The sequence below is a fragment of the Klebsiella sp. SWET4 genome (assembly GCF_024296565.1).
GTDB lineage: Bacteria > Pseudomonadota > Gammaproteobacteria > Enterobacterales > Enterobacteriaceae > Klebsiella > Klebsiella variicola.
On sequence record NZ_JANCOB010000010.1, the window covers coordinates 112,567 to 169,980 of the forward strand.

The following is a 57,414-nucleotide window of genomic DNA, read 5'->3' on the forward strand; positions in this document are numbered from 1 at the left end:
GGCAGCTCGATGGGGCGCCCGATCCACCAGCCCTTGCCGGTAATGGCGTTCAGCGCACGCTGGCCATAGGTGCCGTCGGCCAGAATGCCGCTGCGCTGATCGAGACCCGCCTCCTGCGCCGCCGCTTCGGCCGCGGCTAACAACAACAGCTTGAGCTGCGGAATGCAGGCTTCATCGCGCCCGGTCTCCCGTGCCAGGTCGGCCAGCTGTTTGCGATGGTCGAAGGCGAAAATGCACAGCTCCGGCCACTGCTGACGGCGGCTGGTGACCCGGTGCAGGTGGTTGAGGCGCTCGTCGACGTCCGGGCGCGGCACCGATTCGGCGCGCAGCAGGTAGTCATCGAGTTCGACTTTGGTCGGCATCGCCGGCGCGCAGCCGTGGCGGGAAACCACCAGCGCGCCGCAGGCGTTGGCGTAACGGCAAGCCTGCTCCCAGCCTTCGTCGTTGAGCCAGCCGCGCAGCAGGCCCGACATAAAGGCATCCCCGGCGCCCAGCACGTTGAGAACCTCCACGCGCACGCCCTGCTGCAGCGGCACCTGGTCCCAGCTGTCCGGGATGTCGCCTTCCAGCACTACGCAGCCCATCGGCCCGCGCTTACACACGAGGGTGGCTTTGGTGGCATTGCGCACATTTTTCAGCGCGGTCAGGGTATCGGTGCTGCCCCCGGCAATATGAAACTCTTCTTCGGTTCCCACCACCAAATCGAACAGATGCAGCACTTCCTGCAGCTGGCTGGTGACCGGCCCGGACTCAATGAAACGGGTTTCGCCATCGCCGAGCGAGGTGAGCCCCCACAGCACCGGACGGTAATCGATATCCAGCGCGGTACGCAGGCCGTGACGACGAGCGTATTCCAGCGCCTTCAGCACCGCGGCGCGGGTGTTGGCGTGCGACAGGTGGGTGCCAGTCACCGCCAGCGCCTGGGAGGAGGCAATATACTCCTCGCTGATGTCGTCAGGCGTTAAGGCCATATCGGCGCAGTTATCACGGTAGAAAATCAGAGGGAAGGTCTCCTGATCCTTAATCCCCAGCATCACCAGCGCGGTCAGGCGGGATTTGTCGGTAATCAGATACTCGGTATCCACCCCGGCGCGGTTGAGCGTTTCACGCAGGAAACGGCCGTTGTGTTCATCGCCAACGCGCGCCAGCATGGCCGATTTCAGCCCCTGAATCGCGGTGCCAAAGGCCACGTTGCCGGAGGAGCCGCCCAGATATTTCGCGAAACTGGCAACGTCTTCTAGCCGCGAACCGATCTGCTGGGCATAGAGGTCGACGGCCACCCGACCTATACAGATGACGTCGAGCCGCTTTACTGCTGCATTCATAGCTAGGATTTCCTTTTTGGTGTCTGCTGCCTGGAAGGGTCGGGATCCCGACGTCGACTCCGTGAACAGCCTGAGGGTTATTGGTTACCCTTAGTTTGAGAAATAAATATTTCATTTGCAAACTCGTTCGAAATTAAAAAACCAAAAGTGTGAGGGATCTACCACTCTGCCGCACTGAGCCTCGCGCGAGCGTGGATCGGCCCCTCTGTCGACCCGGGGGAAAATGAAACGCCAAATGGCATCCATTTACCTATGATTTTTAAGGGGATATTGTCGTGTGGCGCGGCAAAAAAGGGTCCCAAAACGTGTCTGGAATGTAAGTGAAACGTATGAAATGGGTAGAGAGTTTGATCCCTCTCGCAAAATGAAATATTTCTTCTGTATTTGTATTTAATGAAAAAAATGTTTGCCTATAATCCACAGGTATTCCAGTGACGTGAACGACGGCCCCGGCGGCATCGGCGCGACGCCACACACAAATACTGAACAATAAGGATTGTGCATCATGGGCAAACTGAGACTGACAACGGCGCAGGCGCTGGTGAAGTTCCTCGATAACCAGTACCTGGAAGTGGATGGCGTAGAGCTGAAATTCGTGAAAGGCATTTTCGCGATTTTCGGCCATGGCAACGTCCTGGGGCTGGGGCAGGCGCTGGAGCAGGACAGCGGCGATATGCGCGTCTATCAGGGGCGTAACGAGCAGGGGATGGCCCACGCGGCCACCGGTTTTGCCCGCCAGGCCCTGCGCCGGCAGATTATCGCCTGCACCTCCTCCATCGGTCCAGGGGCGGCCAACATGATCACCGCCGCCGGCACCGCCAGCGCCAACCGCATTCCGCTGCTGCTGCTGCCGGGCGATGTCTTCGCCACCCGCCAGCCGGATCCGGTGCTCCAGCAAATTGAACAGAGCTACGATCTCAGCATCAGCACCAATGACGCTTTCCGCGCAGTCAGCAAATACTGGGACCGCATTACCCGCCCGGAACAGCTGATGAGCGCCTGCATCAACGCCATGCGCGTCCTGACCGACCCGGCGGAAACCGGCGCGGTGACGCTGTGCCTGCCGCAGGATGTGCAGGGCGAAGCCTGGGACTACCCGGAATCCTTCTTTGCGCGCCGCGTGCACCGTCTCGACCGCCGCCCGGCCAGCGCCGCGCAGCTGGCGGACGCCGTCGCGGCCATCAAAGCCAGCCGTAAACCGCTGATCGTCTGCGGCGGTGGGGTGAAATACTCCGGCGCGGGCGAAGCGCTGTCCCGTTTCGCCGAGCGCTACGGGGTGCCCTTCGCCGAAACCCAGGCCGGGAAGGGGACGGTGGTCTCGTCTCACCCCCTGAACGTCGGTGGCGTCGGCGAGACGGGCTGCCTGGCGGCGAACCTGCTGGCGAAAGAGGCCGACCTGGTGATCGGCGTCGGCACCCGTTTCAGCGATTTTACCACCGCCTCGAAATGGATCTTCCAGCACCCGGAGGTGCGTTTCCTGAATATTAACGTCAGCAACTTCGACGCCTGGAAGCTGGACGGCATTGCCATGCTGGCGGACGCCCGGGAAGCGATGACCGCCCTCGACGCGGCGCTGGCGGACAGCGGCTGGCAGGCCGGCTGGGGCGCGCAGATCGAGAGCGTGCAGAGCCGTCAGTTAAAAGAGACCCAGCGCGTCTACCAGGCGGTGTGGCAGGAAAAATCCTTTGTGCCGGAGATCGACGATCACCTCGATCGTGAATCGGTGTATCGCGAGTTCCGCCAGATCACCGACTCCACCCTGACCCAGAGCAGCGTCCTTGGGGTACTGAATGAAACGCTGCCGGCCGAGGCGGTGATCGTCGCGGCGGCGGGCAGCCTGCCAGGCGATCTGCAGCGCGTCTGGCGCAACCGCGCGGAAAACACCTACCACGTGGAGTACGGCTACTCCTGCATGGGATACGAAGTCAACGCGGCGCTGGGCGTGAAGCTGGCGCAGCCGCAGAGCGAAGTCTACTCCCTGGTCGGCGATGGCTCCTTCATGATGCTGCACTCTGAGCTGGTCACCTCCCTGCAGGAGCGGGCGAAGATCAACGTCGTGCTGTTCGACAACATGGCCAACGGCTGCATCAACAACCTGCAGATGGAACATGGGATGGACAGCTTCGGCACCGAGTTCCGCTACCGCCAGCCGGAAACCGGCCAGCTGCAGGGCGGCCTGGTGCCGGTGGACTTCGCCACCATCGCCGCCGGCTACGGCTGCAAAACCTGGCGCGTCACCACCCTGGACGAACTGCGCCACGCGCTGGACGCCGCCCGTCGCGAAACGGTCAGCACCCTGATTGATATTAAAGTGCTGCCGAAGACCATGGTGCACAAATACGGCAGCTGGTGGAACGTCGGAGTCGCCCAGACGGCGCTCTCAGAGCGGATCCGCAAGGTGGCGCAAATGATTAATGAAAAGCGCGCCCAGGCGCGTGATTACTAAAACGAACCTCTACCCTGAATCCTACAGACTTACGGAGAAAACCATTATGTCGCTCAAATTAGGTGTCATCGGCGCTGGCGCTATCGGTAAAGAACACATCCGTCGCTGCACCCAGGTTCTGCAGGGCGCCACCGTTGTGGCGGTGTCTGATATCAATGCCGACAACGCCCGTGCGGCGGTCGCGCTGCCGGGCGTGCAGGCGGAAGTCTACGCCGACGGCCACGACGTGATTAACGCCAGCGATGTCGATGCCATCCTGGTCACCTCCTGGGACCCGACCCACGAAGAGTACACCCTGGCCGCCATCGCCGCTGGTAAGCCGGTGTTCTGCGAAAAACCGCTGGCGATGTCTGCGGAAGGCTGCCGTCGCATCGTCGATGCCGAAATGAAGGCCGGCCGTCGTCTGGTGCAGGTTGGCTTTATGCGCCCGTACGACGAAGGCTATCTGGCGCTGAAAAAAGTGATCGACGATGGCGATATCGGCGCGCCGCTGATGCTGCGCTGCGCCCACCGCAACCAGTCGGTCGGCGAGAACTACACCACCGATATGGCGATCACCAACACCCTGATCCACGAGCTGGACGTGCTGCGCTGGCTGCTGAACGATGACTACCGTTCCGTGCAGGTGCGCTTCCCGCGCTCCACCTCGCACACCCATGCGCGCCTGAAAGATCCGCAGATCGTCTCCTTTGAAACCAAAAAAGGCACCCTGATCGACGTCGAAGTGTTCGTGAACTGCCAGTACGGGTATGACATCCAGTGCGAAGTGGTCGGCGAAACCGGGATTGCCCGTCTGCCGGAGCCGTCTGCCGTCCAGATGCGCAAGTCCGCCAGCCTGTCGACCGCCATTCTGACCGACTGGAAAGACCGCTTTATCAAAGCCTACGACGTCGAGCTGCAGGCCTTTATCAACGACGTCAAAGCCGGCCAGCTGCACGGCCCGTCGGCCTGGGACGGCTACGCGGCGTCGGTGGCGGCGGACGCCTGCATTAAAGCGCAGGGAACCAGCGAGCCGGTTGAGGTGACGCTGCCTGAGTGCCCGGCATTCTACAAACGTTAAGCGCGTTTTGCTGACGGAACTTCTTTGCACAGGTAACGACGATGAAAATTGCCTTTGATGTGGATGTCATTAAGGACCTCGGGATCACCCGCATGGTCCATCAGGTAGCGGAGTGGGGCTACAAGTACATTGAACAGTCGCCGCACCCGCAGATTAACCCGTTCTACAAGCACCCGCGCGCCAGCCGGGAGATCATGGCGGAGTACAAGCAGGCGCTGCGCGATACCGGCCTTGAGCTGTCGTCGTTTATCTGCGTCTACCGCTGGTCCGGCCCGGACGAACTGCGCCGTCAGGCGGCGGTGAAAAACTGGAAACGGCTGGTGGAAATTGCGGTGGAGATGGGCGTTCAGGTGATCAACACCGAGTTCTCCGGCGATCCGAATCAGCCCGAAATCTGCGATGAAATGTTCTATCGCTCCATGGAAGAGCTGTTGCCGATTTTTGAGCGGGAAGGCATCCGCGTGGAGATCCAGGCGCATCCCTGGGATTTCTGCGAAGAGAACAATGAAACCGTCGATATTGTGAAATCGTTCCGCAGCGATAACGTGAAGTACGTCTACAGCGTGCCGCACACCTTTTTCTACGACAAAGGCGTCGGCGATGTGGCGAGCATGCTGCGCTATGCCGGGAGCGATCTCTCCCATGTCCTGATTGCGGATACCCGCAACCATACGAAACATTGCCGCTATATCGTTAACCCGCCGGGCGTGGATGCCGTGGTGCATCAGCACGTAGGCGTCGGGGAAGGGGATGTGGATTTCGACGCGCTGTTCCGCACCCTGCGCGAAATGAAATTCGCCGAGCAGACCTTCAAGGTCGGCGGGGAGCCGATTGTCGCCACCTCGCTGTTTGGCTACCCGGAAAAAATGAAATACCAGGCAGTGGAAACCCGTGAACTTATTGAACGTGAATTGCTGCGCCGCTAAGGCGCAGCGGCAGGAGCCCTACTATGAACAAAGATAACGTCAAACTGGCTATCGCCCCGATCGGCTGGACTAACGATGATATGCCGGAGCTCGGCAGCGAAAACACCTTCCAGCAGATCGTCAGCGAAATGGCGCTGGCCGGCTTTACCGGCAGCGAAGTCGGCAGCAAATATCCGCGCGATCCGGCGGTCCTCAAGCCGATGCTGGATATCCGCGGCATTCAGATCTGCAACGCCTGGTTCAGCACCTTTTTCGCCAACGGCCAGCGGGAAAAAACCATTGATGAATTCGTCAATCACATGAACTTCCTTCATGCGATGGGGGCGAAAGTGATTGGCTGCTCCGAGCAGAGCGGCAGCATCCAGGGGCTGGATAAACCGATCCTCGGCGATGCGAAGCCGTGCTTCAGCGAAGAGGAGTGGCAGCGGGTGGCGGAAGGCTACAACACCCTCGGTCGCCTGGCGGCGGAGAAGGGGATGCAGGTCTGTCTGCACCACCACATGGGCACCGGCATTCAGACCACTGCGGAAATCGACAAATTTATGTCGCTGGTGGACGAGCGCGTCTTCCTGCTGTTCGACACCGGCCACGCCTGGTATTCCGAAGGCGGCGAAGCGCCGATGCTGGCGATCCTCAAAAAGTATCTGCCGCGCATCAACCACGTTCACCTGAAAGACGTCCGTCCGCCGGTGATCGACCAGGTGCGCCGCGACGGCCTGTCGTTCCTCGACGGCGTGAAAAAAGGCACCTTCACCGTCCCGGGCGACGGGGTGATCGATTTCCGTCCGGTGTTCAAGCTGCTGGACGACTTTGGCTATAAAGGCTGGATGGTGGTGGAAGCCGAGCAGGATCCTGCCCTGGCCAATCCTTTCGAATACGCCGTCAAAGCGCGCAAATATATCCGCGAAACGGCAGGGATCTAATCGTTGTGACATTTTCAGGCCATACCGGGTATGGCCTGCTTTTTTTCCTTTCACAACCGGACTCAGGGCTTAACCACGGCGCCGGACAGTTCCCTCTCCCGGGCCCAGAGCTCAACCACGGCGCCGGACAGTTCCCTCTCCCGGATTCAGGGCTTAACCACGGCGCCGTACCGTCCCCTCTCCCTCAGGGAGAGGGCCAGGGTGAGGGTGACGATGACGGGTAACGCGTCACTTCACTTCCGCCAGCGCGGTCTTATCCACATAAGGTTTCATCAGCGCATCGGCTTCCTTCTGCGCCGCCTGAACCGCCGCTTCCGGCGTCACTTTGGCATCATTGACCACCGCCGCCAGCTGGTTCTCCATCGCCTTACGCACCGCCACGGTCTCCCAGGTGGAGTACCACGGATGGGCGTACTTCAGCTGCTCAAGCGCGATCGCCGCCCGCGGATCCTGCTGCAGATAGGCCTTCATCTCCGGCGTATCATATGACGCCTTGCGCGGCGAGAAGTAGCCGGTAAAGCGGCTCCATGCGCCGTTCACGTCGGGGCTCACCAGATAGGTCAGGAACTGATACGCCGCTTTCTTCTGCGCCTCGTTGATGCCTTTAAAGCTCACCAGGCTGGCGCCGCCGATCGGCACCGCGCGCTGCTCTTTGGCCGGCAGCATCGCCACCCCAAGCTCAAAGTCTTTGCTGTTCTCGCGCATAAAGCCCAGCGCGCCGGTGCTGAGCATCGCCATCCCGAGCTTGCCGGAGAAGAACGCGGCGCTGATCTGCTTCGAGTTCAGCACCCCGGACGGCATCACCTTGTCCTTGTAGATCAGATCCTGCCAGAAGCGCAGGGCGCCGATGGCGGTCGGCGAGTTGTAATAGACCTCGCCAGGATAGTCTTCGTTAAAGTATTTCCCGCCGTTGGCGCGTACCAGCGCCGAGAAGATCCAGCCGCCGTAGTCGTCGTTGGTCGACGGCAGCATGATCCCCCACTGGCCTTTGCTTTCGTCGGTCAGCTTTTTGGCATCGGCCAGCAGCTCGGCCCAGGTCTGCGGCGGCTGTTTGATCCCGGCCTGATCGAACATCGTCTTGTTGTAGTAGAGGATCGGCGTCGAGTTATGGAACGGGATCGCATAGGTGGTGCCCATCACCTGGGCGTTCTTATGCATCGCGGGCCAGAATTCCTTTTGCAGAAAATCGCCAGCCTTTTGATCGCCATATTTAAACAGCTCGTCCATTGGCAGGATCTCATCCTTCAGCGCCAGATCGGTGGTGAAGTTGGCGGACATGATCACCAGCGCCGGCGGCTGGCCGGCCTTCTGCGCCGATTCGGCTTTGATCTTGGTGGTGTCGTAGTTGCCGGTGAAGATGCCGCGTACTTCGACATCCTGCTGCGAGTCGTTGAATTGCTTAATGACGCGGGTCATCTCCATGGTCAGCTTGCCGTCCACCGGCGCCGGGAACATGAAGTCTATTTTCTCTTTTGCCAGCGCCGCGCCGCTCAGGGCAAGACTGAGGCCAACCGCGACTACCGTAAGAGGTTTAAACATGATTACACTCCATCAGTAAATTATGCTGGGTCTCAGCATGAAAAAGATGCACATCGGCAGGCGAAAAACCGAGGATCAGCGACTCGCCTTTCTCCGGCACCGTGCCGCGGTGGCGGCGGCTAAAGCGCAGGGTGCCGATCGGGGTGCTGACGTGGAGCAGGTAATCGGCCCCCATCAGTTCTCGTTGCAGAACGGTGGCCGGCAGGCGCAGATGGCCCTCCTCCACGCGGTCGGTAATATGTTCCGGGCGAACGCCCAGCCAGACGCGGGTCTGATCCCGGTGGCGCGGCGGCAGCGGATGGCGCTGTTCTCCCAACAGTACTGCTCCGTCGACGCAGGGCAGCGACAGGAGGTTCATCGCCGGCGAACCGATAAATCCGGCGACGAACAGGTTGGCCGGATTGGCATACAGATACTCCGGACGCCCGACCTGCTGTACGTGGCCACCGTTCATCACCACGATGCGGTCGGCCATCGACATCGCCTCGGTCTGATCGTGGGTCACATAGATGGTGCTGGTTTTCAGCTGCTGGTGGAGGGCCATAATGCTGTCGCGCACTTCGCTGCGCAGGCGGGCGTCGAGGTTGGAGAGCGGCTCGTCCATCAGGAACAGCCGCGGATTGCGCACAATCGCCCGGGCCATCGCCACTCGCTGGCGCTGGCCGCCGGAGAGCTTCGCCGGTTTGCGGTCGAGCAGCGCCTCCAGCTGCAGCATCTGCGCCACTTTATCCACCCGCGGCTGCCAGCTGCTTTTCTCTTCCTTGCGCACCTTCATGCCGAAGGTGATGTTGTCGCGCACCGACAGATGGGGGAACAGGGCATAGTTCTGGAAGATCATCGCGAAGTTGCGCTCGCGCGGCGTGGTGGCGGTGATGTTCTCATCATGCAGCCAGATTTGGCCTTCGCTGACCGGCTCCAGCCCGGCGAGCAGGCGCAGCAGGGTGCTTTTCCCGCAGCCCGACGGGCCGACCAGCACCACGAATTCGCCTTCGTGAATATCCAGCGACAGGGCGCTGAGCGCCGGTTTGCCGTCGAAATGTTTACTGATGTTTTGCAGACTGAGCATGGCGGTTAGCGCTCTTCCGTTGGGCAACTGATGTTTTCGTCGTACAGCCAGGGGCCGGCGTAGTGGGCCAGCGAGTGCTGGTAGCTCACCCACTGCTCACCGACCTGACGGTGCATCAGGCACGAGGCCGGGGAGAGGTCGTAATAGGGCCGGGTGTCTTCGTGGCAGTACGGCACCTGATGGACGGTACCGGGAATGGTGGAGATCAGCGCCTGGCGATACTGGGTCATGGTCAGGCTGTGGTTATGGCCGCAGAAGATGCGCGTCAGCGACGGGAAACGCTCCACCAGCGCCAGCAGACGGTGGCCGTTTTCGCAGGCGATCGGGTCCATCTGCGCATTGCCCAGCGGCAGCGGCGGGTGGTGCATAAACACCGTTGCCGGTTTGTCGCCGCCCTCGAACAGCTGCGCTTCCAGCCAACTAATGGTCTCGTCGGTCAGCCAGCCTTTTGACGTGCCGGCATGGCTGGAGTCGATAAACAGCAGGCGGGTAGCGAAGTCATCCACCGCATAGCGCATATTATTGGCATCGCTACCGAGCTGCGGGCACAGCGGCTGCAGGTACTCCAGAAACAGCGCTTTATCATCGTGGTTGCCGGGGATCAGATACAGCGGGTAGTTCAGGCTGCCGAGGATCTGGCGGGCGACCTGATACTCCTCCGGACGGCCGCAGTTGACGATATCGCCGCTCACCACCACCGCATCCGGGCGTTCGCGCAGCGCGTTAAGTTGAGAAACCACATCAGCATTGGCGGCATTGACGTCGATAAAGCCATACAGCTTCTCGCCGCGGCTGCGGAAATGGGTATCGGAAATGTGCGCTAACAGCATGAATCACTCCTTATTTGATCCCGGAGAAGCCGAAGCTTCGCAGGAACTGTTTCTGGAAAAGGATGAACGCCAGCATCAGCGGCAGGCAGACCATCAGCGTCCCGGCGCCGATGGTGCCCCACTGGCCGCCGGATTCAGCGCCCATGGCGAAAGAGACCAGCCCAACCGTCAGCACCTGCTTATCGGGATCGTTGAGCATCATCAGCGGCCACAGGTACTCGTTCCAGTGGTAGGTAATGCTGACGGTGGCGAAGGCCAGCACCGACGGCCAGGACAGCGGCAGCAGTACGCGGAACAGCACCTGCCACCAGCGGCATCCCTCCATCAGCGCCGCCTCTTCCAGCTCTTTCGGGATGGCGAGGAACGCCTGGCGCATCAGAAACACGCCGAACGCCGAGGTGAAGTAGGGCATCATCACGCCGGTCAGAGTGTTGAGCAGGCCGAAGGTTTTCAGAGTCAGCATGTTCGGCACCATCATCACCACCGGCATGATCATCAGCTGGACGAGAAACAGCAGAAATAGCGTCTGCTTGCCGCGAAACTCGTGGCAGGCGAAGACGTAGCCTGCGGTGGTGATGGTGAGTAGCTGCACGAAGAAAGTACCAAAGGTAAAGATAAGGGTGTTGGCGTACAGGCTCAGCCAGTCGGCGCTGTCCCAGGCGTCGCGGAAGTTATCGAGAGTCAGCGGCAGACGGGGCAGCAATGAAGCCATATCTTCGCCGAAGGTGGTGGCGCTGAACGAGGTCGCCAGCATCCAGATAAACGGGCTCACCCATAGCAGTGCCAGGCAGCACATGATTACCGTCAGGGTAAAGGGCTGTGAGCGACGCAGGCGCAACCACAGCGGACGGGCGGCGGCGGGCGAGCGGACCATCAGAGGCGAGATTTCAGCGCTCATAGTGGGCTCCTTTTTCCAGCAATTTCAGGTTGAGCAACGAGAAGGCAAACAGCCCGGCCAGCGTCAGGAAGGTGGCGGCGGAGGCTTTGCCGAGGTCGTGGGTATCCCAGGCGAGATTCTGGATGTAATAGAGCAGCACGGTGGTGGCGTTGTCCGGCCCGCCGCGGGTCATCACCGCCACGTGGTCGATCTGGGTGATGGAGTAGATCAGCGCGGTGGTGATCACAAAGCTCAGCGTCGGGCGCAGCAGCGGTAGCGTGACCTTAAAAAAGACCTGCGTGCGGGTAGCTCCCTCCATCAGCGCCGCTTCCCGCGTCGAGGCCGGAATGCTCTGCAGCCCGGCGAGGAAAAACAGCATGTAGTAGCCGGCGAACTTCCACACGCCGATCAGCGCCAGGGCCAGCAGCGCGCTGTTGCTGCGTCCCAGCCAGTTGTTGTTCATCGGCCCGAACAGCTTCGCCAGATAGTGGTCGAGCAGGCCGAGGCCGGGCATAAAGATAAACAGCCACAGTGCGGCGGCGCTGACCATCGGGATAATCATCGGGAAGAAGAAGGCGGTGCGCAGCCAGCGGTTGACGCGATGGTTCTCGCTCAGGGCGACCGCCAGCAGCAGGGCGAGGGTCACCCCGGGCACTACCGTCAGCAGGATATAGAGCAGGTTATTGCCCAGCGACTGCCAGAATACGTTATCGGCAAACAGACGGGCGAAGTTATCCAGGCCGACGTACTGTGCGCCGTCGCTGGCCATGCGGGTATCAAACAGGCTGTCATACACCGAACGCCCCAGCGGGAACCAGGTAAACAGCAGTAAAAACAGCAGGGAAGGCGACAGGATCAGCCAGGGAAGCCAGGTCTTTCTCATGGTGACGCGCATCTCGTTCAGCCATTTATCGAAGCCCGGATTGTGGGAAGCAATGACTACAGAGGCATGGCGGGGAGATGACGGTTTGATGAAGCGACGGGGAAAACGCCGGGCGAGCGGGCCGCCCGGCGGGAGAGAATCATCAGAAGTCGGCTTTCAGCACCGCGCGGTAGCGGGCTTTGCCTTCGCGAACGTGCTTCAGCGCTTCGTTAATCTGCGACATCGGGAACAGCTCGGTGGTTGGCGCCACCTTACTGCGCCCGGCAAACTTCATCAGCGTGCGCAATTCGGACGGGTTACCGGTCGCCGAGCCGGAGATGCTGCGGTCGCCGCCGATAAGGGTAAAGGCCGGCACCGGGAACGGCTTCATCACCGCGCCGACGGTATGGAAGTTGCCGCCGTAAGCCAGGGCTTCGAAGTACGGCTGCCAGTCAAGGTCCACCGCCACGGTGTTGATGATCAGGTCAAACTGACCGGCCAGCGCTTTTAAGGCTTCAGGATCGCGGCTGTTGACCACGCGATCGGCGCCCATCGCCAGCACTTCCTGCTCTTTGGCCGGGTTGGAGCTGAAGGCGGTCACTTCCGCGCCCATCGCCCGCAGCAGCTTAATGGCGATATGGCCGAGGCCGCCGATGCCGATCACCCCGACGCGGCTGGTGGCGGTGACGTGGTGGGTCAGCAGCGGTTTAAAGACGGTGATGCCGCCGCACAGCATCGGGCCGGCGGACGCCAGATCGATGCTCTCCGGCAGGGGGATCACCCACTGCCAGTCGGCGCGCAGCTTATTGGCGAAGCCGCCGCGGTTGAGAATGGTCGGCACCGAGCCTTCCAGACAGTTGATCTGGTTGCCGCTGATGCAGGCGTCGCAATGGCCGCAGCTGCGCGCCGTCCAGCCGATGCCGACCTTCTGGCCAATCTTCAGCCCTTTATCCTGCGCCGCGCTGCCCAGCGCCGCCACCCGGCCAATCACCTCGTGACCGGCCACCAGCGGATAGCTCGACATCCCCCATTCGTTGTCGATCATCGACAGGTCCGAATGGCAGATCCCGCAGTACTCCACCTCAACTTCGACATCTTCCGGCTGCAGCTCGCCGGCATCGTATTCCCACAGCGACAGATCGGCGCCCGCTTCTTTGGCGGCGTAGCTTTTAATGATGCTCATGTTCATTTCCTTGGGGTTGGCGTGATAACCCAGAAAGTGTAGAGCATGGTATTCCCCGGCGCTTGGCAATCGGAGGGGTCGCGCAGCGGGCGGACCAGCCGCCCGTTAAGGTCAGCGGCTGGCCAGCGGCCACTGATTAAGGCGGATGCCGCGCTGCGGGGCGTTCTCGGCAAAATCATCCAGCACCGCCCGCACGTCCGGGTCAAGATAGCCGACGCTGTCGTGCTCGACGATCACCACGCTCTTTTCCGGAATTTTCGCCAGCAGGGCCAGCAGATGCGGATTGTGCATAAAGGTCAGATTTTGCTGGATGCGCAGCACGTAGTGGTCATCGTAGCGCGCCAGCTGCAGCGAGTGGCGATGGCTGCGCCAGAGGCTGAACGCCATCTGGGTGGCAAGACCAATCCCGATCCCCGCCAGCATGCCGAAGGCGATAATCCCGCCGATGGTGGCGAGGAACGGGACATACTGCGCCGCCCCATGGCGGAACTGCTCGATGAACAGCCGCGGCGTCGCCAGCTTATAGCCGGTATACAGCAGCACGGCGGCGAGGCTGGCGAGCGGGATCAGGGTCAGCAGGCCGCTAAACCACAGGCCGCAGATCAGCAGCAGTACGCCGTGGATAAAGATCGACAGTTTGCTCTGCGCGCCGTTGCTGACGTTCACCGAGCTGCGGACGATCACCGCGGTGATCGGCATCGCCCCCAGCACGCCGGAGAGCAGGTTACCGACGCCCTGGGCGACCATTTCGCGGTTCGGCGAAGGCGGCGGATTTTGCGGGCGCAGCTTTTTCAGCGCCTCCTGGCTGAGCAGGGTTTCGAGGCTGGCGACCAGCGCCAGGGTCACCGCCACCACCCACACCGACGGATTGCGCCACGCGCTCCATGCGGGAGACTCCAGCTCACCCAGCAGATCGCCGAGGCTGCCGAACGCCGGCAGGGTAATACGCGGCAGGGCGGCCAGCTGCTGCGGCGCAAAATGGGTCAGCAGCAGGGTGGTCACGCAGCCGAGCAGGACGGCGATCAGCGGCCCGGGGATCCAACGCAGGCTCTTCACCCGGCGGATAAGCGGCGAGCCCCACAGCCAGAGCACCAGCAGACCGCCCGCGGCGACGGCAATCGCAGTGACGGAGAAAGCGGCATTGCCCTGAACCACTTCGGCAAGCCCGGTCTCTTCCGCCGTGCCGAGCGCGACGGGGATCTGCTGCATAATCAGCAGGATGCCGATCGCCGCCAACATGCCTTTGATGACGCTGGCGGGAACCAGCGAGATAAAGCGCCCGGCCCGCAGGATGCCGAACAGCAGCTGCAGCACGCCGGCCAGCACCAGCGCCATCAGGAAGAGGGAGAAGGAACCCAGGGATTCAATGGCGGCGACGACGATGGTGACCAGTCCGGCGGCGGGGCCGCTGACGGCGAAACGGGAGGGGCTGAGGGCGGTGACGACCAGGCCGCCGATGATGCCGGTCAGCAGGCCGACGAAGGGCGGTAAGCCGCTGGCCTGGGCGATGCCGAGGCACAGCGGCAGGGCGACAAGGAAGACGACGATGCCGGCGAGAGAGTCCTGACGAAGCGTGTTCATGGGGCGTGCTCCTGCGGTGAGAGGTGTTCGACGAGGGTGGTTAAATGGCCGGAAGCCAGATCGTAGACGCAGCCGTGCAGGCTGAGCGGTCGCCCGCTGGCGAGCACCGTCTGCACCGGTTCACTCTCCAGCAGACGGGCGAACTGGGCGCGAACGTTGGCTTCCACCAGGGCGTCCAGCGCATGGCGAGAACGCTCCGCGTCGGCGCTGGCGCTGGTGCTGGCGCCGGGGGAGGCCGCAACACAACAGTCATCGGCAATCTGCGCAATTTCGTGATGCAGGGTGCGGCGCAGCTGGCCGATGCGGCGAGCCAGCGCCGAGGATTCCTGCGCTAGCGGCAGGGTGGGCAGGGAGAGCGCCGCCTGCACGCCGCCGCAGCCGTAGTGGCCGCAGAGCACCACCCGCTCCACCTCAAGGTAGTGCAGGGCATACTGCAGGACGCTCATGACGTTGTCGTCGGCGGGGTCGAGCATGTTGGCGATATTGCGATGGACAAAGAGCTCGCCGGGCTGGCTACCGGTGAGCACCTCGGCGGGCACGCGGCTGTCGGAGCAGCCGATCCACAGCGAGTGGGGCCGCTGTCCGTCGACCCATTTTTCGAAATAGTCCGGGTCATGCTGACACTTCTGCAGCGCCCAGCTGCGGTTGCGGGCCAGCAAAGGTTTTAACGTCGTCACAAGTATTCTCCTGAGTTAATTCATCGAGTGAATATGTCCATCAAGACTCGTACAGCGACTAGTAAAAATAGTGTTTACCGGAACCCTTCACGCCTGAGGAAAATCCTGGAATAAACGGCAAAAAGAAAACTTTTCATTAATGTAAAGTTATAAAAATATTGATGAAATTAATATTTGGCTGCGGAGCGGATGAATAACAAAAAGGCATTGGCTAAAACTTTCTGGAATATATGGGAATGATGGTGGGTGGGGTTGGGGGGAATATTTGAGGAGTGGATATTGGGGATGAGTGGGGAGCGTTGGGTTGTGTTGAGGTATGCGGGTGAGAGTGATGTGAGAACAATTTGAGATGATTTTGAGTGGGGTTTGGGGGATAAAGGGGGAAAGGGGAGTGGCTGGCAGGTGGAGTTGGGGTTGTGGGGGTTGTGAGAGGAGGTTGCTGGTGGCAGTTGCGCCCCGGAACGGTGGTAAAAGCTGACGCCGCGCAGGATAGCGCTGTTTTTTTCAACACTTAGCGCAATGACGACACGCTGTCGCTTGCATGACCGCCGCCGACAGGTATAATCCAGAACGTTTCCGCATCCCCTTCAGTGCCGAAGTGGCGAAATCGGTAGACGCAGTTGATTCAAAATCAACCGTAGAAATACGTGCCGGTTCGAGTCCGGCCTTCGGCACCAATCAAGAAAAACTCCTTAGAAACAAAGAGTTAGATAAGTAACTCTGCCTTTCTTGCCTGTGTTTTTTGCTTGAATAATGTCACCAACGATTGCCGCTGTGTTTGGTAGTGGCTTTTGGGATGTTATCACGCAGCGGCAGGTAGTTTCCAGGCTCAACCCTGTACAAAACGTGAACGGTCAGCACTGACGGCTTAATTTCTTGTCGCTGGTCTATTCGTTGCGCTTTTCCTTTGAAGCCGGAAGACGCCGCCAGCGTCTCTAATCCTTTTCCCATAACCCTTGTCAATGTGGCTCGCGCTTCGTGCGGCGCTCCATGATGCAACACGTCGAGATGACGTTGCAGAGAATAAACAGGCGTAATGTTGGGAAGACTAACCGGATCGGGAAAGAATCCGGCTCTGCCACGGTTTCAGCCACCGGATCACAACGGCTACCTGATAAGAAGCCATGACAAGGCGTCATCATTCCCGTGAGGGGATTATATCTACTGCGGAAGTCGCTGTACTCCGCCTTTCTTTATGTGCCCAACACGGCACGTAATGGTCACCTATTGCCTTCGGCACCATTTGGTAGGGGATTTTGGCATCTGGATTTGTCACTGCGATTTTCTGTAGCCTGCCCTTATGGCCCCAGTGTGAGGGCAGATCTGGAGGTAATCATGGCGAAGAATGCAGCAGCAACCAAACGCAACAACCGTAAGATCCACGCCCGTAAGTTTCTGGCAACCCCGGAGGGAAAAGCGTGGCTTGAACGGAAGAAGGCAGAGGAGGCTGAGTTGAAAATGGTCGCAGAGGCCAGGAAATTTATCTGATATCAGCCAACCACAAAGGAGCCGACCATGCCCCTGTGCTCGTTTAAAGTGCTGCTGTACAACTGATGATACACCTAAAGGGGTTGATCGCTGGATGTACCATCACGACGCTTTATGGTTGCTATTACCTTTTTTCTTCTTCCGCTCGATGTTTGCTAAAACTTTTTCTATCCATTTAGGCTCATCTTCGAGATCTGAATAGTAGCAATACTCTGGAACAGCTTTCCAGAATGCAGTTATTGCATCCGCAAATTCAACAAACTGCTCTTCTGAGACGTGTAAATCATCATGGTTAGGTACGATCTGCGTCCCTAGAACATCGGTAGGGTGTGGGTAGTACTGAGGATAATTGGATGATAGTGTTTGATGTGCAGCGCCGTCTCCATGCTTGTATACGTTTACTACCAAGTTACAGGCATTGATCCTTTCTCCGTATTCTGTTCCATTGATTTTGAGGCCAATCCATTCGAGAAAATCAGTAAGCTGATGGAATGTGAAATTCCAGATCATGGGAGTAATTAACTCTCGTTTGCACCAGTGGCTTAGCTCTTTGATGGTATGTTCTCGTAGTTTCTTATCGAACTGATGATACATACCTGCTGTTAATGCCAACAACACGGTATTTTGCATCTCCAGAAGCGACCATACATAATTAATTCCCTCATGATAGGCTTGCTCGTAGGCCGCCATTGGATCATCGTTATCTGGATCAAAATACTCAGCAGTAGCCTCCAAAAACTGTTGTTCTCTCTTCTCTGCTTCTTGTTCTAAATCACCAAACTGAGAGAGAAGCCGCCGCCTTGCCTCAGAAACGTAAAATTCATGAGGTTCAAGAAAGTATGGAAGATCGGCTCTGGCTAGCCAGTAGGTAACAAAATTCTCTGTAGACATACATTTCCCTAATGGAGCGATAGACATTTTGAGGTTATGTTATCTTCGGTGAGGGTTAAAATCCTTAACTGATGTTGTGGAATTGTCATTTGGTTTGAAATGCGGTAGAAGGATAAAATTCACTGTGCGCTTTAATAGAAACATCCATAAAATGAGGTGGTTATGAGTGAGCGCTACGAATTATTACCCGGTTGCTTCCTGACAGTTTCAATCTCTTCGGGATACTTTACAGTCATCCTTGCTGGCTCGCTTCCTCCTGATGCCCCAGGTTCTGTTCTTGCTGATAATGTCGAACAAGTAATAGGTGTACTCGATGCATACTTTCAATTGACTTACTCGCAGCGTCAAAGCATTGCTGAATACCTTAGCTCTCAGGGGATGGAACTTTGAAAGAATGGCTGTTTGATGTGGATAATTTGACCATGCTTGCTGCATGGGCTGGATTTTTACTATCGATATTCCAGTTATTAAAATCAAGAACATCTATTCGGCTTTTCTTGGGGTGTGATCGGGATGAGGACAGAATCTACGTTTCCAACAAGAGCGCTCACGATGTGACGTTAAGTTCAGCTGGTGTAGTTACAGCCAGCGGACGCCTTAGCGATTGTTCTAACGAGCATTGTGATGAATACATGATCAGCCCACTGCTGCCGCGTCGATTAAAAGCCCGAGATGAAATGTTCTTGGAAGTGCCATTTGTCAACAAGGCTCACCATAACAAGATGCATCATCGCGGAGGGGTGTACGTGACTACATCTGACGGAAAGCTGTTCAGTGATGTTAGTTGGCTGCGTCGTCGTTGGTGGTGGCTGCTTTCAGTAATCCTGAAAGATTCCAAACGGTGAAGCAGCATTTATCCATAGTCAAGAATCGCGAAAGTTTTGATAACTGGCATAAACAGTTTAATCGACAATCACTATGAGAGAGGAGGGATTCCTCCTCTCTCACAATGCTACAGCTTAAATCGCATTTTTGTACGAATCACGAACACCATCACGATAACCCTCTGCAAATGCAGCTTGCGGGCTTTTATGGCGAACAGTTCCTGCTTGACTATCAGGAAGGGCAGAGAGATCAACCCAAGGTTGCCCCGAGCGGATCAGACCTGCATTGTAGCCTTGCTCATAAGCGCAGCCACAGCATTTATGGCGACCTTCACCGCCTTGATCATCTGGCAAGTTACTGAATTTATGGCTATAACGATGTTGCTTGTAACAGATTGTCATATGTAAATACCTGCGTTTTTTTAAACCGAGTGTTTACATGACCAACCAAGCCAGGCACAATCAAGTCGTCAAAAATGATGTCGAGGCTAACAATCGTTATGAGTCTGCAAACTCATGGTGGTCATGCTTCATAGGCCGGATTCACGCACGTGAATCCGGTTTTTTATGCCTTAAATTCAGACATAGGGACTACATGTAGTGGCGTAATTATCGCTGGCTACTACATAAGCAATATTCTATTAAGGATTCTTCTTAGTACAAGGGTTGATTTTGACGTTAGATTGAGGTTGCGGAAGGCTAATAATCATCCAACCCACGCCGCATAAGGCCTGGCGAAGAAGTCAATAAAACTGAAAAAAAAATGAAAAATTGATCGATCGCTGATTTCTTCAACGTTGTTACGGATAATGAGATTCAAGTTACTGGTAACTTTGAGGAAAGAATGTGCCTAGAACTAACTATTTTTCATTGTTACCACTCCTCCCCCAGGGAAAATTCTTCCGATAGTGTGTCCGCAGTCTCCTGCGTGAACCCGATATAAAATAGCGTTGAGGCAGGGTTTGCCTGGCCCAACAATTTTGTGATGTGTTCCAGTGGAGCACCGTTCTCAAACAATATACGGCCCTTGCTTTTGCGTGGTGTATGGCTTCCCACATCCTGAAAACCTGCACGGCGTCCGCATTTCCCGTACTCAGTCAACACCGCGTTGTGTGAAACTGGCAGGCCCTTCGACCTCAGATCGGACAGGCTGAATATGTAGTCACTGAATTTTGGGCGGTCTGCTGCTTCTTCCCGGCGAGCCTGGACGATAGAGCGCATAGCTGGGGTAATAGCGACCTTGTGAAGTTTCCCCGTCTTCTCTTGCTTGATAGACAGATGTGTTTTGCCCTCAGCGAACTGATCCCAGGTCAGCTTTACTGCGTCACCGAAGCGGAGAGCGCTTTCAAATTGCATCGCCCAGAGGCAGCGAAACAGGTTCGTCTTTTTGTTCTTTGCTAACTCCGCGATGACTGCCTTCACCTCGTCCGCTGTCTTCAATGCCACCATCGAATTACCCATGCCCTTCTCCTTGCCGCCGGGCGGCTGCCAATCTCTTGATTGATTCATTTTTGATCAAAAACAATTGGATATAAAGTTCTTTAATTTACTGATCGCACAAAATGATCAAATTTTTAGAGCGGATTGTACGCCAAGTGAATGCAAGGCAGGTATGCCCCCGCCCGCCGGGAGACTAACCAACTCTGGGTAGTGTCATAGCTTGGCAAGCAGGGAAATGTCCTTCGGTCGCTATGTCTGATCGGTTAGGCGGGGCTGATGGTCCCTTGGGGAAATGGCAGGATCTTTTGCAAATATCTTAGTGGCTGAGTTATCGAGTACCGCCCGAGTCCCGAGCATCAGCCCAACGAAGTGAATAAAACCTGCCTTATACTGCATAAATTCTGCATAGAAAGGCCTCTTGAGGGCGAATGCAGCCTCATCTCTTTATTATCAATTAGTTAGAAAGTGGAGACTATAAGTCTTCACTTTCAGTGCTTCGATCTTCTTCCCCCAGCCTGGAGCAATTCCCAACCAACATGACGGGCGATATGTTCCGGCTCCCGTCTCAGATCTTCCCCTCACAGCCTCAACCCTTCCACCATCCGGCAACCCTTACCACGCTTCATCAGAAGCCCTTAGCGGCGTTTGCCGTCGCGATCTGAATCTTGATTACCACAATCATAGCGCCTTCCAGAACGCGTCCCATGAGCCTGAAAATCGGGCTGAAAGCTGCGCGATTCTCAACTTCCATGGTTTTTGGTGAAGGATTTTTTTCAGAGAAATGGGGCGTCGTGATTGAATGTGGTTTAGCACCATACAGAGCAGGCAAACCACGATCCCGGCAGACTGAATTGACGAAGCCGCAATTGGCGCAGCGCTCAGACCTGAACGTAATGTACTCAACGCCATAGCGAAGACCGCCACTTATCCCCGACCGCACATGGGTAATGCCCCGACCTGGCCCGGACTGGGTGTATGTGGGACATTTAGCCGCATTTAATGGGTATTATTACGCAATTATTTCCCGCCAAAAATCCAACCGATGATCGCACTAATGACCGCTGTCCGGGTCTCACCTGCTGCACTTTTGAGGACGTTGATTATGGTATCGCTCGCGCCTGGTGCTTGCTGCTGGAGCAACTTCAAGCCGATTGGAGTTAACTTAGCGGCGTAGTCCATGTCGGTTGATGAGATAATATCAATATAACCCATATCCCTTAGAGCCAATAAGGTGTTACGCAGTAGCTCGCTGCGCTTGTCGTTCCAGCCCCAATCCGAATAGTCAAATTCTGAGTGGCAGGGATAATCCGCGAAAAGTTTAACCAGAATTCCGGTTGCCATCTCGTTAAAGCTATCTTTGCCTTGAATGATTTCCATGTCGTTTACCTCTGCTTGATGATGGAGATAGATTACTAGGTAGTACAGATAACCACCATTCAGAAGTCATCGGTAATCAGTACACATGAAAACCAGTTTCATCGGTAATGGTTACAGATGAGTCATCGGTAATGGTTACCTACCAATAAGATCAATCTAATTAAGATCAAAACACCAATAAGATCAGTAACACCCTATGCGGCCTTCCCTGGCCGTGAAGACCTTACACAAGGTCAACATCCACACCTTTAAGATTGCCATTGCGATGGCTATCTTTCTTTTTGGTCTCGTTTAGTCGCTACGCTCCACGCTTCGCGATATCCATCGCCCATGCGGTGACTCGTTATCCTGTTCTGACCGAACAGGCTCGCCGCCTTTTGGGCAGCAAGGCGACAGCCGCGCAGTAACTTTGGGATATTGTCACGAGGAGTGTAACCCGCAGAGTCAATGGGGCGGAGAGGGGGCCGTGCGAAAGTCTGGACCGATAAGCAAATCCCGTGCCAACTTGACCGTATCAACCCATCTGAGGCTTCACGGGAGGCCCGTAGAGCGATTAAAACACCTCACACAATAGATGATAGCGGGTGTGGGGCAGAGGCCCGCAGAATCGCTTATAGCGCGTTTAAAAGACCTTGACATTGAATCCTCAATCATGCCATAGTAAGATTGGGAAATTAATTTTATCTTGACAAATGCTTGCATTTGCTGATAACATGGCTTTTAACAATTAAGGTTTCATCACCGCCCGGTGAGAGTCCTGACTAAATGGGTTACACGATAGAACCTCCGAGAATAATTTCAATAACTCAACGGAGAACCCAATGAACAAACCAAAATCCCAACGCATCACCCCAGCCGCCATGTCTGGCGAGCAGATCGCAGACGCGATCCTTTACGGCACGTACACCAAAACTGCGCTTTGGTCTTTCATCTCCAGAAATGGCGGAGCGGATGCAGCTCATGCGAAGTACCCGCAGCTTGCCGTTGCACTTCACATCCTGAAACAGGAACGGAAGAAGGCAAAGAGCGCCCGAGCGGTCAAGACGATCCTCACGCCGCTATCCCGGCAATACGCTGACGGTCAGTCACTGACTGAGATTCTGGCCCCGGTGCTCCAGGGTTACCGCCGCCTCTATAGAGAGAAACTCAATCTCGATATGACGCCGGAACAGGTGATTCTATTCCTGGTTGCCACCCACGGCGTAGAGAACCTGGAACAACACGGTTACAGGATCGCGGGCAACTTCCCAACCTTGTGACATCCGGCGCAACGCCGGGCCAATCAAATTGCCTAAAACAGGGCAAACCAACCAAAAATCAAGGCCACAAGGCCGCCGAATCCTGATCGCCACCCACGATTGCAGGAGCGAATCCGCATGTCTGACAAACAGGAGAAAACGCCATGAAACTGACGTTTAGCAATTCAACGATGGACGTAATCATGCACGAGTGTCGCCGAACAGGAACACCTGTTGCAACGTTTATCAACAGACTCGTGGATGCCGAGGCAGAACGCATCCGAACAAACATGAAGAATCCCATTGAAGGAGAGCACTATGAGCAACAGAGCAGCAGAAAATAAACCTGAATTATGGATTGAAGAGGATCGCCGCCTTTCCTTTGCAGAAAGCGTCACTATCAAGGCAACTGGTGAGTGTTTCAAGGTTGAGGACAAACTTGCAAAAATTCATACCTATATGGTGGATCAATACAACAGTTACCGGGCCGATGGTAAGAACTTCTATGAAGATCAGAGGGACATAGCGACTAAATGCAAATGCACACCAAAAACCCTTGGCAAGTGGATAAAAGTTCTTGAAACGCTTGGTTTACTCGTCATTGATGAGAGTCAGAAAAGCCATTCATACACTGTTCGCTCGGTAGTGAGCCAGGAACACAACCTGATTTTTGATTACCCGAAACTGTTAAACGGTTCACCGTCCTACGATCATGAAAAAGCACTTGAGCGGCTTAGGGAAAGCCGTGGAACCGGTGGGGAAACTGACGGTAAGGTTATCCTGGTCGATTTCAAAAAACAGACAAAAACACCTGAGCCGCAGCCAGCCGTTGTGGAAACTGGCTATAAACCCCCGACTATACAGAGCAAAGGGACGATCTACACTCCCGAGCAGATGGCCCGCTTTGCTGCTGAGGAACGTACAAAGTATGCCGATGGTGGCACACCTTTTTAATGATGAGGAATAATGACGAATGATGATCGCAACGGCGTAAGCGCCGAACCAGAAAAGATTGACCCAGAAGAACAACTCCCAGACCTACCCGGCCCAGAATTACCTGACCTCACCCGCCTATATAAACGTCGATGTCGTGATGGCAACGTTATGCAGAGATGCAAACACATGCTCATTGCGGGATATTCTCCAGGACGCGTGGCATTGCTGCTGAGGCTACCACTAGAAAAGGTTAAAGAACTCCACCAGGCGAGTTACAACCCGCGATGTAGGCGCTTTGCGAACCCGAACAACGGGAAATTAATAATAACGATGTGGCACGAGGGCGCAACGCTCGTGGAGGTCTGCCAGACGCTGAGCTTGCCGTTGTTCACTGTGGTGATGTCACTTCGGCAGAATGGCGTTACCAATGCCGCAACGGCTCCACGGATGCCAGAGTACGATGATCCGCTGTATGTTGAATATCGGCAGGTTGTGGCCCGAAAAGCTGCGAGCAAATCACGGCCTATTCAAATAAACCCTGTTCGTCGCGTTAGAAAAGCCGTAGGCCAAAAAGCGAGCCAGACCGCGACGGCCTGACCTTGAACCTCATAGACATTTTACCTTACCTGCCCGTTGCATGGCTGGCGTATCGCTGCGCCCGTGACGGGCTGGTTATCCTATTAAGGAATAAAAACAAAAATGAAAAACTTGCTCAAAACCGTTCGCGATTCCATAGCCGCAGCCATGAACGGGCGCACCATCGAACAGATGGAAACCGAACAGCGGCAGGACGCTGTAAAAAACGCCGTGGATGACTATTTAATCCGCCATCCCGATTGGCAACCATCAACGAAGCCAGCGCCGAAAGCTGCGCCAGTGACTAACACCAAGCAGAAAACCGCGAAGATCAAAAAGGCGCTTGGTGCTGGGGCAGGTGGCTTCCAGGCCCACGAGATTGACCCGGAAATGCTCCGTCTGGCGCGGGATAAATGCCGCCAGGTGGTCGCCTCAGACCCTGAACGCTATTCGCACATCATCGAATCCACACCGCTTAAAAGAATTGAGTGATTCAAGGCAGAATTGCCGATACAGGATGAGTTACCGATTGAATTTACGTGAAATTTGTTGATAATGATTATCATTCATGGTAAAATGCTAACATAGGGTGATTAATGGATTCGAAAGAGTCTACTGCGAACTACAGCCAATTGAACGTAATTTAATCTCCTCTCAGGCGCTGGCTCCTTGATACCTTGCACAGGCCATCTTTGCTTTCCAGCGCCGCTTATTCAGTACCAGCCCGGTTTAGCCGGGTTATCGGTTTCCGATAACGTCCATAAAGGGCGCAGCACAACGTATATCCTGCCGTGGTATTAGCCTTCCGCGATGGGGTTTGCCATAAGCCCCGGCTCTCCTCCGGGCCATCTCGCCATGATGTGAACTGGCACGAGCGCACGGCGCAGGGATTCAGAGGTCTCCCGTCGTTGCCGCTCCCTTATTCTCTTCTCTCAGAAAAATAACGATAAAGATCCTCGTTGCTCCTCAGGGGCGGTATCTCCGCCGCCCGCCTTTTTTCTGATGCAGAAACAAATAAAGGAAGGTCGCCCAGTGGGCGACCTCTTTTGTACTCGCACGCCGTCAATTCTGACGATACGGCCCGAAAGGCCAAAGCCTACAGGCCAGCAAACAACAACTTTATGGAGTGACTTTTATGAAAATGGGCGAATCCCAACGCACCTTTAATGATGTCGTGACCTATCAGGCCGACGCTAATTTTGCAGTGAAAACAATCAACATCCCAAACCTGGCCGTCGAAGTGCAGCCCGGTTCGGTTATTAAGGCCGATGGCACTGCATTTACCTCCGGCAATGATGCGTTACTGGTTCTGAGTCATCACCGTGCTGGTACAGATGCAAACATTATCGTTGCTGACCGTGGCGTCTACATCCGCCCGGAAACCGTCATCGCCGTTATGGGCGCGACTGTAGGCACTGCTGCAATTGCTGCTCTGACTGCATCCGGCAACATCCGCGTAGCTCAGGCTGACGCTCAATAATTTTACCGATAAGGACATCACAACATGGCTCTAACAAAAGATTTTTCATACGTCGATTACAGTTCGACCTTTGCGAACGTTCCGGCTCGCAACCGTATCTTAACCAACCTGAACATTTTCCAGCGTGACGTTACTGACCAGTTTAAAACCAGTCTGGACATCCTGAATGCTCAGGCTGACACCATCGCCCCGGCAGCGAATCGCTTTTCCAGCGAATGGGGAAGCACACCGAAGCCAAAAGCAGCTAACCATCTGATCGAGCTTCCTCTGTTCCCTACGCAGGATGTGATCACGGCAGCAGACGTGCAGCCATTCCGTAAAATCGGATCGGCGCTACAGGCCAGCGTGCTGGATGCTGTAACTGCTAAAAGTCTGGCTCACTATGAACGCTTCGCTGCGACTCGTGAACGCATGTTTGCTGAAAGCCTGTTCCGTCATCGTGTCACCGATATGGAATACACCGCAGATGGCCCGATCCTGGATTGGTCAGAGGAATTTGGTTACGACCAGAGCACCGGAACCATCTACACGGGGGTTGCTGCTGATCCGTTAGAATCCCTGTCCGATGAGGTCAGCGCCATGAAGCGCCGCATGGGTGGTCTTGCTTCGCTGCTGAAAGGTATCTACCTGTTCGCGGGTTCCAACCTGTTCAAGAAGCTGCGTTTTAACCCATCGGTTCGCCAGCTTGTGCAGTATGGTGTGCTTGATCCTGATGGTCTGGTATTCAATAAAGAGATCAATCCGGCATTCAGCTATTACGTCCTGGATAACGTGACCGTAGTCGAGATGTCCGATACCGATTTCTACGGCATCGGTGCAGATCAGGGCTTCATGGTTCCGGTCTTCGAGAAGCCGTTGAGTGCTGATCAGGCATCACCATTTACTAACCTGGTCGGCCCAACGAGCCGCAACCTTGAGCTTGCCTTTGCTGACGTAGTGGATTTCCGCATCTATAGCAGCACCGATACGTATAAGAACATTACGCTTTCCAGTGAGTTCAGCTTGTTGCCGATTTGCTACCGCCCGGATCTGGTGACCGCCATCACCAACGATGCTTCGTAATCAGGCAAGGTAACAGCCCAACGGGATAAAACCCCAGGAGCTAACGGTTTTGGGGGCCATCATTGGCCCCTCCGTCATTGTGGAGAGGTAAAAATGCGACTAAATCTATTAGGTGTCGGAAATGCAGCGCTGCTATCGGTTAAGTTCAAGACGTTGGATGATGCCGGGTTACTGAACGTATCAGCGCTCGCCAGAGCGTTGGGCGTACACCGCAGCACCTTTTTATCACGTGTGGCGACTCATGGCCTTGAGGCCGCGATATTGTACTACGCGACTGATCAGAAATTGAAAGATCTAAACTAACCGGACGGGTAAAACCGCCCGGTTTTTTCATTAACTTGAATACTACATGTAGTGCTTCAATGTAATTTTATGTCAATATGTACACTGTATGTATTGACAGTTAGTTTGTTGTGGTTAATACTTGAACAGTTGAAAGTGGTCATTCGTAATTACTTCTGCACTGGAGAGCTGTTATGGCTAAGATTGGTCGTGATGCTAAGACGGGTCAGTTTATCCCGGTAAGTGAAGCCAAAAAACATCCAAACACAACAGTAGTTGAAACTATCAAAGCACGGCCTAAAAAAGGGACGAAGTAATTTTATAAAGCGCTTAATTGGCGCTTTTTTTGTATATACCTTTGGAGAAATATCATGGCAAATAATCTTTTTGTTACTTATGATCTGATCAAAACCAAAGATTACCCGGCAGTACATAAAGCCATCCAATCATTAGGGGCATGGGCAAAAGTTACAGAATCGAATTGGTATGTGAATTCAACCTATACCGCCTCACAAGCAACGGAAATTGTGCGAAAATCCTTGGATGCGGACGATAAATTAATCGTAGTGGATGCAAGCAACAATGTTGCAAGTTGGTACAATTTGTCAGCAGAGGTAGCTAATTTCATTAAAGATCAATGGTATAAATAACACGGTAGGGGGAGGCTCCCCCTATTTTTTAATAACGAATCAACTCGACATATCTTAATAGCTCTACTGGTGACGCCGCGTGTTTTGAGTAAGTCTTGAAGGTCTCCGTTTTCCCGCGCTCATGACCCATCAACAATGCAATCCTGTCTTCTGGAACCTGGTTCCGATCAAGCTGTTGGGCAAATTCATGTCGCAAGCTATGAAAGACCTTCCGCTTCGTTTCTTCCTCACCCAACGCCTGCCATTTAGCCCTCGTGAAACGCTGTGTATGCCACGTAGACCGCTTTCCGTCTGCACGGTCAATGATTGACGCACGGTAGAAAAGAAAGCCGTTATGGGGCTTGTGGAGAAGGGACTCCACCAGATCGATAATGCGGCTATGAACCGGGATGATACGGGCCGCTGATTTGGTTTTCCCCTCTGTCACTTCGAAGCAAAGTACACCCTCAATCTCGCGAATGTTCCCAACACACAAAGAACAGATCTCATTCAATCTCATGCCGCTGTACATCCCGATCAGCGTCACCGCCTGCATCTCTTCATCACCATCCATTGCAGCGAAGACCTTCGCCAACTCAGCATGGGTGAAAACTTCGTAGCTTATCTTGCTGCTTTTAGCTTCCAGACCATGACCACGCCAGGAGTTATCCTGTGGTGCGTCGTGATATCGGTTACGGGCCAGATCCCAGATTTGAGCCAGGGCGCTGATATAGTTTTGAATCGTCTGGGGCGCTCTGTCGCTTTTCAGCTTATCCAGCCAGCCAGTAACTATGGTTCGGTTGATATCTTTCAACGGAATATCGCGCTTTCGAAGATGGGACAATAAGACCTCGACGGCTTTATTCGTCTTTGACAGGGTGGTCAGTTTACGTTTCTCGCTGAATTGAAGAATGTACTGATCCCGCATAACCAGAAGAGAAGGGCAAGCCTGCACTTGGGCGGGGAAGTTCAATTGTGTGGGCGGTGCATCCTTCGCCTGTTTACTGATACCTCGAAGTTCATCAAGGATCTGCTCAATCCGTGAACCTGAACGAACTGGTTTAAGCTGATTGCGCAATTTGTACCATTCTAACGCTATGGCATCCCGGAATAGACGTGCCTGACGAATGTCACGAGTTGCTGTTGACCTCATGAAGTATGTTTTATTACCGAAGTGTGCAGCCATGTATGCCGGAATAGCTATGCGTACCATGTACACACCACACGGATCGAGAATCAGATAACGATCGCGTTTGTCCTTCGGTTTTACCCTCTTGTGATCCATGTAAACCCCTGCTATTTTGCTGGGGCAAGCTGTTGGCGAAATTGGCTGTACGAACCGTAGGTGCGTAACAAGTTAGTGATGATAATCAATGACTTGTTAGACGCAGTTGATTCAAAATCAACCGTAGAAATACGTGCCGGTTCGAGTCCGGCCTTCGGCACCAATACTCATCTAATTAGTTGTTTTTAAATAACTTTTTCCATATTTCTGCTCGTAATCGCGTAGCCCTACTACAAAAGGCTATACGAGGCGATGTCTCAGCGATATAAACTCTATCGTCGAACCAGCGGCATTTATGTTGTCCGCATTAGTGTTCCCCAACGTTTTCGTCGATATGCAGGACAGTGTGAGATTCACACTTCAACAGGCACTCACGATCTTCATGAAGCAAAGCAGAAGTCCGCGCTCCTGTTGGCGGTCTGGTATCAGACCTTACATGAGTATGAACTAATGGATTATCAGGCTTTAAGTGACAGCGCCCCGCTGCTTGCTGGTGAGGGTATGATCTCGCTTGCTAACTTTGCTCAGTCAATCGAGTTGCCTATATCGCAATTGATTCGAGAGGTGGTTAATCGTAACCTCCCGGTATTCTGGCTGGCGACTGGTCAGTTCGGTTTCTATGTTGATGAATTTAATGCAGTAGAGCGGGAACCCGGTGCAAAACGAGAAAAACAGTCTGATGATGAAAAGGATCAACCTAAAGAAGTCATCATCCTCAATAGCGCGTTTGAGCTGGGTATCGAGAGCTTCGCAAATGGTTATCTCCGCCCCTTCAATCCCCGGCATACTTTAGATTGTCTGTTGAGCGCTGGAGTATCCGAAGGAGAGGCTGCATTTCGAACAAGTGGTGATAATCAGCGTGGAGGGTGGTTTTTCGATCTCCCCGGCGTTGATATAACTGCTGATAGCCTGTTGATTAGCAAAGTTCATGCAGAAAGTCTCCGGCTTACTTGGTTAGCTAAGAGCACCCCACCAGCGGTTATCGTTCATCATAGCGCGCCTCTTGCCACTCCTGTTATCGCTAACGAATATGTTCACCGCAAACATTACAATGAAAACTTGTCATGGCTTCGTGAAGAGTATTTGAAACATCGGCGTAAGGGCAAGGTATCAGAAGCGGCGCTCCGCGATATTCGCTATTACTTCGATTTGATGATTGAAGTGATGGGGGATATCCAGTTGGAAGATTTCGACCGTGATTTCCTCCGGGCTTATGAGAGCAAGTTGCGCACAATTCCTGCTAACCGTAATTTGATGAAAGGTAAGCACGGGGTTAAGACACTGGATGAGTTAATCGCCAAAGCGGCAGAATGTGGCGATAAACTGATGACAGAAGAGTCTGTCAAAAAGTATATCAACGGACTTTATGGTGCAATGGAGTGGGCTGTTGATGATGGTAAGTTTCTGAAATCGCCATGCGACAACTTTTTCCCTCCCGATGATAAAGGTGAGCGAGAGCAGGATCACACTGACATATTTGAACCGCATGAAATTAAAGCAATTTTTTCGCAACCGTGGTTTGTGGCTGGAACTGTTGAACGTAATGCGCAAGGGCGATTCCATCAATATTGCCCGTTTCACTATTGGGCGCCGTTGTTGGGCTTGATGACGGGGGCAAGGGTTAACGAGATTGCACAGTTAATGCTGGACGATGTTCTGGCAGATGACGGCGTTTATTACCTGAACCTTGAAAGTGATAGCGAAAACGGAAAGAAACTAAAAAACGCCAATTCCCGCCGCAAGATTCCGGTTCATTCTACGCTGATTGAACTCGGTTTTATCGAGTATGTGGATGCGTTGAAAGCTGCCGGGTATGACCGTCTTTTTCCCGAGCTTAAACCACATAAAACTAAAGGCTATGGTAGGCCGGTTTCCGCATGGTTCAATGAATCATTGCTTGCGGGTCGATTAAAACTTGAAAGGGACAGAAGCAAATCTTTCCACTCTTTCCGGCATTCTGTTTCAACTTTGCTTAAAGAGAAGGGTGTTAGTTCGGAACTGCGTGGGCAGCTACTTGGGCATGTGCGCGGCAAAACAGAAACTGAAGTGCGATACAGCAAAGATTTAAAACCGGTTCACATGGTTGAGGTTGTCGAAAAGATTGATTTTTCTTTGCCCGAGATAGCGAGATTCAACATTCCTGATGGGCTGGATGCTGTAAGAGATGCGCTGCGAAGAAAGCGTGGCAAACAAACAGGTTGAGTCAGTTACTATTCAGTTGAGTTGTGCTCTTGAATGCTCTGGGACGCTTCCTGGCGCATTTTTTATTAAAGGTCGTGGATTTAATAGTGCCAAATTTGGAGACGCTTAAAATGCGTCTGGTGAGACTTGATTTGCATTAGCTCAGAATTGATCTGACGGTTTTCTCTGACAGAATACAATCAAGTCTAACAGTCCGCCTTGAGCGAAAAGCGGACCTTCATCCGATAAAAACACATCACAGCAGGAAAAGAGCAGGGATGTCATAACAAGTAGACTGTTTAGACGATGATTAATATCCCAGCGCCCGATTAACCTCATTGACAAGAGGTGTGCCGTTCCTCATCCGTTGCAGGTTATCAATGAACTGGTCCACAGCCGGCTCTGTCGATGGCTGCGCGGCAATATGAGGTGTCACCAGAATTTTCTCATGGCCCCAGAATGGACTGTCGGGGACTAGCGGTTCCGAGGCGAAAACATCCAGTGCTGCGCCGCTGATGTGTCCGTTCTCAACGAGCTCAAGCAGATCCTGCTCCACCAGAATTCCCCCGCGGGCCACGTTGATGACATAACAACCCTTACGCAGCCTGGAAAGCTTATTTCTGTTCAGAAGATGATGCGTCTCGTCAGTCAGCGGAAGCAGACATATCAGAAAGTCACACTCCTCCAGAAAGGGGAGCAGGTTTTGCTGCCCAACAAACCGCTCAACACTGACATCACGTGATGCCGTGCGGGTCCAGCCGGTTACCCGGAATCCGAGCGCGGCGACGGCCTGAGCGACCACTACGCCGGTCTGACCGAGCCCCATGATCCCCACGGTTGACTGACTGGCGCTGGGAACAGGTAAGCGCGCCCATTTCGCCGAAGTGTGCTGCCGCTCAAGCGTTCGCAGGTCGCGAAAGTGACGCAAAATCTGCATAACTACATACTGAGCCATACTGTATCCCAGACCGATATCACAGGTGCGGGTCACTTTTACCTCCGGAGGGAGATCGCGGGCCTGAAGGATCCCGTCAGCCCCTGCCCCCACCGACGCCACCAGTCTGAGTTGCGGCAACCGCGGTGCTGTTCCCTCAGGCAGTGAAAAGGTAAAAATAGCCGTAATATCGTCATTTATGCCTTCATCAAGGCTCGTGACAATCCTTAAATCCGGCCTTTTGCGCTTCAGTGCATCGTAACGCTGCTTTACAAATTCGGATGTAATTAACATCAGCACGGTATCGGAATGAGCATTTTCGGTGTCGGGCATTTTCTTGACTCACTATTGTTTTTTATCAGGAGTTTAACCTGTCAATGGGCCAGTGATTTAACTGATGCAGTTTTTCCGCTCAGCTATGAGGGTCATACCATTTTGAAATAGTGAAAGCCTGATTTTCAGCTTCATTACAATCAAATAACACTACATAACGGGAGAACGCAACAGGAATTCTGTGGCGCTAATTGCCTTAAGCGTAGGCTTTTCGCATCCGAACGCAGCCTCAGAGAGCCGAGCAGCGCGTTAAGTGCGGCCCTTTTGTATAATGAATATGCGCAGAGAAACTTTTAAAAAAATACGATGCCTGAGCAAGAGAAGCTCCGGATGCGCTTTTTGCAAGGCGCACCACTACAGGTGTAAGGTAAAAAAATGGCATCCTGCCGACAATAATTTTTGAGGCCCTATGTTTGACTGGGAAGACCTACGCTATTTTTCAACTTTTGCTCAGACAGGATCGCTTGCATCAGCGGCAAAAAAACTGGGTGTGGATCATGCCACGGTTGCCCGCCGTATCGCTTCGCTTGAAGCAGAAGCCGCGATATGCAGTTCAAACGCGATGTAAGGCTCTCTGGCGAGTTTTTGAAAATAGGTGGTCAAAATCATGGTGCAGAAGCCACGGCGCTCTCATAGAGTGACTGGCGAAGCCAGTTGAAACGAGCGTAGCGGAGTTCGAGCAATCAATTAGAAATCTGGGTGAGCTTTAGCTTTACCGCGCCGCTTAACTTTGGAGGGTGTTTGCCTCTATAAGGAAAAGCCTGCCACCGCCGAAGTTTTTGGACGCAATGCCTGAAAGGGGGGCTGGCAAACCTAGGACATCCACTTTTCGGCGCGACAAATTTTCCGGTAGCTTTTGTCGTATTGGTTGAGTGTTTCTGGTGGGGATTGAGTTGAAATATCAAGAAAGGAAGGTTTTGGTTTCTTGGTTGTGTTTTCTTCTTAACTTATTGTTTTGTTTTTATATGTTTTATAAACCTCTTTTCTGGGGAGCAAAACTAGCCCTAAGGGCCAATGCGATGAGTTGCAGTGAGGCACTTGGCTAATCAGGCTTCCAGAGTTTTAACCTCTTCTCCGGGTCCCTGCTTGGATCGGCGATGTGAGCTACTCTGCTTTAAAAAAGGCTCACGACGTAAACCCTTTGCAAAACATGATAACTCACTATTCTTATTGGCTGTGCAAGTCCAAGACTCAGCACCTTACACAACCTCACGCACCCTGGCATACGCCGCCTTTCGGAACCAGACCAGTGGGTAACGGTGCGCCCGCTTTAAACCCCGGCTCCGCTAGTTGTAGAGCCTTGTTGATACGCCATTTTGGGTAAGCGTCTGTATACCAAAACCCCAAAATGTATACTGATAGTAACATTTTGAGGCTTCAGTGCAAGAGCGTTATCTTGTTTAGAGTTGTTCAATAAAGCGTTTAAAGGGGGCCGCTGCTCGTTCTCCATGATGTTCTTCCACCCAAAAGGCAAGCGGCTCAAGATTTGAAGCTGTCAGTAATTTTTGTGCAAGCCGTATGATCTCTTGGGCCATGTTAATTTTTGCTTGGATGTTGCTTGCTTCTTTGGACAATTGTGCAAGTTCACGAGACTTCAAATTATCGACATCACAATCTATTAATTGCCTTAGTGTTTGTGTAACGCTACGGATCAGTAGTTCTTTGAGATCATTGTCTTTAGACATTGCTTCGAGGTGGTTAATCGAGCCTGTAACGATAGTAATGTAATAAGGTTGGCCACGAAATTTATCCTCCAAAGACGGATTCATGGAAAAATCCCGCTCTCTTTCTTCTTTCGATGCAAGACGAGAAGAGAGTAGCTCTTTACGTCTCTCCTTAAGCATTTTACGAATTTCGTTAGCCGCTGCCTCACCAATTACACCGCGATTGCGGAGTCTCTCAATACGAGAGTAGATCCAATCAGCCCCTTTAGGCTGTTTCCGTAATCCCTCGACATTCTCAAGGAGTTGTGATGCAGTTTCTTTTGCCTTGCGGACGTTGTCGCGTTGTAGTGAGGTTTTAACATCTCGATCAAACCGCGTCTTCATTTCGACGAAATCTACGGAAAAGTAGTTTTTGCCACAATCTTTTCCGATGTTGGTTTCGTAACCTTCTTTTGTCACTACGATATAACCACGTTTATGCGGTTGATGACATGTTGTGAGTCCACACGGAACATCTTCAGGAAATTGGTAGCTACCGATGATCTCTTTAAGGTCAACGTTTGTAGGGTTGATGTTTGAGCGAAAATGCGGGCGCTCAACGATATCATGCCAACTGCTGATCTCAATGATTCCCTTGACTGTGTTGAGAGCAATCATTTTTGTTCCTTTTTTGGCCCAGAGAATTTCATGTTATGCCATCCGGTTTTCCGCGGCAACGCTCTGCTGTATGTCTAAACAGATCCGGAGTGCCAACAAACGACCGTTTTCCGGCATCTCTTTTGAGGTGACTTCCAGACTGTGGGGAAATTAGCCTTGGCAATTGTTGGCAGGCGTCCTATTGTTGACACCGTTTTCTGGCAGGGGCCGGATGAGGAGATGACTATGGCGATTTTTGGCTACGGGCGTGTTTCGACATCGCAGCAGGATACTGAGAACCAGCGTTTGGAACTTGAGCAAGCTGGATGGACTTTCGACTTTTGGTTTACTGATGTTGCTAGCGGGAAGGTTCCTGCGGTGCAACGCAAAGCGTTTTCTGAAATGCTCAGCAAAATCCGCGATGGTGAAACGTTGGTAGTTGCAAAACTAGACCGTCTGGGGCGTGATGCGATTGACGTTCTGCAAACTGTCAGAAAGTTGGCTGACCGAAATATCAAGGTTATTGTCCACCAGCTTGGCACGACTGATCTCACCTCCGCTGCGGGTAAGCTTCTGCTGTCAATGCTGGCAGCGGTTGCAGAGATGGAGCGTGACTTGCTGATTGAGCGCACTCAGGCGGGGTTAACGCGGGCTAAAGCTGAAGGCAGGAAGTTGGGAAGACCCTCTAAAATTGCACCAGAAGCTCGTGGAGCGATTGTAGTGAAAAAGAATAGCGGAACCAGTGTCAGCGCGTTAGCGCGCGAATATGGCGTTTCCAGAGCGACTATAGCGGCTATTGTCGATTGAATATGGAGAGTTTATGGCTTACACAGCAACGGTTATCCCTGTAATGATCGCATCCCCTGGTGATGTTACTGAAGAAAGAAGAATTATTCGGGAAGTAATCCACGAATGGAATGATATTAATTCTGCCCTCTCGAAAGTTATGCTAATTCCTATTGGGTGGGAAACCCACACATCACCGGAGCTTGGCATGAGACCTCAGGAGTTAATTAATCAGAGACTGCTAGTTGATTGCGATCTATTGATTGGTGCTTTCTGGACACGACTTGGCTCTCCGACAGGTGATGAAGCAAGTGGGACTGTTGAAGAAATTCACAAGCATTTAGACGCGGGCAAACCTGCAATGATATATTTTTCATCTAAACCCGTAGTGCTTGATACAGTGGATATGGGGCAATATGATGCCCTAAAAGCATTCAAACAAGAATGCATGCAACAAGGCTTGATTGAGACCTTTAATGAGTCAACTGATTTTAAACATAAATTATATAAACAATTGACGCTGACACTCACAAATAATTCATATCTGAAAAATATCATAAACTCTTATCGTTCAGAAGGAACTGATAATTTAAAACAAGAATCTCCTAAGATGCTTCTATCTGAAGATGCAACTTTTGTCTTGAAGATGGCATGCGAGGACGAAAGCGGTGGGATATTAATATTAGAGCATCTGGATGGAACAGATATTCATGTTGGCGGCCAAAGTCTCGGTGGAGAAAATGCTAGAGAGGTTGCTAAATGGAAATCTGCTTTAGATGAATTGAAATCCAATGAATTAATATCTTCTCGGGATTATAAAGGCGTTCAATTCGAAGTTACTCATAAAGGATGGACTCTTTTTGAATCATTGAAGAACAAGTAATTCTGCTTTAACTATTTGAAGGCGGGGAACTTACTTTCCCCGCTTCATTTCACTCAAACGAAGCCGCGATGACTTCCCCGGTGTTGGCGTTAAAAATACAGAAATATTGAAGTGGTGTTAACATCCCCAGGCTATTAATTGCCTTAGCCTGTTGTCCGAACATTTGAATAGTTCGTTTGTTCTCGTCATGCCAGAGGTAGGTGTTGAATACCGGCTGCGCTTCACTTTCCTGCCACACATGGCGAAACGTCGCTTTCTTGTCCATTACCTGCTTGCACTCCCTGACCGGGTTATGGTGCGTTTTCGCATAGCATTCCGGGTTGTCATCTGCACATACGATATCTTTTCGTGCTGTCTGATGCTCAGCACCTACAGCAGAAAAGGCGCATACGCCCAGCACCAATGAGAGAGTGCCCAGAGTCCCCCATGCAATTGCACGTAGCGTGCTGATCTGCCGTTTTGATGTGACGTGAGCGACCACGCTATAGCTGGCCCAGCTAAGTGCGGCTCCCGCCACCATTGGTAATAAAAAACCTGATCCCGCCATGATTCCCTCATTTTCGAAACAACATCGCACCTGATAGCAAACGCTGGTGAAGTCCAACTGATGACCATCATCATACTTGTCGGGTTTTAAATGTCACTATTGGTGTTTATTTTGAATCTTGTGATTGTAGTGATACAGGCTTCTTGTGAGGGTGAGTGTGCTCACATTTGGGATTTGTAGATTCAAAATGTCTCATGTGGAGCGTGGCCTTACAGTAGTCAAAATTGCACATTCAGTGCATGAAAAAGACCTTGAGAATACAGTTTGGCGAGCGGGTAAAAGAACTGCGTATAGCCACCGGAATGAGCCAGGAAGCGTTTGCTGATCGGTGTGGGTTCGCACGCAGCTATATGAGCCGAATCGAACGTGGTGGCTCTAACGCTTCTCTTGATGCGATTGAAGTGTTGGCTGGCGCTTTAAATGTCGAGCCGTGGCGATTGTTGGTGTCTGACTTGTCCGAAGATACCGACCCGGAATTACTGGTTCCCTATGCGGCCGATGGTTCGTGCTTTCATCCCGGACTGGCAAGCACGCGCGATGGTTCGTTTGGTGTAGGTGATAAAGCCTCTCAGAAGCGTTTTGGCACGTTTTCCGAAGCGCTTGAGTATCTACGTAGCATGGAGACGGCAAAATGGCGTAGGCCCAATGCCAGTGGCAACTGGGGCATTGTGTCAGCGGTGCGGTGGGACAAACTGCGAAAGTAGCGCAACTGTAAGGTTAAGAATTTTATTGCTGTATGGATGAACAGTATTCATTGAATGCTGATAGTCTTATGTTTCATCAGCCCTTTGTTTCTATAAGAGTGAATAAAACAGCAAAATGCGGGTGCGTTACGTAGGCGTTACGGTGGCGTTTCAATTTGACTCTAATGGATTAATTCATATCAATAACATTGGGTTAAATGTTTTTTATGAACAAGGTCTGCCGGGTTTAGCTTGTTTCAAAATCCGAACGCAGTGGCGTTTACTTAACGCCCACATAGCTGACAAACGTGCTTTCCTCCCGACCCGGCAGACCTCCATAAACATCAAAAGGCAGGTATGGCACGTTGATGTTTTGTGCCGTCACGAACACTCGGTTTGATTCCGTCCACCGGATCAAGCTTAAGATGTAGACCCTAGAACAAAAAGGTCCTACGATTGCTCTTTTAAAGGCTAATAGGAACGTGATTACAGCAGGTTATGGAGACTTAGGTTCGAGTCCGGCCTTCGGCACCAAGTGATGCAATAATTAGCTACCTGAGGGTGGCTTTTTTTGTGTCTGACATCTAGTGTTTACCTGCCATTCCCGCGACCGCGATACTGGCTCTCTCAAGGTCAATCCACTTCAATGCACATCTACTAACAGATGTTGGTATTTCCGGTTCGAAAACGCTGTTACCAACAGGGAGGGGATAAGCATGGCGTTAACAGATAGCGAAGTAGGAACAGCTATGCCAGCGGACAAACAATATCAGCTCGCCGATGACAACATCGTTGAGTTAAAACTCGGGATTTATGAGCACCTATTTAAACCGCAGGGAGGTCTTAACACCTTGAGGTTGCTTCTCTTCTTCAACAGCGCACTACAACCATCATACGTTATGAGATGAAAAACAGGTTTAGCGATTTTAACTCCGCACAAGTGATGGCTGGGGGGCTTCCGGTAATAGACCACATCTTCCAAGGGGGAGTCTGAGCTACTAACAATAATGCGGCGGTATGTGACTTAAATGGGTGAGTTGAGGAAAGATAGGTCTGTGGTGGAGGGAGTGATTGAGAAGGCTTTAATAAATCACCATCCAGCGGTAAAGATGGCTATTTATTGCCAGGATTCAGCGCGTTTTTTAAAGTGATATATTTCATTGCAGCCAATAAATAGGAGGCTTTGAAAGTCACATCCTGGTAGTCTTTAGCTAACATGCTTCCATTTTCTTCAAACCGCTCAACAAATGCTGCGACTTCTTTGGGGCCAATACGGCTGGTATTATCTTTTCCATTTCGAACAAACAGCTTTTGTTCTTCAACGTACAGCGTAAAAGGTACATTTCTTGACTCAGTGTACAGCTCAACTGGCTGGGAAAAAGACTCCAACATTAAATGGTAAAAATCTCTATAAATCATGATGATTGCTTCCTTAGCTATAAGCTTTCAATAAATTACCGATTATTTGGTTAATCGCTATGAGCCGTTACTGCCTCTTCACAGGGAAAACAGTGGAAAGAAGTTTGCCACTCCCCTTTCACTAATCTACCCGTTTCAAGATCAAAGGGCACACACCACAGAGACAAATCTTCATCGAAACGGAACACCGGCAATGGTGTGGCAAAATACTGATGACGCGGATAAATGAGCATCATATTTCCTTTCCCTCCAAGATACTTTTGTCCATAGGCGAACATTTGGTACAGGTCAGGCTGGCTGATTTCATACTTCCTCAGACTGTCATCAGCTCTGCTATCTAATAGTTTCCATTTAGCATCCAGAACCACCGTCTGCCCGCCTGTGATAAGAAAGTCTGGTTTTAGCAAGAACCATCGTTGAGAAGACTTTTCACCAACAGGTACATGCTCCAACAAGTACTGGCTCTTGGTTTGTTCTATGAGCCGGTGATCGTGATGCAATGCCCCAGCCAGACCGCATCCTACCCAGCCCTCATATAACTTCTCCATAGGAAATAACAAAGAGATTCCCTGATGCGATCCAAGTTGAAAATCTGGATTCATCTGTTCAAGAATGAGCTGGCACCACGGTTTTATAGCGCGATATCCGAAGAGATATTTATCATCGCTCCATTGCCTCATTAGCTGTGTTGTACTGCCACAAATAGGCAATATGTCTTCCAGTTGATGGCTTAGAGAATTTGCTTGCCTCCAGCTCTGCCCTTGCCTGGCCATTTTAAGCGACCAATCCAAAGCCGTCCGTAGCAGACGGTTCTCGATGCGCTGAGGGGAAAACTCGGCATAGCGCACATGAAAACGAGTGCCTCTGCCCGGAGGCATTCTCATTTGCGCTGTGACATTCAATTGACCGCGGATGAACGCACTATGTTCATCCTCAATGAGATGATAATCGAAGCGAAGTCCTTTGCGTACTAAATCAGCAAGATGCCGTAAAAACTCACTGATTATCCATTCATGTAGAGGCTGATCGCTACGTTGCAATGCAGCCTGATTTGCCTCACGATGCGTAATCCCTAAAGAGGCGCTTAGCATTCGGCGTAAAAGTTGACGTAGAGGGACTACCTCAGCTGGAGCTTCAAGTGTGGTTTTAGGCAGAATTTCAATTGACTCGCCATTCGGGGATTGTAGATAACCGACATAGTTTCCCAAACGCAAAAACCGCTTCCCTTCCCGGCTGAGAATTTGCGAAGAACCACGCCACTTGTGTTGCAATTGCTCAAGCCAGGAAAAGGTTGCCTCAGAAACTATTCCCAAATCCATACTGGCTGGTTGAGAGTTATCACAAGTCAGCAGAGCATATTCCTGGACCTGGATCATCATGCCACAATACCCTGATAAGCTTCGGCCGACGCGAAAGCATGTTCATTGATACGAAAGCGTCTGTCAGACAAACTATCCGCGATATCTTTCGGGAATAGTGCAGAAAGTGATGGTAGTTGTGCTGACTGCTGTAACAGAATAAAACGATTTTCTTTCGCTTTTACCGAGTCATTAAGCACCCAACCGATACGCTCATAATCATCAAAGAAATACTCTCTCAGCAAGGGAATGATTTTGTCATGGAAGATGCTGGCCAGGCAGGCTTCGCGGTCGGCGTTATTGTCTAATTTCTTTAGTGGCATAAAGTAAGCATGACCAATCATATGCTCACTATCCAGTAGCGCTTCGATACGCTGATTAATACGCGTTAGCAACTGTGCGGCATCAACGCCATACGCAGTGATCCCTGCTAACAACTCCGGTCTTGCAGGCATTTCTGTAAAGCTAAAACGGCGCCTTAACGCCAGATCCATCTGAATTAACGACTTATCAGCAGTATTCATAGTGCCAATTACATAGACATTTTTAGGCACGGAAAACAGCTGCTTAGAATAAGGTAATACTAAAGTGCGGGCTTCTTCGGCACCCTGTCGCTTATCGGGTTCCAGCAGAGTAATTAATTCACCAAAAATGCGTGCAATATTACCGCGATTTATTTCATCGATGATGAGCACGTGCGGCAATGCTTGATTATCAGTTGTTTCAACCGGAGCCAGTAGTTGAGACAGTTTTTCCCTGTCAATTGAGGTATCCCTCAACTCATATAATGTCATCTGTGAAAGTGCTTTTAAAAAAAGCTGTTCTTTCGGTAAGCTCGGCGAATAGGTTCGTAGCCAGTTGACCTTACGCATTTGATGATAGCCGACGCGTTCATCATTAGGTAAAAATCGATAATCGCCAGCGATCTCGGCAATGGCTCTAAATTTATGGTTGCCATCGGAAATAATAACTATATCACCATTTTGCATGATGTTTTTAAACATATTGACCGCAGTCAGCATGTATTCACTTCGCTCAACCAGACTATCACTCGCTTCATCGATGCGCAGTCGGATATCAGCAGCTGTCGTGCAGCCACTAAAATCAAGATTATCACCCCAACCTAATAGAATATAATTATTCACAAGGCATTCATCAAAAATATAATCTTCTCCGTCAAGCGTATTCCCGAGAGACATTTTCCAAATCCGTCGCCCATTCAAGGACAATAACTGGTTTGAACTACCACGTGTTTTAACTTCAGCATTCAGGCACAGCTGTTTAAAAATACCATCCACTACTTCGTAGCGAAGCGCACCCGATGTTTCATCAGTGGTCGCGCGGATCCCTTCGATAAAATCTTCATAGGAGAAGCTCTGGTGGAAGGTGGTAAACATAATGCGCTGCTTTTCTACTAACGACTTATAGCGTTCTTTTACCAACTCCCGTAAGTCATTGCCATGATGTTCGCGCGTAGCCTGTTGGTACCACGCATTATCGGCGATTTTTACCGCCATTTCGGTCGTAGAGTAGGTTTTACCTGTGCCGGGGGGCCCGAAGAGAATTTGGTTTAAGGGATACATTAATGATTGTTCCTTATTTTCGTTGTCTCTTATTAGTCCGGTTTGGGGAGTTATAGCTGGTTGGCCTCCCAGCAAAGTTACCAGCGCCTGTAACGCTTCAACTGACTCAACATCAGCCGCGAAACCATATTGGGATGTACCGTTATCTTTCGGATAACGGCGGTAGCTGGTGCTTTTTACTTTTTCCCAAAGGCAGTGGATACCCGAAATACGATCGATTTCCGCTTTTAAGGCCAGGGTTTCTGGTGCAAGAACCAATGGGCTCTTGTTAACCACACCGTCCTGACGGCGTTTGACATACAGATACTTTCCATTCCCGAGCGCATGCTCAGAAGCATAGCTTGGCTCGAATTTTCCAGACTCAAGACGATAACCCAATTCATTCAACGCCTGGTATATCTCTAGAGAATTCAGCATTTCCTACACCACTCCTTGATGAAAAGCGTTAAGCCCCTTTCAACATATCAAACACCACCCGAGCAAAGCCCTTGGCCAGTTCAGGGTTAGAGAGATATTGCACCATCATCTCCTGCTGGGCCTCATTGCTGTCCATCACGGCATCATCAATGGCTTTTGGGAAATCGCCCAGCATCGCCTGCTCGCGCGTATTGTTAGCAATCTGGGTCATCACCGCCTGGTTTTCTGACAGCTTGTCGCGCACCGCAAAGGCATAGTTGATCATGTCTTTATCGGTGAGATTATCGGTGACGAATAGCTCGTTCAGACGCGCCAGGATATTCGACAGAAACTCCTCTTTCTTATCCTTCGGCTTCGCCGTTCCGACATCATTACCCGGTTTGATTTTGTATTCCGCCGCATCTTCCTGCAGCTTCAGATGCTGTTCGTGGAGTTTGGACAGGCGGTAATGGCTCATCTCCACGTTGCTTAAATCAACCTCATCTTCTTCGATACGTTGTTCATGCAGCAACGGACGCAGATGACGGGCAAACAGGCTCAGCTTTTCCAGGTCTTTGTCGTCGTAATCGACGATTTGCGACATAAACTCGTAAAAGCGGACAAAGCTACCGAGATCCTTCTTGAAGATATCCAGCTTACTTTTTTCTTTCTCGCAGTCCTTAAAGGTATTTTCCGCATTGGTGATCAGCACAATGTCGCCGGTCTTCTTCGTGCGTTCAAACATCTCTTTAGCCAGCACATACGCATCAATCGCCGAGGTGTAGCGATGCTTCCAGCGCTCCACCGCAGGTTTACAGATATTACTAATAGCCGCGTTGGATTTGTTTTTGCTGAAGAACGCCTCGCAGAACTGCTCCACTTCGTTCCACAGGAAAATGCCGCTGGTGCGCAGCTTTTCAAACAGTTCAAAGACGAGTTGCGGATCGCTGACATCGGTCAGTTCCGCTGTCTGGTAGTACGGCTGGAAAGCCCCCAAAATATCTTCGGGTTCGTTGTAGAAATCAAGCACAAAGGTGCCGGACTGCGCCTTCCCTGGATAGGTACGGTTCAGGCGCGACAGCGTCTGTACACACTCCACGCCGCCCAGCTTTTTATCCACATACATGGCGCACAGCTTGGGTTGGTCAAAACCGGTCTGGAATTTGTTAGCCACCAGCATTACCTGGTAGTCGTCAGTATCAAACGCTTTACGCATATCCCGGCCCTTCAGTCCGGGGTTCATATTGATCTCGGTGAACTTCTGGTTAAGCAGCGCAAGGCTGTTGTGGTCATTTTCGTGGAATTCCACTTCCCCGGAGAACGCCACCATGGCGCTGATCTTGTCGTACTTTTGCTCGGCGATGTATTTATCGAACGCCAGCTTGTAGCGCACCGCCGCTTTACGTGAACTGGTCACCACCATCGCTTTCGCCTGGCCAGCCAGCAAGTGCATCACATGCTTGCGGAAATGCTCAATAATCACCTTCACTTTCTGCGACACGTTATGATCGTGCAGCGAGACCCACTGGTTCAGTTTGATTTTGGCTTTTTTGCTGTCCACTTCCCGGTCAGGATCGTCCAGCTTTTGCAGCAGTTTGTAAGCCACTTTGTAGTTTGTGTAGTTCTTCAGCACATCAAGAATAAAGCCTTCCTCGATGGCCTGACGCATGGAGTAAACGTGGAACGCTTCCGGTTTGTTCGTTTTCGACGCTGGTTCCTGCGGATTCGGGCGACGGCCAAAAAGCTCCAGCGTTTTGGCTTTCGGCGTGGCGGTGAAGGCGTAATAGTTAAGGTTATTGCTGCCTTTGCGCGCGGCGACGGTGGCATCCAGAATATCTTCTGAAGACATCTCCACATCGTCATCCGTTTCTTCGGTCATCAGCACTTCTTTCAGCTGACGTGCCGTAGAACCGCTCTGCGAGGAGTGCGCTTCATCGGCAATCACCGCGTATTTGCGCTGCTTGAGGCTGACGCTGTTTTCAATCGCCTTCAAGACAAACGGGAAGGTCTGAATGGTGACGATAATGATCGGCTGCGAGTTTTCCAGCGCGCTCGCCAGCTTCTCCGATTTTGAGCCGTCGCCTTCTTTGTTATTGATACGTCCGACCACGCCATCCTGATGCTCAAACTGGTAGATGGTATCCTGCAACTGATCGTCAAGCACGGTACGGTCCGTCACCACAATCACTGAGTGGAACTGCTTCTCGCCATTTTCATCGTACAGGCGGGAAAGCTGGTGGGCCGTCCAGGCGATAGAGTTCGATTTTCCCGACCCAGCGCTGTGCTGAATCAGGTATTTATTGCCGGTCCCTTCCACCGTGGCGGCGGTGATCAGCTTATTCACCACATCCCACTGATGGTAGCGCGGGAAAATCAGGCTCTCGCTTTTGTACTTCAGGCCGATGGCGTTTTCTTTTTCGACGATTTGCAGATGCACGAAGCTCGCGAGAATTTTCAGCAGGTTGTCCGGCTGCAGCACCTCGTTCCATAGGTAGCTGGTGGCGTAGTCATTGGCATCTTCCGGGATATCGTTCCCCGCGCCGCCGTCATGGGTGCCTTTGTTAAACGGCAGGAAGAAGGTTTTATCGCCCTCGAGTTTGGTCGCCATAAACACGTCGTACTGGCTGACGGCAAAGTGCACCAGCGCACCGCGTTTGAAGGTCAGCAGCGGCTCAGGTTTGTTGGTACCTGGGTCCTTCGGCAAACGCGTTTTTTTATATTGCGTAATGGCGTTTTGTACTGCCTGCTTAAATTCAGACTTCAGTTCCAGAGTTGCTATTGGCAGGCCATTAACGAACAGCACCAGGTCGACACGCCATTTTTTCGCCTTAACGCCCGTTTCTTCAAATGCGGCGTTCGACGCATGAGGGCTGTAAACCAGCTCCGGCACAATACGGCAGATATTCTGTTTATAGCGCGTCAGGGTTTCCGGATTGAGATTATGTTCCGGCTTAAACTGGCACAGGGAAAAACGCGCGTTATGGCTTTTGATACCGTGACGCAGTACGCCGAGCGTGCCGTAGGTGCGCGAAAGCATATCGGTAGCGTTGATATCCGCTTTTTTCAGCTGCGCCACCAGCGCATCGAGGAAATGACGCTCGGTATCCGAAGGATAAATTTTGGCAAACTTCTCCCACTCCTGCGGCTGCGTGGTTTGCACAAAAGTCAGCGCATCCTGCGAATACAGCGCACGTTCGCGATCGTAGCCGTCCGTTTTGCCACGGATCCAGCCTCTCTCTTCCATTTGAGTGATTATGTCATTCTGGAAAATTAGCTCTTTGGTGCTGTCCATACTCATGCGGTGGCCTCCTGTGATGCCTCAATATCCTGCGTATCAGGGGCAACCCAGTCGCGGACGTCAATTTTCCCGGTGACGGCGGCGGAGATCAGAGCGGTGCGGCGTTCTTGTATCAAAGCAATGAGCCGAGACGCTTGAGAAATTAGAAGGTCTAATTTATCCACGGTAGCCGTAATAAATTCTGATATTTTAAGCTGTTCAGTAACTGGAGGCAGTGGAACACAAAAATTAGACAATGTCCCTAAATAAATCCCCGGCTGCGCTGAAAACCCGGCATTTTCCCAAAGTAAATTTTGGAAGTCTTTCGATTCAAAAATATAACTTAGATGTTGAGGTAGAATTAATTCATTTGTTCTGAAAACACCCAAGCTTCTCTGGATATGGAATGAGCCCATTTCTGGAACAAGTGCAACCTTACCGAGAGTTGCACCTACAATGGCCAGTAACACATCATCCTTTTTAGGAACGAAAGAAGAGCATAGTAATTTATAATCTTTATGCGAGATGTGTGAGTCATCATCCCTGAACTGGAACACACCGTCAACAATATTTCTCACACTTAACAAAGGAATACCGTTATCTACACGTGGTGGCGGCAAATGAGTTCCATCCTTAATTAACGCGCAAACGTGCTTTAAGGGTATTACACTCCAATGCTCAGGTACTTCCCCCAACCACTCAACACCAGAATCTTTCATCGGCACATCAGGGTTTAGCCCTTTGGTGACGGCATGACTAATCATTGCCTGACGCTTTTCTTTCAGAAATTCAATGAGTTGTTGTTGTTTCTCGATCAGGTTATCGATTTTTTTTGTTTCGTAGTCAAGGAAGCCTAATATAAGTTTCTGTTCAGAAATACCAGGCAAAGGCAAGTACAAACTTCTAATAACGCCTGAGTTCAGCCCAAGCATTATAGACCCTTTACCCTGAATTTTAATTTGATGCTTAATTTCAGGAGATTCATCGACTAACAATTTAAAAAAATCAGGAATAATTAGTTTATTATTAACCCGCACACGGATTAAGTGTGAATCGATAATTCCTTTCTCAGCAGTTTGAGGAACGATCTCACATTTTCCGCTCGTCCCCATCATAGTGATTAAAATATCACCAAAAAATACTTCATAAGCACCCATTTCTTTAAATTTATTAAAGCTTATCCTTCTTTTTCCAAGTGAAAAGTCACGTTTTATAACATTCTCCTGACCATACACTTGCACACCATCGTCAACCATATCCTCTAATTTCAAGGAGCTCCCAAAAGGTCCTATTTTAGTACCTTCTGCACCATTTTTAAGTAAATATCTGACCTGTTTTAACTCCCAATGAGAAGGTAATTGCACTAATCCTTCAATGTTCGTGAAATTATACTCGGGATAAGCTCTATATTTATTCAATCCAGCCATCAGGAATGTACCTCCTGCAGCAGCTTCATAATCTCGGCGCTGACCGCATCCAGGTCGGCATCAATATCTTCCAGCGGGCGCGGTGGCTGATAGACGTAGAAATGGCGGTTAAACGGGATCTCGTAACCGACAATCCCCACCTCGCCATCTTTCGCATCGCGCTTATCAGCGTTGATCCACGCGTCATTCACGTGCGGTAGTACTTCAGACTCGAAATAGTTTTCAATCAGGTCGCTGGTGGACAATGCTGGGTTCAGCGACACGTTCTCGTTATCGCGCAGCTCGCCATCCTGTTCAAACTCAACAACCTTGCCTTTGTATTCAAACGCACCGTACAGCGGCTGAGCGGCTTCTTTCAGCGCCTTCTTCACCACCGGCTCGGCATCCGGGTTTTTGGTGGTGATAGCATCGATAAACTGCTTGTTTTCTTTCGCGTCCAGCTTTACGCCAGCGGTTTTAATGGCCCCTTTCAGGGTTAGCTGGAACTGGTTGAAGTCATTGCTTACCAGCGTTTTGCCACCCGCCTGCGTACCCAGAGCCGTCTGAATCTGCTGCGCTTTTTCCATTAAGGCGCGCTGTGCCAGCCACAGTTTGCAGTCGAGCAGGTCTTTGATCTGCTTCTCTTTCAGCTCTGCAAATTCAGCTTTGATGATGGCGCGCGCTTCGGCTTCCAGTTCGGAGAAATCACCATAGTTATCCGCCTGCCACTGGGATGCGAACTCTTCATACAGACGTTCCATTGGCGCGTTAAACGGCTTCGGCGCAAAGCGCAAAGTCGCAATCGCCTCATCCGTCACCTGAGCGGATAATCGCAGCGGGCGCTCAATGGTCAGGCGGCGATAGCCAAAGTCGGTGCTGTTAAAGATTTTGCTGGCGAAGGTTTTCGGCGCTTCGGTTTTGGTGGTGGATGGCTGACGGCCACGGTTAGATTTTTGCTCGGCGGCTTTTTCCAGCCCCAGTTCTTCCAGGGTTGTGGCATCCACTACCTTAAAATCACCGAAGGTCTGGGTGATCAGCCTGATATCATCTTCACCCATCAGGTTACGCTTGGAACCCAGCGATTTACGCATTTTGCCGCACAGGTTGGTGCCATCAATCAGTTGAACTTTGCCTTTACGCTCAGGCGCTTTCTTGTTGGAGAGGATCCAGACGTAGGTGGCAATGCCGGTGTTGTAGAACATGTCCGTTGGCAGCGCGACGATGCCTTCCAGCAAATCGGCTTCCAGAATGTAGCGACGGATTTCGCTCTCACCGCTGCCCGCACCACCGGTAAACAGTGGCGAACCGTTAAGGATAATCCCGATACGTCCGCCGTTGCTCACGCTACCATCCACATTGTGGTTGTCGCGCATTTTGCTGATCAGGTGCATCAGGAACAGCAGCGAGCCGTCGGATACACGCGGCAGGCCCGGGCCAAAGCGACCGTTAAAGCCTTTCTGCGTATGTTCGTCGTTAATCTCGCCCTCAATCTTCTTCCAGTCCACGCCAAACGGCGGGTTAGAGAGCATGTAGTCGAACTGATCCTGCGGCAACTGGTCGTTAGAAAGGGTGTTGCCCAGCTTAATACGGCTGACGTCCTGACCTTTGATCAGCATGTCGGCTTTACAGATTGCGTAGGATTCCGGGTTCAGCTCCTGGCCAAAGGCACGCATCACCGCGTTAGGGTTCAGTTCGTGCACATATTCCATGCCTGAAGAGAGGAAGCCGCCGGTCCCGGCCGTCGGGTCATAAATGGTGCGGATGATACCGGGCTGCGTCAGGGCTTCATCATCTTCCATAAACACCAGCGAGGTAGTCAGACGCACGATATCGCGTGGGGTGAAGTGCTCACCGGCCGTCTCGTTAGAGCTTTCCGCGAACCGACGGATAAGCTCTTCAAACACCAGGCCCATTTCGTAGTTGGAAATCGCTTTCGGGCTCAAATCGGTGGTGGCGAATTTCTTCACCACTTTAAACAGCAGGTTGGCATCTTCAAGCAGGCCAACAAACTCACTGAATTTGAAATGTTCAAAGATTTCACGCGCATCCGGGGAGAACGCCTGTACGTAGCTTTCCAGGTTGGCTTTGATGTCGTTCTGGCCCATCTTGCCAAGATCCATCTTCGAGGTGTTGAAGAAGGAAAGCCCGCTGGCGCGCAGCAGAAACTTCTCTTTGGCATCTTCCGGCAGTGTGCTGGTTTTTAATTCATCATATTTCGCCACCACCGCGTCTTTGGTCTCCGCCAACACACACTCAAGACGACGCAGCAACGTAAAGGGCAGGATCACGCGCCCGTACTGAGACTGTTTGAAATCACCGCGCAGCAGATCGGCCACCGACCAGATAAACGCAGCCGTTTGAGAAAAGTTAGTGTTAGTCATGAAGCCCTCGGAAGAGATTGCGGCCATGGAGCAAAGTGCTCCGGCAAAAAATCGTTTTGGAACGTAGTACGCAAAATAATACCTGCTACAGGGACTATCGCAACCGGAAAGGGACAAAGAAATGACCAGTATCAGGAGGGCAATTCCTATCCTCATTTATTGCATCAGAGATATGACAAACAGCATATTAAAAATTGAGAATATCCGTTCAGTAGCCGTCGATATGTAAAGTGGCACGCCATGTTTAGCGATACAAACAATTCTTGCGATCCCCCTCGCATCGTGGACAATGTTTAACCATGATGAATTTATACGACAACATCAATTGTCTCATTTAAGTTACGGGATGGGGAATGGACAGTAATACTCAGGGATTCACTTCATATTGGCGTAATACCTTAGCAGATGCCGAGTCTGGAAAAGGGGCATTTGAGCGTAGAGAGGATGAATCATTTACGAAATGGACGAACGTCAATAGGGGGAGGTTGGGTGAAGATATTGTGGAATTATTCTTCAATGGTGAAGACACCCAGGTCAAGACCGTCGAGGTGCTGCTACGGCCTGAGGTATGGATCCGCCTGTTAAAGCATGGCAAGGCGCGGACTGCTGGTGCTCCTGATATTGTTACACCTTTGGTTACCGCTGCACTCCTCAACCGCGAAGGCTTTTTATTCCCTACATCGCCAGCCACCATTCCCCGTGACCTGCTCGAACCGCTCCCCAAAGGTACCTTTTCTATTGGTGAGATGGCGGAATATGACAAGTACAGAACCACGCATGATTCAATCACTTTTGGTCCCGGTAATGAGGATGAGCTGCGTGAGGAGACTGATGAACAACGAGAGGGACGATATGCTCGTTATCAGCAGTGGTGGCAAAAGTACCTTAAAGATTCAGATGAACTTTTAAAGCATGTTGCTGGCAAATGGCTCGCATCACCTGAGCAATATGAAAAAACTGGATATGGCTACATTATTAAAGCCAACCAGCCTGGAGGGGCCAGCATCCATATCCTGCCTATGTACGATCATTTGCTGACGTGCAAAAAAGAGGTGCCATTGCTGGCGCGCTTTGCCTCGAAAGAGAAGCCTCCTGTTGAGCCGCTCCTCGCCAGTAATGCCATGTTTAGTGAGCGTCTGGGACACTCCGGTGATAAGTTTCCGCTGGCTGTCGCGCAGCGCGATGCCCTGAGCCATTACCTCACTCAACAGCCCGGCGATATCCTTGCCGTAAATGGTCCTCCGGGTACCGGGAAAACGACTCTGGTTCTCTCCATCATCGCTACTGAGTGGGCGAGAGCAGCTTTAAACAAAACTGAACCACCGGTGGTGGTTGCGACATCAACCAATAATCAGGCCGTTACCAACATTATCGAGGCCTTCGGCAAAGATTTTTCTATCGGTACCGGGCCTATGGCCGGGCGTTGGTTACCAGATGTAAAAAGCTTTGGCGCTTACTTCCCGTCTTCGGGACGAAGAGCCGAGGCGGTAAAAAAATACCAGACGGAAGCCTTTTTTAACGGTGTTGAATCCCTTGAATATGTTGAAGATGCCCGGTGCTTCTTCCTTGAAAAGGCAAGGGCAGCTTTTCCGAATGAGGAATGTCATTCACCTGAACAGGTTGTGGATCTCCTGCATCAGCGTTTGGTTGAACTCTCTGCAGAGCTTGAGCAAATCGAGCCTGCATGGGATGACCTGAACGCAATCCGTCAGGAGCGGCATGCCGTCAGTGACGATCTCGAACAGTATATTCAGGATAAGAGAACGTTACTGCTTAATAGCACAAATGAAATCTCGCTATTAACGCAGGGCAAAAAACAGTGGGAACAATATCGAGCCGGAGAGTCGATCATGTTCACTCTCTTCTCCTGGCTTCCCGCCGTTCGTACTAAGCGTCACTATCAAATGAAGCTGTTTTTGGACGCTACGTTTGGCGAAAGAATGACAGCATTCCAGGGATCTCAGCCTGATGGAATTGATGCCTTTATCGATGGATTGATTGAGCAAGCTCATAAAGAACAGGCCGGGTACCAACAGCAAATTGATCACGCTGAGGACATTTCCCGACGTGAAAGTGAAGCAGTCATCCGTTGGTGCGAGATAACCCATTCGCTGGGTTATGCAGGCGAGAGGGAGCTGAATCTGAGCGAAGCCGATGAGCTTGCCGATACACAGCTCCGTTTCCCGGCGTTTTTGCTGGCGACGCATTACTGGGAAGGTCGGTGGCTGATGGATATGGCGAATATCGATAACCTTCAAGAAGAAAAAGGTCGCAAAGGGGCGAAGACTATTAAAGCCCGCTGGCTGCGAAGAATGAAGCTCACCCCTTGTGTCGTCATGACCTCCTTTATGCTTCCTCATCATATGCTTATCAGAGAACATGTTAGCGGTAAGAAGTATGATAATGGTTATTTATATAACTTCGCCGATTTGTTGATCGTCGATGAAGCGGGGCAGGTGCTTCCTGAGGTTGCTGCAGCTTCTTTCGCACTGGCGAAGAAAGCTCTGGTAATTGGCGACACAGAACAGATTGCGCCTATCTGGAACAGCCTGCCTTGTATTGATATTGGCAATATGGTTGAGGAGCATATCCTTCCAGAAGGTTCTCAGGAAGAACTTACTGAAGCTTATGCTTTGGTGTGTGAATCAGGAAAGAGCGCTGCATCCGGCAGCGTTATGAAGGTTGCACAGTTTAACTCGCGCTACCAGTACGATCCGGATTTGGCGCGGGGGATGTATCTGTACGAACACCGTCGCTGCTTCGATAACATCATTGGCTACTGTAACACCCTTAGTTATCACGGTAAGTTGCAGCCCAAACGAGGGGAAGAAAAAGGGACTATATTCCCTGCAATGGGCTATCTGCATATAGATGGTAAGGGTATGCAGGCCAATGGTGGAAGTCGTTATAACGACTTTGAAGCGAAGACGATTGCTGCATGGCTTGCAGCGCACAAAGAAGAGATTGAGCATCACTACAATAAACCGTTACATGAATTAGTTGGCATTGTGACCCCATTTTCGGCGCAGGTCAGTGCGATTAAATCGTCATTACGTAAGCTGGATATCAATTGTAGTGGCGATGAAAATTCGCTGACAGTGGGCACGGTTCATTCATTGCAGGGGGCGGAACGGGCAATTGTGCTGTTCTCTCCTGTGTATTCGAAACATGAAGATGGCGGATTTATTGATAGAGACAGCAGCATGCTGAACGTTGCCGTTTCACGTGCTAAAGATAGCTTTTTGGTCTTTGGCGATATGGACCTGTTTGAGATTCTGCCCGCTTCTTCGCCGAGAGGGTTGCTTTCAAAATACCTGTTTGCATCCGATAATAATGCACTGCAGTTTGAGTATAAAGAACGCCAGGATCTTAATACAGCGCAAACACAGATCTCTACCTTGCACGGTGTTGAGCAGCATGATGTTTTCCTGAATCAGACTTTTGATGCTATTGGTAAAAGTATTACTATTGTTTCCCCTTGGCTGACTTGGGAAAAATTGGAACAAACCGGTTTTCTGACATCAATGATCCAGGCTCGTGCTCGTGGTATCGACATTACTGTTGTAACGGATAAAAGCTTTAATACCCAAGACATTAGTTATGAAAAGCGCAAAGCAAAACAGCAGCGCCTTAATGATGCAGTGGAAAAACTTAATGCGCTGGGCATTGTGACTATGCTGGTTAATCGTGTTCACAGTAAAATCGTGATTGGTGATGAAGGGCTGCTGTGCATAGGATCGTTCAACTGGTTTAGCGCTTCGCGTGATGAGAAGTACAAACGATACGATACGTCGATGGTATACCGTGGCGAAAGCTTACAAGCGGAAATTAAAACGATTTATTCCAGCCTGGAACAGCGGAAGTTATAGGGATCTTAAAGCAATGCAGGTATCGAATGTGTTGAATTAATTTAGCGCTACTCAAGGAGGTATAGCTTCAAGATACTATGCCTCCAAACCATGCGGTTGCATTTGGATGGCTTGTTTGGCGAGGGTGGTTTAAATCATCAGTTAAACTTAGAAAAGGCCACTTTTTGAATGGCCTTTAGTCTAAGGGGAGTTTATGCTGTTGCCCGATGATTCCAGGAATCTTTGTAAATGATATTCCCATCGCAATGTTTCCATGTGATGGCCTCATACCTTAACTGAATCGTTTCGCTATGAGTGCCTGTACCAGAATCAGGAAATAAGTTGGGGGTAATTCCGGTTACTTTTACATTCTCTAATATAATATTAAAATATTCGCTTTCAACACCTGCATCAAGGATCTGATACATCTTTATGGTTGCCGACTTTAATGTTTGGTTCTCACTCAGCGCTTTGTATAAAAGGGGCGTTGTTTTATCAAAATCTTTCTGTACCGTAATAGGTGTATGTACTCTGGTTCCTGTTAATCTCCCGGTGTTTCCATCCACAGGAATGGATAGGTGGTGCGTTACCGCTTTTAATTCAATAGCGCCAATACGCCCTGTAACGAGAGAACTACCCGTTATAGGGGAGCCGTTTGTATCGGTTAGCCAAAGATATGCTGGATTTGACATGATTATTCCTTATCTCTATTTATAAATGAAGGTAAACAAAACATTATAATGACCCATAAAAACAGACCAATAATCTTAACCGGCCAGGGGTCAAGTAAGGCTATGCAAACAATAGCGCCTATAATGAGTAGCGGGCCTGATAGTAAATTAAAAACACCGCTTAACACACCTATCTTTGTTCCCAGAAATCTATTCAACGCAATGGCGATGATATAAGCGCTGCCGATTGTAATCGTTACTGCGATTATTTTATTCTGCCAGTTATTAAACTCAGTCAAGCAAATAAAGCATGCAGTAATAATATAGGTGCAGAGAACTATATCGACGAGTGGCGTGATAATTTTTTTCATATCACCCAGCCTTAGTATTTGTATTTAAATGATCTTCCACTCTTTTCATAATCTTGTCGAACACGGGGTTGCCCTCAGTGTACCCTGCATGGATGGCATCCACAAAAGGTTGTACCGCATCGGCAAATAAGAAATAAATAAGATCATAATCGCGGGGTCTTAACAACGAGTATATCTCGGGTGCTTCATTCCTGAGTTTATCAGACGTCCTGATGGAACGCTCTGCCATTCCACCAAACAAGAGGATAGTACTTAAAAAGGCTATTGGATTCCCTTTCCCCTTAAATACTACATAAGTAAATGACGTTTTTTCTATAACGGCTTTAGCGATGTTCGATGCGATAATATTCGTAGAGATTCTACCCACGATAGAGGTAACTACACTTCTGTATATTCTATCTTGTTCTGATTCGGATAGATATTTATTAAATAACTGAAAGATTAATTTAACTGCATTAATGATATTTTCATAGTTAAGAATGTCATGTCTTATCGCGGTCATCATACGGATTCTTTCTGTTTCACGTTCATATCTTGTATCCGTATCAAAGATACCGTAAATCAGATAACCATAATCTAAAGGAACAGATAACCCACCATTGATAAGCCCTGTAACTGTATCAGGAGAGATAATGATGTTATATAACTTCCGCGCTATCCCTTCTATGTCTGCCATATAGCTATCCTATGTTTAAATAAATGACTGAAGATGTACATCATTTTTGCAAGAAATAATCGATGGTAATTTACAAGAGAATAAATAACTTGATAAGTGTTACCATAACCTAATTGTTACAAATTGTATTGCAAAACGATTTTGAACCATTGATTTAAATAAGGCGTAAAACATCATTGTGTATCACTTTACGGTGGGTTATTATGATGAATTATCTTGGTGTGAGATGTATTAATTTAATAAATAATAAAGCGCATATAAGTATTCGATAAGTGATTGGATACGTAAAAAATTTGGATGTTAAAATTATTGGTTTATATGTATTTGCTCTGACTTGTTCATGGCAGAAACAGGTTATGACTCATGAACAGGCGGTTTATGTGAACACATCGACAGCATCATGTTGTGCCGTCGATATCCTTCACGAGCAAACATTGACGGATTCACCAGAGTGATATCCGCTTCCGGCCTGAGAGCGGGGGCTATAGCCAAGTGTTTGAAAATAAATAAAAGCAGGGCTAACACCAATCGTTTCATTACGTCCTGCCGCGAACTACGGCGGGGGAATAGCGATTGGTTTGCGTTATGGCATGACGACCGCGGAATTGACGATGAGACGTGGGTAGAGGGTGTGAAACGTGGTAACTTCCGTTTGCATCCGGGTACGGTTTCCGAGGGTTGTATTACTATCGCCCATAATTCTGATTTTGCCATGATCCGGAATGCGCTTATGAATACATCGTTAGTACAGGTTCCCTGCATGCGTTCCCTGATGGCTCGCGGTTGGGTGGAGGTTGTTGCCAGTGGCTCTAATAACGCTTGCCCGTAAAATAAGTAAGATCATTTATTTTATATTGCTGTTTTTGGTTCTGGGACGTGCACTTCCAAGGCCGGAAATCTATCTCGATTATGATATCGCAAGGGATATTTGCCACTTCTTGTTCGGGAGTGTGAACGCCGATACGATGTATGACACTTTCTTTTATATATCGCTAATAATAGTGATATGCCTTTCAACTGTACTCTACATTATTACTTTGAAGTTAATTTCAACGATAAGGAGCAAATGAGATGCCAATTCCTCCGTATATGTGGCTTAAAGACGATGGTGGCGCAGACACGAAAGGATCTGTTGATGTTCAGGAGCGAGAAGGCAGCATCAAAACCCGCTTATCGCCATCCCCATCCCCCCTCACCCCCTGAACACCTCCCGCCGGTGCCACGCCACAAACCCCTCCTGGGGATAACATTCTTTCCCCTGCGGCAAGGTAATCGGCTTACCATCAAAATCCCAGAACAGCCTGCCAACGATGCCCCCGCCGTTCACCGCTGGCGAAACCTGGATGCGCATATCCTCATCCAGACCAATAGATCCTTTATCAAAGGCCTTATGGTGAATCGCGCAGAGCGCCAGGCCGTTAGGGATTTCGCAGGGGCCGCCGTGCTGCTTCCATTTGATATGGGCCGCCTCCAGGGCGACGGAGGTATTATCATGGCGCATATTGAAGCCGCAGATCGCGCACTCATAGTTATAGGCGCGCAGCACCTGCTGGCGAAAATGCGGGTCGCGCTCTTTGCGGATCTGCTGCAGATCAAACCCCATCTCTTCTGCCAGTTCTTCCTGAATACTCTCCGGGAAGTGCGCCTCGAGGATCTGATGGGCGAGGGTATTGATCAGCTTCTTATTTCTGTTGAGTAACGCAAAATGCGGCTCATCAAAGCCGCCGGCGACCTGACAGAGCTCCAGCTCTTTGCCGGGCGGCTGTCGGCTGGCCTGGGTTGAACACTGTTCGCTGTTTTTCAGCTCCCAGAAGCCGTCGCCTTTCAGGCGCCAGAAGGGCATATCTGGCCGGTACTGGCGGCGCTGCGGGCCAAAGCGTTCCAGCAGGCTATGCAGCTCATCGCGTATCTCTGAGGCGTAGTCGAACATCCGCGCATGGCCGCGCTGGTACTGTGAGAGGACGTACAGCAGCAGCAGTGGCTTATGCGGCGCACGCTGTTCGCCTTTGCGCCAGATGGTGATGTTCTCGATCGCGTGTTGCAGGGTCGTGCTGGAGGGCATAGCGTTACATTGGCAGCTAAATAAATGCGATGATGCTCGCAAAATCCTTGCCGATCAACCCACCAGATGCGGCGATTCCAGGTGGATCGCTTTTTAAGTATTACGACGGATCTTGCTGTGGGAGTGGAGACCGCGTTCACCTCCTGCGGCGCAAGCCTGAAAAAAATCGGGAACGCATAACCGTTGCGTTCCCGCATTCCACAAACCCCACGCTACCTCACCGGTAGCGTGGGCCCGCTCTCTCTTACTTATCCCGCGTCTCGCCAGCCTCCCAGCTATAGCTCCCATCGGCCGCTAACCTATCGCCCAGCTCCTGATACTCGAACTGATAAAACTCAGCCTGGGTGCCGTACCCGGCGTAGTCTACCGCCGCCAGGCCGACGAACGCCCCGGTAAAGAACCCGCCGTAGCTCTGCAACACATAGTCATCGGACAGTACCGCGGCATCCAGCTGGACCGGGATCTCGGTGAAGGTCACGCCATCGAAGCTGTATTCATAGCTGTAGGTCTGCTTGC

The 57,414-nt window shown here is 51.3% G+C and carries 53 protein-coding genes, 1 tRNA gene and 2 pseudogenes (2 of these 56 cut by a window edge); 28 read left to right on the plus strand and 28 right to left on the minus strand.

Features of this window, described 5'->3' with window-relative positions:
- Window positions 1-1,325, minus strand: the 5' portion of a protein-coding gene (iolC, locus tag NKJ21_RS20975) for a 5-dehydro-2-deoxygluconokinase (protein WP_239270681.1). Its footprint begins 589 nt before the window's first position; only the first 1,325 of its 1,914 coding nucleotides appear in the window; its start codon is at window positions 1,323-1,325; its stop codon lies off the left edge, out of view.
- Window positions 1,326-1,830: 505 nt separating this feature from the next.
- Here iolC and iolD point away from each other — a divergent pair.
- From iolD to iolE, 4 genes are read left to right on the plus strand one after another with little or no spacing between them, the layout of a single operon-like run.
- A complete protein-coding gene (iolD, locus tag NKJ21_RS20980) occupies window positions 1,831-3,771 on the plus strand; it encodes a 3D-(3,5/4)-trihydroxycyclohexane-1,2-dione acylhydrolase (decyclizing) (RefSeq protein WP_004152191.1) in 1,941 nt (646 codons plus the stop codon).
- 46 nt (window positions 3,772-3,817) lie between these two features.
- Window positions 3,818-4,831, plus strand: a complete 1,014-nt coding sequence (locus NKJ21_RS20985; protein ID WP_004152192.1) for a Gfo/Idh/MocA family protein — start codon at window positions 3,818-3,820, stop codon at window positions 4,829-4,831.
- A gap of 41 nt (window positions 4,832-4,872) precedes the next feature.
- Window positions 4,873-5,757 (plus strand): sugar phosphate isomerase/epimerase family protein, encoded by an 885-nt coding sequence (locus tag NKJ21_RS20990; protein WP_004152193.1) that lies wholly within the window; start codon window positions 4,873-4,875, stop codon window positions 5,755-5,757.
- A 23-nt stretch (window positions 5,758-5,780) separates the two neighbouring features.
- Window positions 5,781-6,680: a myo-inosose-2 dehydratase gene (gene iolE, locus NKJ21_RS20995; protein WP_004192343.1), complete on the plus strand. Its 900-nt coding sequence runs from the start codon at window positions 5,781-5,783 to the stop codon at window positions 6,678-6,680.
- 228 nt (window positions 6,681-6,908) lie between these two features.
- Here iolE and NKJ21_RS21000 read toward each other — a convergent pair whose 3' ends face one another.
- From NKJ21_RS21000 to NKJ21_RS21035, 8 genes are all read right to left on the minus strand, one after another.
- Window positions 6,909-8,219 (minus strand): ABC transporter substrate-binding protein, encoded by a 1,311-nt coding sequence (locus tag NKJ21_RS21000; RefSeq protein WP_023323534.1) that lies wholly within the window; start codon window positions 8,217-8,219, stop codon window positions 6,909-6,911.
- On the minus strand, window positions 8,212-9,285 hold the full coding sequence (locus NKJ21_RS21005) for an ABC transporter ATP-binding protein (protein ID WP_239270682.1): 1,074 nt from the start codon (window positions 9,283-9,285) through the stop codon (window positions 8,212-8,214). The genes NKJ21_RS21000 and NKJ21_RS21005 overlap by 8 nt, the downstream gene beginning before the upstream one ends.
- Window positions 9,286-9,290: 5 nt before the next feature.
- Complete coding sequence (locus tag NKJ21_RS21010) at window positions 9,291-10,115, minus strand: phosphodiesterase (protein WP_239270683.1); 825 nt, start codon at window positions 10,113-10,115, stop codon at window positions 9,291-9,293.
- A gap of 10 nt (window positions 10,116-10,125) precedes the next feature.
- On the minus strand, window positions 10,126-11,013 hold the full coding sequence (locus NKJ21_RS21015) for a carbohydrate ABC transporter permease (protein ID WP_239270684.1): 888 nt from the start codon (window positions 11,011-11,013) through the stop codon (window positions 10,126-10,128).
- The gene (locus NKJ21_RS21020) at window positions 11,003-11,887 is read right to left on the minus strand and encodes a carbohydrate ABC transporter permease (RefSeq protein ID WP_239270685.1); all 885 of its coding nucleotides are present in this window, start codon (window positions 11,885-11,887) and stop codon (window positions 11,003-11,005) included. The genes NKJ21_RS21015 and NKJ21_RS21020 overlap by 11 nt, the downstream gene beginning before the upstream one ends.
- A 130-nt stretch (window positions 11,888-12,017) precedes the next feature.
- Window positions 12,018-13,037 carry an NAD(P)-dependent alcohol dehydrogenase gene (locus NKJ21_RS21025; protein WP_004178400.1) on the minus strand — a complete coding sequence of 340 codons (1,020 nt, stop codon included), beginning with the start codon at window positions 13,035-13,037 and terminating at the stop codon, window positions 12,018-12,020.
- Between the two features lie 111 nt (window positions 13,038-13,148).
- A complete protein-coding gene (locus NKJ21_RS21030; RefSeq protein WP_239270686.1) occupies window positions 13,149-14,618 on the minus strand; it encodes a SulP family inorganic anion transporter in 1,470 nt (489 codons plus the stop codon).
- Window positions 14,615-15,295, minus strand: coding sequence for a carbonic anhydrase (locus NKJ21_RS21035; RefSeq protein ID WP_239270687.1), 681 nt, complete (start codon window positions 15,293-15,295; stop codon window positions 14,615-14,617). Before NKJ21_RS21035 ends, NKJ21_RS21030 begins: the two co-directional genes overlap by 4 nt.
- 592 nt (window positions 15,296-15,887) lie before the next feature.
- Here NKJ21_RS21035 and NKJ21_RS21040 point away from each other — a divergent pair.
- Window positions 15,888-15,972: transfer RNA gene (locus tag NKJ21_RS21040), tRNA-Leu, on the plus strand.
- Between the two features lie 658 nt (window positions 15,973-16,630).
- Entirely contained in the window at window positions 16,631-16,783 is a 153-nt protein-coding gene (locus NKJ21_RS21045; protein ID WP_172601110.1) for a hypothetical protein, read from the plus strand.
- Window positions 16,784-16,885: 102 nt separating this feature from the next.
- On the opposite strand, the gene NKJ21_RS21050 is transcribed toward NKJ21_RS21045, so the two are convergent.
- Complete coding sequence (locus tag NKJ21_RS21050) at window positions 16,886-17,674, minus strand: hypothetical protein (protein ID WP_254733183.1); 789 nt, start codon at window positions 17,672-17,674, stop codon at window positions 16,886-16,888.
- Between the two features lie 162 nt (window positions 17,675-17,836).
- Here NKJ21_RS21050 and NKJ21_RS21055 point away from each other — a divergent pair, with 162 nt between their 5' ends.
- Window positions 17,837-18,064, plus strand: a complete 228-nt coding sequence (locus NKJ21_RS21055) for a hypothetical protein (RefSeq protein ID WP_254733185.1) — start codon at window positions 17,837-17,839, stop codon at window positions 18,062-18,064.
- Window positions 18,061-18,519 (plus strand): hypothetical protein, encoded by a 459-nt coding sequence (locus tag NKJ21_RS21060; protein ID WP_254733187.1) that lies wholly within the window; start codon window positions 18,061-18,063, stop codon window positions 18,517-18,519. The genes NKJ21_RS21055 and NKJ21_RS21060 overlap by 4 nt, the downstream gene beginning before the upstream one ends.
- A gap of 114 nt (window positions 18,520-18,633) precedes the next feature.
- Here the strand turns inward: NKJ21_RS21060 and NKJ21_RS21065 are convergent, their stop codons facing one another.
- Entirely contained in the window at window positions 18,634-18,900 is a 267-nt protein-coding gene (locus NKJ21_RS21065) for a hypothetical protein (protein ID WP_224357021.1), read from the minus strand.
- A 471-nt stretch (window positions 18,901-19,371) separates the two neighbouring features.
- Complete coding sequence (locus NKJ21_RS21070; protein ID WP_224357023.1) at window positions 19,372-19,959, minus strand: tyrosine-type recombinase/integrase; 588 nt, start codon at window positions 19,957-19,959, stop codon at window positions 19,372-19,374.
- Between the two features lie 683 nt (window positions 19,960-20,642).
- On the opposite strand from NKJ21_RS21070, the gene NKJ21_RS21075 reads away from it, so the two are divergent.
- Window positions 20,643-20,849 carry a hypothetical protein gene (locus tag NKJ21_RS21075; RefSeq protein ID WP_254733189.1) on the plus strand — a complete coding sequence of 69 codons (207 nt, stop codon included), beginning with the start codon at window positions 20,643-20,645 and terminating at the stop codon, window positions 20,847-20,849.
- Between the two features lie 106 nt (window positions 20,850-20,955).
- On the opposite strand, the gene NKJ21_RS21080 is transcribed toward NKJ21_RS21075, so the two are convergent.
- On the minus strand, window positions 20,956-21,315 hold the full coding sequence (locus NKJ21_RS21080) for a hypothetical protein (RefSeq protein ID WP_047665937.1): 360 nt from the start codon (window positions 21,313-21,315) through the stop codon (window positions 20,956-20,958).
- Between the two features lie 821 nt (window positions 21,316-22,136).
- Here NKJ21_RS21080 and NKJ21_RS21085 point away from each other — a divergent pair.
- The 9 genes from NKJ21_RS21085 to NKJ21_RS21120 all read left to right on the plus strand — a co-directional run bounded on the left by NKJ21_RS21085 (window position 22,137) and on the right by NKJ21_RS21120 (window position 27,539).
- Window positions 22,137-22,574: a hypothetical protein gene (locus NKJ21_RS21085; RefSeq protein ID WP_224357025.1), complete on the plus strand. Its 438-nt coding sequence runs from the start codon at window positions 22,137-22,139 to the stop codon at window positions 22,572-22,574.
- Between the two features lie 143 nt (window positions 22,575-22,717).
- Window positions 22,718-22,897 (plus strand): hypothetical protein, encoded by a 180-nt coding sequence (locus tag NKJ21_RS21090; protein WP_165813403.1) that lies wholly within the window; start codon window positions 22,718-22,720, stop codon window positions 22,895-22,897.
- Window positions 22,872-23,507, plus strand: coding sequence for a DUF6945 domain-containing protein (locus NKJ21_RS21095; protein ID WP_165813404.1), 636 nt, complete (start codon window positions 22,872-22,874; stop codon window positions 23,505-23,507). The genes NKJ21_RS21090 and NKJ21_RS21095 overlap by 26 nt, the downstream gene beginning before the upstream one ends.
- Before the next feature lie 12 nt (window positions 23,508-23,519).
- On the plus strand, window positions 23,520-24,086 hold the full coding sequence (locus NKJ21_RS21100) for a hypothetical protein (RefSeq protein ID WP_254733191.1): 567 nt from the start codon (window positions 23,520-23,522) through the stop codon (window positions 24,084-24,086).
- Between the two features lie 102 nt (window positions 24,087-24,188).
- Window positions 24,189-24,557 (plus strand): hypothetical protein, encoded by a 369-nt coding sequence (locus tag NKJ21_RS21105; RefSeq protein ID WP_047027782.1) that lies wholly within the window; start codon window positions 24,189-24,191, stop codon window positions 24,555-24,557.
- A gap of 643 nt (window positions 24,558-25,200) precedes the next feature.
- On the plus strand, window positions 25,201-25,545 hold the full coding sequence (locus tag NKJ21_RS21110) for a hypothetical protein (RefSeq protein ID WP_071557271.1): 345 nt from the start codon (window positions 25,201-25,203) through the stop codon (window positions 25,543-25,545).
- Between the two features lie 24 nt (window positions 25,546-25,569).
- On the plus strand, window positions 25,570-26,607 hold the full coding sequence (locus tag NKJ21_RS21115; protein WP_254733193.1) for a major capsid protein: 1,038 nt from the start codon (window positions 25,570-25,572) through the stop codon (window positions 26,605-26,607).
- A 476-nt stretch (window positions 26,608-27,083) separates the two neighbouring features.
- Complete coding sequence (locus NKJ21_RS27705; protein WP_302931833.1) at window positions 27,084-27,206, plus strand: hypothetical protein; 123 nt, start codon at window positions 27,084-27,086, stop codon at window positions 27,204-27,206.
- 54 nt (window positions 27,207-27,260) lie between these two features.
- The gene (locus NKJ21_RS21120; RefSeq protein ID WP_254733195.1) at window positions 27,261-27,539 is read left to right on the plus strand and encodes a hypothetical protein; all 279 of its coding nucleotides are present in this window, start codon (window positions 27,261-27,263) and stop codon (window positions 27,537-27,539) included.
- Between the two features lie 28 nt (window positions 27,540-27,567).
- Here NKJ21_RS21120 and NKJ21_RS21125 read toward each other — a convergent pair whose 3' ends face one another.
- Window positions 27,568-28,803, minus strand: a complete 1,236-nt coding sequence (locus NKJ21_RS21125) for a site-specific integrase (RefSeq protein ID WP_254733197.1) — start codon at window positions 28,801-28,803, stop codon at window positions 27,568-27,570.
- 252 nt (window positions 28,804-29,055) lie between these two features.
- Between NKJ21_RS21125 and NKJ21_RS21130 the strand changes: the two genes are divergently transcribed.
- Complete coding sequence (locus NKJ21_RS21130; protein ID WP_254733199.1) at window positions 29,056-31,005, plus strand: site-specific integrase; 1,950 nt, start codon at window positions 29,056-29,058, stop codon at window positions 31,003-31,005.
- Between the two features lie 289 nt (window positions 31,006-31,294).
- Here the strand turns inward: NKJ21_RS21130 and NKJ21_RS21135 are convergent, their stop codons facing one another.
- Window positions 31,295-32,251, minus strand: a complete 957-nt coding sequence (locus NKJ21_RS21135) for a glyoxylate/hydroxypyruvate reductase A (RefSeq protein WP_254733202.1) — start codon at window positions 32,249-32,251, stop codon at window positions 31,295-31,297.
- A 409-nt stretch (window positions 32,252-32,660) separates the two neighbouring features.
- On the opposite strand from NKJ21_RS21135, the pseudogene NKJ21_RS21140 reads away from it, so the two are divergent.
- Window positions 32,661-32,783, plus strand: a pseudogene (locus NKJ21_RS21140) (LysR family transcriptional regulator); the annotation flags it as partial.
- Between the two features lie 868 nt (window positions 32,784-33,651).
- Here the strand turns inward: NKJ21_RS21140 and NKJ21_RS21145 are convergent.
- Window positions 33,652-34,572 (minus strand): hypothetical protein, encoded by a 921-nt coding sequence (locus tag NKJ21_RS21145; protein WP_254733204.1) that lies wholly within the window; start codon window positions 34,570-34,572, stop codon window positions 33,652-33,654.
- A 225-nt stretch (window positions 34,573-34,797) separates the two neighbouring features.
- Between NKJ21_RS21145 and NKJ21_RS21150 the strand changes: the two genes are divergently transcribed.
- A complete protein-coding gene (locus NKJ21_RS21150; RefSeq protein ID WP_254733206.1) occupies window positions 34,798-35,358 on the plus strand; it encodes a recombinase family protein in 561 nt (186 codons plus the stop codon).
- Between the two features lie 13 nt (window positions 35,359-35,371).
- The gene (locus NKJ21_RS21155) at window positions 35,372-36,220 is read left to right on the plus strand and encodes a hypothetical protein (RefSeq protein WP_008815336.1); all 849 of its coding nucleotides are present in this window, start codon (window positions 35,372-35,374) and stop codon (window positions 36,218-36,220) included.
- A gap of 49 nt (window positions 36,221-36,269) precedes the next feature.
- Here NKJ21_RS21155 and NKJ21_RS21160 read toward each other — a convergent pair whose 3' ends face one another.
- Window positions 36,270-36,767: a hypothetical protein gene (locus NKJ21_RS21160; RefSeq protein ID WP_197809798.1), complete on the minus strand. Its 498-nt coding sequence runs from the start codon at window positions 36,765-36,767 to the stop codon at window positions 36,270-36,272.
- Between the two features lie 239 nt (window positions 36,768-37,006).
- Here NKJ21_RS21160 and NKJ21_RS21165 point away from each other — a divergent pair, with 239 nt between their 5' ends.
- On the plus strand, window positions 37,007-37,471 hold the full coding sequence (locus NKJ21_RS21165; RefSeq protein ID WP_008815334.1) for a helix-turn-helix domain-containing protein: 465 nt from the start codon (window positions 37,007-37,009) through the stop codon (window positions 37,469-37,471).
- Window positions 37,472-38,166: 695 nt separating this feature from the next.
- The gene (locus NKJ21_RS21170) at window positions 38,167-38,358 is read left to right on the plus strand and encodes a hypothetical protein (protein ID WP_178075507.1); all 192 of its coding nucleotides are present in this window, start codon (window positions 38,167-38,169) and stop codon (window positions 38,356-38,358) included.
- A gap of 205 nt (window positions 38,359-38,563) precedes the next feature.
- On the opposite strand, the gene NKJ21_RS21175 is transcribed toward NKJ21_RS21170, so the two are convergent.
- The 6 genes from NKJ21_RS21175 to NKJ21_RS21200 are packed head-to-tail and all read right to left on the minus strand — an operon-like array spanning window position 38,564 to window position 49,270.
- Window positions 38,564-38,869: a hypothetical protein gene (locus NKJ21_RS21175; RefSeq protein ID WP_048322824.1), complete on the minus strand. Its 306-nt coding sequence runs from the start codon at window positions 38,867-38,869 to the stop codon at window positions 38,564-38,566.
- A 50-nt stretch (window positions 38,870-38,919) separates the two neighbouring features.
- The gene (locus tag NKJ21_RS21180) at window positions 38,920-40,248 is read right to left on the minus strand and encodes an McrC family protein (RefSeq protein WP_254733208.1); all 1,329 of its coding nucleotides are present in this window, start codon (window positions 40,246-40,248) and stop codon (window positions 38,920-38,922) included.
- Entirely contained in the window at window positions 40,245-42,227 is a 1,983-nt protein-coding gene (locus tag NKJ21_RS21185) for an AAA family ATPase (RefSeq protein WP_239270754.1), read from the minus strand. Before NKJ21_RS21185 ends, NKJ21_RS21180 begins: the two co-directional genes overlap by 4 nt.
- Before the next feature lie 28 nt (window positions 42,228-42,255).
- Complete coding sequence (locus tag NKJ21_RS21190; protein ID WP_239270755.1) at window positions 42,256-45,504, minus strand: type I restriction endonuclease subunit R; 3,249 nt, start codon at window positions 45,502-45,504, stop codon at window positions 42,256-42,258.
- Complete coding sequence (locus NKJ21_RS21195; protein WP_074195001.1) at window positions 45,501-46,910, minus strand: restriction endonuclease subunit S; 1,410 nt, start codon at window positions 46,908-46,910, stop codon at window positions 45,501-45,503. Before NKJ21_RS21195 ends, NKJ21_RS21190 begins: the two co-directional genes overlap by 4 nt.
- Complete coding sequence (locus tag NKJ21_RS21200) at window positions 46,910-49,270, minus strand: class I SAM-dependent DNA methyltransferase (protein WP_239270756.1); 2,361 nt, start codon at window positions 49,268-49,270, stop codon at window positions 46,910-46,912. Before NKJ21_RS21200 ends, NKJ21_RS21195 begins: the two co-directional genes overlap by 1 nt.
- A gap of 353 nt (window positions 49,271-49,623) precedes the next feature.
- Between NKJ21_RS21200 and NKJ21_RS21205 the strand changes: the two genes are divergently transcribed.
- A complete protein-coding gene (locus NKJ21_RS21205) occupies window positions 49,624-53,139 on the plus strand; it encodes an AAA domain-containing protein (protein WP_239270757.1) in 3,516 nt (1,171 codons plus the stop codon).
- A 191-nt stretch (window positions 53,140-53,330) separates the two neighbouring features.
- Here the strand turns inward: NKJ21_RS21205 and NKJ21_RS21210 are convergent, their stop codons facing one another.
- From NKJ21_RS21210 to NKJ21_RS21220, 3 genes are read right to left on the minus strand one after another with little or no spacing between them, the layout of a single operon-like run.
- Entirely contained in the window at window positions 53,331-53,810 is a 480-nt protein-coding gene (locus NKJ21_RS21210) for a type VI secretion system tube protein TssD (protein WP_004192264.1), read from the minus strand.
- A gap of 2 nt (window positions 53,811-53,812) precedes the next feature.
- Entirely contained in the window at window positions 53,813-54,160 is a 348-nt protein-coding gene (locus NKJ21_RS21215) for a hypothetical protein (protein WP_048267385.1), read from the minus strand.
- A 1-nt stretch (window position 54,161) separates the two neighbouring features.
- Window positions 54,162-54,836 carry a hypothetical protein gene (locus NKJ21_RS21220; protein ID WP_130993856.1) on the minus strand — a complete coding sequence of 225 codons (675 nt, stop codon included), beginning with the start codon at window positions 54,834-54,836 and terminating at the stop codon, window positions 54,162-54,164.
- Window positions 54,837-55,287: 451 nt separating this feature from the next.
- Between NKJ21_RS21220 and NKJ21_RS21225 the strand changes: the two genes are divergently transcribed.
- The 3 genes and pseudogenes from NKJ21_RS21225 to NKJ21_RS21235 all read left to right on the plus strand — a co-directional run.
- Window positions 55,288-55,665, plus strand: coding sequence for a DUF2778 domain-containing protein (locus NKJ21_RS21225; protein ID WP_074192907.1), 378 nt, complete (start codon window positions 55,288-55,290; stop codon window positions 55,663-55,665).
- A complete protein-coding gene (locus NKJ21_RS21230) occupies window positions 55,640-55,906 on the plus strand; it encodes a hypothetical protein (RefSeq protein ID WP_048267389.1) in 267 nt (88 codons plus the stop codon). The genes NKJ21_RS21225 and NKJ21_RS21230 overlap by 26 nt, the downstream gene beginning before the upstream one ends.
- A 1-nt stretch (window position 55,907) precedes the next feature.
- Window positions 55,908-56,000, plus strand: a pseudogene (locus tag NKJ21_RS21235) (type VI secretion system tube protein Hcp); the annotation flags it as partial.
- A 28-nt stretch (window positions 56,001-56,028) separates the two neighbouring features.
- Here NKJ21_RS21235 and NKJ21_RS21240 read toward each other — a convergent pair.
- Window positions 56,029-56,898 (minus strand): phosphorothioated DNA-binding restriction endonuclease, encoded by an 870-nt coding sequence (locus NKJ21_RS21240; RefSeq protein ID WP_048267390.1) that lies wholly within the window; start codon window positions 56,896-56,898, stop codon window positions 56,029-56,031.
- A gap of 244 nt (window positions 56,899-57,142) precedes the next feature.
- Window positions 57,143-57,414, minus strand: partial view of a glycoside hydrolase family 43 protein gene (locus NKJ21_RS21245; protein ID WP_023296977.1) — the end only. Its footprint extends 1,408 nt past the window's final position; the window shows 272 of its 1,680 coding nt (coding positions 1,409-1,680); its start codon lies off the right edge, out of view — the gene reads right to left on this strand; its stop codon occupies window positions 57,143-57,145.

Excerpts from the sequence above, each read along its gene's own strand:
- NKJ21_RS21120 (WP_254733195.1), top strand. The coding sequence starts at position 27,261 with ATGGCAAATAATCTTTTTGTTACTTATGATCTGATCAAAACCAAAGAT.
- NKJ21_RS21195 (WP_074195001.1), bottom strand. The coding sequence starts at position 46,910 with ATGGCTGGATTGAATAAATATAGAGCTTATCCCGAGTATAATTTCACG.
- NKJ21_RS21005 (WP_239270682.1), bottom strand. The coding sequence starts at position 9,285 with ATGCTCAGTCTGCAAAACATCAGTAAACATTTCGACGGCAAACCGGCG.
- NKJ21_RS21175 (WP_048322824.1), bottom strand. The coding sequence starts at position 38,869 with ATGATTTATAGAGATTTTTACCATTTAATGTTGGAGTCTTTTTCCCAG.
- NKJ21_RS21205 (WP_239270757.1), top strand. The coding sequence starts at position 49,624 with ATGGACAGTAATACTCAGGGATTCACTTCATATTGGCGTAATACCTTA.
- NKJ21_RS21200 (WP_239270756.1), bottom strand. The coding sequence starts at position 49,270 with ATGACTAACACTAACTTTTCTCAAACGGCTGCGTTTATCTGGTCGGTG.
- NKJ21_RS20985 (WP_004152192.1), top strand. The coding sequence starts at position 3,818 with ATGTCGCTCAAATTAGGTGTCATCGGCGCTGGCGCTATCGGTAAAGAA.
- NKJ21_RS21150 (WP_254733206.1), top strand. The coding sequence starts at position 34,798 with ATGGCGATTTTTGGCTACGGGCGTGTTTCGACATCGCAGCAGGATACT.
- NKJ21_RS21010 (WP_239270683.1), bottom strand. The coding sequence starts at position 10,115 with ATGCTGTTAGCGCACATTTCCGATACCCATTTCCGCAGCCGCGGCGAG.
- NKJ21_RS21045 (WP_172601110.1), top strand. The coding sequence starts at position 16,631 with ATGGCGAAGAATGCAGCAGCAACCAAACGCAACAACCGTAAGATCCAC.
- NKJ21_RS21155 (WP_008815336.1), top strand. The coding sequence starts at position 35,372 with ATGGCTTACACAGCAACGGTTATCCCTGTAATGATCGCATCCCCTGGT.
- NKJ21_RS21055 (WP_254733185.1), top strand. The coding sequence starts at position 17,837 with ATGAGTGAGCGCTACGAATTATTACCCGGTTGCTTCCTGACAGTTTCA.
- iolD (WP_004152191.1), top strand. The coding sequence starts at position 1,831 with ATGGGCAAACTGAGACTGACAACGGCGCAGGCGCTGGTGAAGTTCCTC.
- NKJ21_RS21085 (WP_224357025.1), top strand. The coding sequence starts at position 22,137 with ATGAACAAACCAAAATCCCAACGCATCACCCCAGCCGCCATGTCTGGC.
- NKJ21_RS21070 (WP_224357023.1), bottom strand. The coding sequence starts at position 19,959 with ATGGGTAATTCGATGGTGGCATTGAAGACAGCGGACGAGGTGAAGGCA.
- NKJ21_RS21090 (WP_165813403.1), top strand. The coding sequence starts at position 22,718 with ATGAAACTGACGTTTAGCAATTCAACGATGGACGTAATCATGCACGAG.
- NKJ21_RS20990 (WP_004152193.1), top strand. The coding sequence starts at position 4,873 with ATGAAAATTGCCTTTGATGTGGATGTCATTAAGGACCTCGGGATCACC.
- NKJ21_RS21100 (WP_254733191.1), top strand. The coding sequence starts at position 23,520 with ATGACGAATGATGATCGCAACGGCGTAAGCGCCGAACCAGAAAAGATT.
- NKJ21_RS21115 (WP_254733193.1), top strand. The coding sequence starts at position 25,570 with ATGGCTCTAACAAAAGATTTTTCATACGTCGATTACAGTTCGACCTTT.
- NKJ21_RS21020 (WP_239270685.1), bottom strand. The coding sequence starts at position 11,887 with ATGCGCGTCACCATGAGAAAGACCTGGCTTCCCTGGCTGATCCTGTCG.
- NKJ21_RS21050 (WP_254733183.1), bottom strand. The coding sequence starts at position 17,674 with ATGTCTACAGAGAATTTTGTTACCTACTGGCTAGCCAGAGCCGATCTT.
- NKJ21_RS21190 (WP_239270755.1), bottom strand. The coding sequence starts at position 45,504 with ATGAGTATGGACAGCACCAAAGAGCTAATTTTCCAGAATGACATAATC.
- NKJ21_RS21095 (WP_165813404.1), top strand. The coding sequence starts at position 22,872 with ATGAGCAACAGAGCAGCAGAAAATAAACCTGAATTATGGATTGAAGAG.
- NKJ21_RS21185 (WP_239270754.1), bottom strand. The coding sequence starts at position 42,227 with ATGCTGAATTCTCTAGAGATATACCAGGCGTTGAATGAATTGGGTTAT.
- NKJ21_RS21215 (WP_048267385.1), bottom strand. The coding sequence starts at position 54,160 with ATGAAAAAAATTATCACGCCACTCGTCGATATAGTTCTCTGCACCTAT.
- NKJ21_RS21145 (WP_254733204.1), bottom strand. The coding sequence starts at position 34,572 with ATGATTGCTCTCAACACAGTCAAGGGAATCATTGAGATCAGCAGTTGG.
- NKJ21_RS21080 (WP_047665937.1), bottom strand. The coding sequence starts at position 21,315 with ATGGAAATCATTCAAGGCAAAGATAGCTTTAACGAGATGGCAACCGGA.
- NKJ21_RS21160 (WP_197809798.1), bottom strand. The coding sequence starts at position 36,767 with ATGGCGGGATCAGGTTTTTTATTACCAATGGTGGCGGGAGCCGCACTT.
- NKJ21_RS21240 (WP_048267390.1), bottom strand. The coding sequence starts at position 56,898 with ATGCCCTCCAGCACGACCCTGCAACACGCGATCGAGAACATCACCATC.
- NKJ21_RS21180 (WP_254733208.1), bottom strand. The coding sequence starts at position 40,248 with ATGATGATCCAGGTCCAGGAATATGCTCTGCTGACTTGTGATAACTCT.
- NKJ21_RS21025 (WP_004178400.1), bottom strand. The coding sequence starts at position 13,037 with ATGAGCATCATTAAAAGCTACGCCGCCAAAGAAGCGGGCGCCGATCTG.
- NKJ21_RS21015 (WP_239270684.1), bottom strand. The coding sequence starts at position 11,013 with ATGAGCGCTGAAATCTCGCCTCTGATGGTCCGCTCGCCCGCCGCCGCC.
- NKJ21_RS21220 (WP_130993856.1), bottom strand. The coding sequence starts at position 54,836 with ATGGCAGACATAGAAGGGATAGCGCGGAAGTTATATAACATCATTATC.
- NKJ21_RS21065 (WP_224357021.1), bottom strand. The coding sequence starts at position 18,900 with ATGACAATCTGTTACAAGCAACATCGTTATAGCCATAAATTCAGTAAC.
- NKJ21_RS21110 (WP_071557271.1), top strand. The coding sequence starts at position 25,201 with ATGAAAATGGGCGAATCCCAACGCACCTTTAATGATGTCGTGACCTAT.
- NKJ21_RS21000 (WP_023323534.1), bottom strand. The coding sequence starts at position 8,219 with ATGTTTAAACCTCTTACGGTAGTCGCGGTTGGCCTCAGTCTTGCCCTG.
- NKJ21_RS21210 (WP_004192264.1), bottom strand. The coding sequence starts at position 53,810 with ATGTCAAATCCAGCATATCTTTGGCTAACCGATACAAACGGCTCCCCT.
- NKJ21_RS21135 (WP_254733202.1), bottom strand. The coding sequence starts at position 32,251 with ATGCCCGACACCGAAAATGCTCATTCCGATACCGTGCTGATGTTAATT.
- NKJ21_RS21130 (WP_254733199.1), top strand. The coding sequence starts at position 29,056 with ATGTCTCAGCGATATAAACTCTATCGTCGAACCAGCGGCATTTATGTT.
- NKJ21_RS21165 (WP_008815334.1), top strand. The coding sequence starts at position 37,007 with ATGAAAAAGACCTTGAGAATACAGTTTGGCGAGCGGGTAAAAGAACTG.
- NKJ21_RS21075 (WP_254733189.1), top strand. The coding sequence starts at position 20,643 with ATGAGCCTGAAAATCGGGCTGAAAGCTGCGCGATTCTCAACTTCCATG.
- NKJ21_RS27705 (WP_302931833.1), top strand. The coding sequence starts at position 27,084 with ATGGCTAAGATTGGTCGTGATGCTAAGACGGGTCAGTTTATCCCGGTA.
- iolE (WP_004192343.1), top strand. The coding sequence starts at position 5,781 with ATGAACAAAGATAACGTCAAACTGGCTATCGCCCCGATCGGCTGGACT.
- NKJ21_RS21170 (WP_178075507.1), top strand. The coding sequence starts at position 38,167 with ATGGCGTTAACAGATAGCGAAGTAGGAACAGCTATGCCAGCGGACAAA.
- NKJ21_RS21105 (WP_047027782.1), top strand. The coding sequence starts at position 24,189 with ATGAAAAACTTGCTCAAAACCGTTCGCGATTCCATAGCCGCAGCCATG.
- NKJ21_RS21125 (WP_254733197.1), bottom strand. The coding sequence starts at position 28,803 with ATGGATCACAAGAGGGTAAAACCGAAGGACAAACGCGATCGTTATCTG.
- NKJ21_RS21030 (WP_239270686.1), bottom strand. The coding sequence starts at position 14,618 with ATGAACACGCTTCGTCAGGACTCTCTCGCCGGCATCGTCGTCTTCCTT.